General features: G+C 52.2%; 49 protein-coding genes, 3 tRNA genes and 1 riboswitch (2 of these 53 only partly in view). Of the genes, 34 read left to right on the top strand and 18 right to left on the bottom strand.

The window, feature by feature from the left end:
* From GS535_RS09410 to GS535_RS09395, 4 genes are all read left to right on the top strand, one after another.
* Window positions 1-376 carry the 3' end of a glycosyltransferase gene (locus GS535_RS09410; protein WP_160792452.1) on the top strand. Its footprint begins 2,561 nt before the window's first position, so 376 of the gene's 2,937 nt are visible here — the last part of the coding sequence; its start codon lies off the left edge, out of view; the stop codon is at window positions 374-376.
* A gap of 156 nt (window positions 377-532) precedes the next feature.
* On the top strand, window positions 533-1,462 hold the full coding sequence (locus GS535_RS09405) for a hypothetical protein (RefSeq protein WP_160792451.1): 930 nt from the start codon (window positions 533-535) through the stop codon (window positions 1,460-1,462).
* A gap of 5 nt (window positions 1,463-1,467) precedes the next feature.
* Window positions 1,468-2,709, top strand: coding sequence for a glycosyltransferase family 4 protein (locus tag GS535_RS09400; protein WP_160792450.1), 1,242 nt, complete (start codon window positions 1,468-1,470; stop codon window positions 2,707-2,709).
* 30 nt (window positions 2,710-2,739) lie between these two features.
* The gene (locus GS535_RS09395) at window positions 2,740-3,222 is read left to right on the top strand and encodes a hypothetical protein (protein ID WP_202401640.1); all 483 of its coding nucleotides are present in this window, start codon (window positions 2,740-2,742) and stop codon (window positions 3,220-3,222) included.
* Window positions 3,223-3,301: 79 nt separating this feature from the next.
* Here GS535_RS09395 and dps read toward each other — a convergent pair whose 3' ends face one another.
* The gene (gene dps / locus GS535_RS09390) at window positions 3,302-3,811 is read right to left on the bottom strand and encodes a DNA starvation/stationary phase protection protein Dps (protein WP_160792449.1); all 510 of its coding nucleotides are present in this window, start codon (window positions 3,809-3,811) and stop codon (window positions 3,302-3,304) included.
* Between the two features lie 53 nt (window positions 3,812-3,864).
* Window positions 3,865-6,381: a glycosyltransferase family 2 protein gene (locus tag GS535_RS09385; protein ID WP_160792448.1), complete on the bottom strand. Its 2,517-nt coding sequence runs from the start codon at window positions 6,379-6,381 to the stop codon at window positions 3,865-3,867.
* A 247-nt stretch (window positions 6,382-6,628) separates the two neighbouring features.
* Here GS535_RS09385 and pstC point away from each other — a divergent pair, with 247 nt between their 5' ends.
* The 4 genes from pstC to phoU are packed head-to-tail and all read left to right on the top strand — an operon-like array spanning window position 6,629 to window position 10,001.
* Window positions 6,629-7,573: a phosphate ABC transporter permease subunit PstC gene (gene pstC / locus GS535_RS09380; protein WP_160792447.1), complete on the top strand. Its 945-nt coding sequence runs from the start codon at window positions 6,629-6,631 to the stop codon at window positions 7,571-7,573.
* Window positions 7,574-7,590: 17 nt separating this feature from the next.
* Window positions 7,591-8,454, top strand: coding sequence for a phosphate ABC transporter permease PstA (gene pstA / locus GS535_RS09375; RefSeq protein ID WP_160792473.1), 864 nt, complete (start codon window positions 7,591-7,593; stop codon window positions 8,452-8,454).
* An 18-nt stretch (window positions 8,455-8,472) separates the two neighbouring features.
* On the top strand, window positions 8,473-9,276 hold the full coding sequence (gene pstB / locus GS535_RS09370) for a phosphate ABC transporter ATP-binding protein PstB (RefSeq protein ID WP_160792446.1): 804 nt from the start codon (window positions 8,473-8,475) through the stop codon (window positions 9,274-9,276).
* Between the two features lie 5 nt (window positions 9,277-9,281).
* A complete protein-coding gene (phoU, locus tag GS535_RS09365) occupies window positions 9,282-10,001 on the top strand; it encodes a phosphate signaling complex protein PhoU (protein WP_160792445.1) in 720 nt (239 codons plus the stop codon).
* Between the two features lie 73 nt (window positions 10,002-10,074).
* Here the strand turns inward: phoU and GS535_RS09360 are convergent, their stop codons facing one another.
* Both GS535_RS09360 and GS535_RS09355 read right to left on the bottom strand, forming a co-directional pair.
* Entirely contained in the window at window positions 10,075-11,529 is a 1,455-nt protein-coding gene (locus GS535_RS09360; RefSeq protein ID WP_160792444.1) for an amino acid permease, read from the bottom strand.
* A 203-nt stretch (window positions 11,530-11,732) separates the two neighbouring features.
* On the bottom strand, window positions 11,733-12,416 hold the full coding sequence (locus GS535_RS09355) for a TetR/AcrR family transcriptional regulator (RefSeq protein ID WP_160792443.1): 684 nt from the start codon (window positions 12,414-12,416) through the stop codon (window positions 11,733-11,735).
* Between the two features lie 163 nt (window positions 12,417-12,579).
* Here GS535_RS09355 and GS535_RS09350 point away from each other — a divergent pair, with 163 nt between their 5' ends.
* From GS535_RS09350 to GS535_RS09335, 4 genes are read left to right on the top strand one after another with little or no spacing between them, the layout of a single operon-like run.
* The gene (locus GS535_RS09350) at window positions 12,580-13,740 is read left to right on the top strand and encodes an efflux RND transporter periplasmic adaptor subunit (protein WP_160792472.1); all 1,161 of its coding nucleotides are present in this window, start codon (window positions 12,580-12,582) and stop codon (window positions 13,738-13,740) included.
* Window positions 13,741-13,746: 6 nt separating this feature from the next.
* A complete protein-coding gene (locus GS535_RS09345) occupies window positions 13,747-16,917 on the top strand; it encodes an efflux RND transporter permease subunit (protein WP_160792442.1) in 3,171 nt (1,056 codons plus the stop codon).
* Window positions 16,917-18,380 carry an efflux transporter outer membrane subunit gene (locus GS535_RS09340; protein WP_160792441.1) on the top strand — a complete coding sequence of 488 codons (1,464 nt, stop codon included), beginning with the start codon at window positions 16,917-16,919 and terminating at the stop codon, window positions 18,378-18,380. The genes GS535_RS09345 and GS535_RS09340 overlap by 1 nt, the downstream gene beginning before the upstream one ends.
* 23 nt (window positions 18,381-18,403) lie before the next feature.
* Window positions 18,404-18,748 carry a hypothetical protein gene (locus GS535_RS09335; RefSeq protein WP_160792440.1) on the top strand — a complete coding sequence of 115 codons (345 nt, stop codon included), beginning with the start codon at window positions 18,404-18,406 and terminating at the stop codon, window positions 18,746-18,748.
* Between the two features lie 8 nt (window positions 18,749-18,756).
* On the opposite strand, the gene pnuC is transcribed toward GS535_RS09335, so the two are convergent.
* Genes pnuC through GS535_RS09320 form a run of 3 tightly spaced genes read right to left on the bottom strand, consistent with a single transcriptional unit; the run spans window position 18,757 to window position 22,796 of the window.
* Window positions 18,757-19,344, bottom strand: a complete 588-nt coding sequence (gene pnuC, locus GS535_RS09330; RefSeq protein ID WP_160792439.1) for a nicotinamide riboside transporter PnuC — start codon at window positions 19,342-19,344, stop codon at window positions 18,757-18,759.
* A complete protein-coding gene (locus GS535_RS09325; protein WP_160792438.1) occupies window positions 19,337-20,449 on the bottom strand; it encodes a phosphotransferase enzyme family protein in 1,113 nt (370 codons plus the stop codon). The genes pnuC and GS535_RS09325 overlap by 8 nt, the downstream gene beginning before the upstream one ends.
* 4 nt (window positions 20,450-20,453) lie before the next feature.
* A complete protein-coding gene (locus GS535_RS09320) occupies window positions 20,454-22,796 on the bottom strand; it encodes a TonB-dependent receptor (protein WP_160792437.1) in 2,343 nt (780 codons plus the stop codon).
* Window positions 22,797-22,883: 87 nt separating this feature from the next.
* A riboswitch (TPP riboswitch) is annotated at window positions 22,884-22,992 on the bottom strand.
* Between the two features lie 208 nt (window positions 22,993-23,200).
* Between GS535_RS09320 and rpe the strand changes: the two genes are divergently transcribed.
* From rpe to GS535_RS09295, 5 genes are all read left to right on the top strand, one after another.
* Window positions 23,201-23,860: a ribulose-phosphate 3-epimerase gene (gene rpe, locus GS535_RS09315; protein WP_160792436.1), complete on the top strand. Its 660-nt coding sequence runs from the start codon at window positions 23,201-23,203 to the stop codon at window positions 23,858-23,860.
* Window positions 23,861-23,940: 80 nt separating this feature from the next.
* Window positions 23,941-25,470, top strand: coding sequence for a heparinase II/III family protein (locus GS535_RS09310; protein WP_370518179.1), 1,530 nt, complete (start codon window positions 23,941-23,943; stop codon window positions 25,468-25,470).
* Window positions 25,467-26,591, top strand: coding sequence for a glycosyltransferase family 4 protein (locus tag GS535_RS09305; RefSeq protein WP_160792434.1), 1,125 nt, complete (start codon window positions 25,467-25,469; stop codon window positions 26,589-26,591). Before GS535_RS09310 ends, GS535_RS09305 begins: the two co-directional genes overlap by 4 nt.
* A gap of 91 nt (window positions 26,592-26,682) precedes the next feature.
* Window positions 26,683-27,252 carry a TetR/AcrR family transcriptional regulator gene (locus GS535_RS09300; RefSeq protein WP_160792433.1) on the top strand — a complete coding sequence of 190 codons (570 nt, stop codon included), beginning with the start codon at window positions 26,683-26,685 and terminating at the stop codon, window positions 27,250-27,252.
* A gap of 878 nt (window positions 27,253-28,130) precedes the next feature.
* Window positions 28,131-28,688, top strand: a complete 558-nt coding sequence (locus GS535_RS09295; RefSeq protein WP_160792432.1) for an OsmC family protein — start codon at window positions 28,131-28,133, stop codon at window positions 28,686-28,688.
* A gap of 50 nt (window positions 28,689-28,738) precedes the next feature.
* Here the strand turns inward: GS535_RS09295 and tyrS are convergent, their stop codons facing one another.
* A complete protein-coding gene (gene tyrS / locus GS535_RS09290; protein WP_160792431.1) occupies window positions 28,739-29,992 on the bottom strand; it encodes a tyrosine--tRNA ligase in 1,254 nt (417 codons plus the stop codon).
* A gap of 24 nt (window positions 29,993-30,016) precedes the next feature.
* Window positions 30,017-30,688, bottom strand: a complete 672-nt coding sequence (locus GS535_RS09285; protein ID WP_160792430.1) for an alpha/beta hydrolase — start codon at window positions 30,686-30,688, stop codon at window positions 30,017-30,019.
* A 301-nt stretch (window positions 30,689-30,989) separates the two neighbouring features.
* Between GS535_RS09285 and GS535_RS09280 the strand changes: the two genes are divergently transcribed.
* From GS535_RS09280 to GS535_RS09250, 7 genes are all read left to right on the top strand, one after another.
* The gene (locus GS535_RS09280) at window positions 30,990-32,096 is read left to right on the top strand and encodes a cysteine desulfurase family protein (protein ID WP_160792429.1); all 1,107 of its coding nucleotides are present in this window, start codon (window positions 30,990-30,992) and stop codon (window positions 32,094-32,096) included.
* 327 nt (window positions 32,097-32,423) lie between these two features.
* Complete coding sequence (locus GS535_RS09275; RefSeq protein ID WP_160792428.1) at window positions 32,424-33,575, top strand: cysteine desulfurase family protein; 1,152 nt, start codon at window positions 32,424-32,426, stop codon at window positions 33,573-33,575.
* A 22-nt stretch (window positions 33,576-33,597) separates the two neighbouring features.
* Window positions 33,598-33,912 carry a ferredoxin family 2Fe-2S iron-sulfur cluster binding protein gene (locus GS535_RS09270; RefSeq protein ID WP_018980698.1) on the top strand — a complete coding sequence of 105 codons (315 nt, stop codon included), beginning with the start codon at window positions 33,598-33,600 and terminating at the stop codon, window positions 33,910-33,912.
* Window positions 33,913-33,921: 9 nt separating this feature from the next.
* A complete protein-coding gene (mnmA, locus tag GS535_RS09265) occupies window positions 33,922-35,007 on the top strand; it encodes a tRNA 2-thiouridine(34) synthase MnmA (protein WP_160792427.1) in 1,086 nt (361 codons plus the stop codon).
* Window positions 35,008-35,013: 6 nt separating this feature from the next.
* The gene (locus tag GS535_RS09260) at window positions 35,014-35,682 is read left to right on the top strand and encodes a glutathione S-transferase family protein (protein WP_160792426.1); all 669 of its coding nucleotides are present in this window, start codon (window positions 35,014-35,016) and stop codon (window positions 35,680-35,682) included.
* Window positions 35,683-35,902: 220 nt separating this feature from the next.
* Entirely contained in the window at window positions 35,903-39,535 is a 3,633-nt protein-coding gene (putA, locus tag GS535_RS09255) for a bifunctional proline dehydrogenase/L-glutamate gamma-semialdehyde dehydrogenase PutA (RefSeq protein ID WP_160792425.1), read from the top strand.
* 107 nt (window positions 39,536-39,642) lie between these two features.
* A complete protein-coding gene (locus tag GS535_RS09250; protein WP_160792424.1) occupies window positions 39,643-42,180 on the top strand; it encodes an excinuclease ABC subunit UvrA in 2,538 nt (845 codons plus the stop codon).
* A 79-nt stretch (window positions 42,181-42,259) separates the two neighbouring features.
* Here GS535_RS09250 and GS535_RS09245 read toward each other — a convergent pair whose 3' ends face one another.
* Window positions 42,260-43,195, bottom strand: a complete 936-nt coding sequence (locus GS535_RS09245) for a hydrogen peroxide-inducible genes activator (protein ID WP_160792423.1) — start codon at window positions 43,193-43,195, stop codon at window positions 42,260-42,262.
* A 195-nt stretch (window positions 43,196-43,390) separates the two neighbouring features.
* Here GS535_RS09245 and ahpC point away from each other — a divergent pair, with 195 nt between their 5' ends.
* From ahpC to GS535_RS09230, 3 genes are all read left to right on the top strand, one after another.
* Complete coding sequence (gene ahpC, locus GS535_RS09240) at window positions 43,391-43,966, top strand: alkyl hydroperoxide reductase subunit C (RefSeq protein WP_160792422.1); 576 nt, start codon at window positions 43,391-43,393, stop codon at window positions 43,964-43,966.
* Between the two features lie 152 nt (window positions 43,967-44,118).
* Window positions 44,119-45,684: an alkyl hydroperoxide reductase subunit F gene (gene ahpF / locus GS535_RS09235; RefSeq protein ID WP_160792421.1), complete on the top strand. Its 1,566-nt coding sequence runs from the start codon at window positions 44,119-44,121 to the stop codon at window positions 45,682-45,684.
* Window positions 45,685-45,808: 124 nt separating this feature from the next.
* The gene (locus GS535_RS09230) at window positions 45,809-46,279 is read left to right on the top strand and encodes a GNAT family N-acetyltransferase (RefSeq protein ID WP_160792420.1); all 471 of its coding nucleotides are present in this window, start codon (window positions 45,809-45,811) and stop codon (window positions 46,277-46,279) included.
* A 15-nt stretch (window positions 46,280-46,294) separates the two neighbouring features.
* On the opposite strand, the gene GS535_RS09225 is transcribed toward GS535_RS09230, so the two are convergent.
* The 4 genes from GS535_RS09225 to GS535_RS09210 form a co-directional block, all read right to left on the bottom strand.
* Entirely contained in the window at window positions 46,295-46,564 is a 270-nt protein-coding gene (locus GS535_RS09225) for a DUF2726 domain-containing protein (RefSeq protein WP_160792419.1), read from the bottom strand.
* Window positions 46,565-46,625: 61 nt separating this feature from the next.
* Window positions 46,626-46,868 (bottom strand): hypothetical protein, encoded by a 243-nt coding sequence (locus GS535_RS09220; protein WP_160792418.1) that lies wholly within the window; start codon window positions 46,866-46,868, stop codon window positions 46,626-46,628.
* A 166-nt stretch (window positions 46,869-47,034) separates the two neighbouring features.
* Window positions 47,035-48,231, bottom strand: coding sequence for a restriction endonuclease (locus GS535_RS09215; RefSeq protein WP_160792417.1), 1,197 nt, complete (start codon window positions 48,229-48,231; stop codon window positions 47,035-47,037).
* Between the two features lie 61 nt (window positions 48,232-48,292).
* A tRNA-Thr gene (locus tag GS535_RS09210) sits at window positions 48,293-48,367 on the bottom strand.
* 175 nt (window positions 48,368-48,542) lie between these two features.
* Between GS535_RS09210 and GS535_RS09205 the strand changes: the two genes are divergently transcribed.
* Genes GS535_RS09205 through GS535_RS09195 form a run of 3 tightly spaced genes read left to right on the top strand, consistent with a single transcriptional unit; the run spans window position 48,543 to window position 52,239 of the window.
* Entirely contained in the window at window positions 48,543-49,925 is a 1,383-nt protein-coding gene (locus GS535_RS09205) for a paraquat-inducible protein A (RefSeq protein WP_370518169.1), read from the top strand.
* On the top strand, window positions 49,922-51,589 hold the full coding sequence (locus tag GS535_RS09200) for an MlaD family protein (RefSeq protein WP_160792415.1): 1,668 nt from the start codon (window positions 49,922-49,924) through the stop codon (window positions 51,587-51,589). The genes GS535_RS09205 and GS535_RS09200 overlap by 4 nt, the downstream gene beginning before the upstream one ends.
* Before the next feature lie 2 nt (window positions 51,590-51,591).
* Window positions 51,592-52,239, top strand: a complete 648-nt coding sequence (locus tag GS535_RS09195; RefSeq protein WP_160792414.1) for a membrane integrity-associated transporter subunit PqiC — start codon at window positions 51,592-51,594, stop codon at window positions 52,237-52,239.
* 293 nt (window positions 52,240-52,532) lie between these two features.
* Here GS535_RS09195 and nusG read toward each other — a convergent pair whose 3' ends face one another.
* From nusG to GS535_RS09180, 3 genes are all read right to left on the bottom strand, one after another.
* Window positions 52,533-53,063, bottom strand: coding sequence for a transcription termination/antitermination protein NusG (gene nusG / locus GS535_RS09190; protein ID WP_160792413.1), 531 nt, complete (start codon window positions 53,061-53,063; stop codon window positions 52,533-52,535).
* Between the two features lie 10 nt (window positions 53,064-53,073).
* A complete protein-coding gene (gene secE / locus GS535_RS09185; protein WP_026294301.1) occupies window positions 53,074-53,241 on the bottom strand; it encodes a preprotein translocase subunit SecE in 168 nt (55 codons plus the stop codon).
* Window positions 53,242-53,393: 152 nt separating this feature from the next.
* Window positions 53,394-53,470: transfer RNA gene (locus GS535_RS09180), tRNA-Trp, on the bottom strand.
* 192 nt (window positions 53,471-53,662) lie between these two features.
* On the opposite strand from GS535_RS09180, the gene GS535_RS09175 reads away from it, so the two are divergent.
* Window positions 53,663-53,737: transfer RNA gene (locus GS535_RS09175), tRNA-Gly, on the top strand.
* A gap of 23 nt (window positions 53,738-53,760) precedes the next feature.
* On the opposite strand, the gene GS535_RS09170 is transcribed toward GS535_RS09175, so the two are convergent.
* Entirely contained in the window at window positions 53,761-54,384 is a 624-nt protein-coding gene (locus GS535_RS09170) for a hypothetical protein (protein WP_160792412.1), read from the bottom strand.
* A gap of 296 nt (window positions 54,385-54,680) precedes the next feature.
* Here GS535_RS09170 and atpH point away from each other — a divergent pair, with 296 nt between their 5' ends.
* The 3 genes in view from atpH to GS535_RS09155 are tightly spaced (at most 12 nt apart) and all read left to right on the top strand, a layout consistent with a single transcriptional unit that may run on beyond the window.
* Window positions 54,681-55,253 (top strand): ATP synthase F1 subunit delta, encoded by a 573-nt coding sequence (gene atpH / locus GS535_RS09165; protein ID WP_160792411.1) that lies wholly within the window; start codon window positions 54,681-54,683, stop codon window positions 55,251-55,253.
* Complete coding sequence (atpA, locus tag GS535_RS09160; RefSeq protein ID WP_018980680.1) at window positions 55,253-56,791, top strand: F0F1 ATP synthase subunit alpha; 1,539 nt, start codon at window positions 55,253-55,255, stop codon at window positions 56,789-56,791. Before atpH ends, atpA begins: the two co-directional genes overlap by 1 nt.
* A 12-nt stretch (window positions 56,792-56,803) precedes the next feature.
* Window positions 56,804-57,671 carry the 5' portion of a F0F1 ATP synthase subunit gamma gene (locus GS535_RS09155; protein ID WP_160792410.1) on the top strand. 23 nt of this gene lie beyond the right edge of the window, so only the first 868 of its 891 coding nucleotides appear in the window; the start codon lies at window positions 56,804-56,806; its stop codon lies beyond the right edge, outside the window.

Here is a 57,671-nt window from a genome sequence, read left to right as displayed (position 1 = left end):
TGATGTTCTCGTTGATCTTGGTCGGCATATTCAAAAGCATGATTTGCCATTAGAGCTTGTTTTGTTTGGGAGTACGGCTGATGACGAAAAATTGATGGAGGCAGGTGTCCGGGTGACGGGGCCATATCGCGAGAAAGATATTTTACTATTGCTGGCCGTTGAAAAAATCGATATTGGCTTCATACCATCGGTTGCCCCTGAGACATGGTGTTACGTATTGGGATGGTTATGGAAAGCAGGGTTGGATGTTCTGAGCTTTGATATCGGAGCGTCGGGTGATCGTGTTAGAGTGTCTGGCCGAGGTCGTGTCATTCCATTAGGAGTCTCGATCAATTTTTTAGCACAGTATATGTTGCATTACGAAAAAATCCGTTAGTATGCTAAGAAAAGGTGTATTTGAGTAGAGAGTTCGTCATCTTCATCGGGTGAATGCTTTACAGTATTATCTCACGAGAGGTTGTAGCTGTGTTTCCTGTTAGTGGGTGTGCGCCCTTACGGAAGCAGAAACGATCTCGTAAAACAGGGAGGCACAATGCCCGACACAGAGCAGGAACAGGGAGAGAACCGCGTAGTAGATCTGAAGGCGGGTGCGCATGTCATGATGCTTGATGCCGGGGTCTATTGTGTGTTCCATGCCCCGGGGCAAAAACCACCGGGTCGTTCTGGTTTGCCGGGTGTGCGCATTACCCGCGCTCCTGGAGTGTCTCCTGACGTAGTTGAGGTGAGCACGTTTGAGACAGATGGCTGGATGGGAAGCATGAATGGCGCTGCTTTAGTGCGTGTTCATCAAGGCCCGTCTGGTGTGATGGTGACGACCTACCAAGAGCTTGGAAGTGAGCAAGAAGGGTCTCGTCTTCAAGTCATGCGACTGATTGATAGTCGTGCTGAAGGAGGCGTGAGAGAGGGTGTTGAAGCAACAGAGCTTGCTGCAGGTACGCCGGCTGATAAAGCGGTTGTTGGTGATGTTACAGCTCATATCCAGCGGCAAGGTGATGTCAATGGTCAGCTTGGAGACTGGGTGGGTACACCGGGGAGCCAGTTATGGATTGAAGGCTTTTCAGTCAATACAACAGGCCCGCTGAAAACTGATGATGTCGAGTATCAGGCCGTATTGGGGCGTGGATGGCTTTCTCCTTGGGTTGAAGGGGGAAAGTTCTGTGGTTCTCGTGGGATGTCTTTGCCTATTTTAGGGCTTCGTGTTCGCTTAAAAGGTGAAAAGGCGGAGCATTGGTCGCTGCGTTTGAGTGCTTCTTTTACAGATGGAACGCGTCTGGGGCCTGTGGATGGGGCAGAGGATGCTCTTGAGGCGGAAAGCTTGGCACCTCTTGAAGGGTTTCGTTTGGAGTTGATACCAGTGGAAGGAGACACCGAGGAAAAGGCCTCTAAAAAAGAGAGTTCGTCTCGCAAAGCGTCGTCTTCAACCGTGCGTAAGACAGATAAGCGGCGTACGCGTCGTCAGTAGGGCTTGTGCGGTATCTTTTCGTTCATCAAAGTTTTCCCGCGCAATATGTGCATCTATTACATCATCTTGTGAAGCAAGGTGGTCATGAGATTGTCTTTATTACAGCCAGCCAGGCTCAGGAAATAGCAGGGGTGCGGCGTGTATTGTATGCGCCGCCTTCTTTGCCTTCTTCATCGGTTCATCCTGCTGTGCGTGAGTTGGATCATGCTGTGCGTCGGGCAGAAGCAGTGGCGCGTGTGGCGCAGTCTTTAAAAGCTCTTGGCTATGTGCCCGATATTATCATTGGCCATCATGGGTGGGGTGAGCTTCTTAATATTGGTGATGTTTTTCCGAATGTGCCGGTCTTAGGGTATTTTGAATTTTATTATCATGTTGAAGGGCTGGATGTTGGGTTTGATCCTGAGTTCCCGCTGACAGATCTTGCTCCTTTATTGGTGCGTTGTAAAAATGCCATTAATCTTCAGGCGTTGACGCTTCCCGGAGTAGGCCAAACGCCGACCCTGTTCCAAAAAGGGACATACCCTGACTGGGCACAGTCAAAGCTTTCTCTCTTGCATGAAGGGGTTGATTTAGCGCGATGTCGTCCAGATAAAACGGCACGAGAGCGTGTGCTGCAAGTTGGAGATGTTCGTGTGCAGCCCTATGAAACGTTGGTGACGTACGCGGCACGAGATATGGAGCCTTATCGTGGTTTCCATAGTTTTATGCGGGCTCTCCCACGTATTTTAACAGCTCGTCCGGATGCGCGCATTATTGTCGTTGGTGGGAATGGGATCAGCTATGGCCAACACCCTCCTGGTGGCGGTAGTTGGCAAGATGCTATGCTGCGTGAGCTGAAAGGGCAGCTCGACTTAGAGCGCATTCATTTTGTGGGATGGCAGAGCCATGAGGATTTGATACGCATCTTGCAGCGTTCAAACGCGCATGTTTATTTGACCTATCCGTTCGTGTTGTCATGGTCGCTACGAGAGGCAATGGCTGTTGGTTGTCCGCTTGTTGCGAGCGATACAGCGCCTGTGCGTGAATTTCTCACGGATGGCGAGAATGGGCGTTTGGTGCCTTTTTTAGAGCCTGAGCAGATTGCAGATGGTGTGCTAGAGCTTTTGGAAGATCGTGCCTTAGCGCAAAGATTTGGACGGAAAGCGCGGCGTCAGGCGTGTGCTCAGTTCGATTTAAAAGATTATCTACACCAGTATGAGAAGCTGATTGATGATAATGTCCATCAGGTTCATAAAGCTCTGGTATAAGGGAGCTGGTGATGATGAGAGGGGTGTTTAATGTCTGTTGAAATTCTTCCCGCATTGCGGGCTTTGGTTGACGGTTGGGTCGTTAAAAAATCAACGTCAACACCTCCGCAGAGATTGACCTCAGAGGAGTTGGATATGCTTGCACGCGCAAGCATTGAAACATTGACCCAACGCGCTCTTGGCACAGCTGATGGTGAGTGGGGCAGTCTTGAGGAAGTGACGCGTGGCTGGGTGGTGCAGCGTCAGCGCGGGGAGACGCCTGGCCCATTGGTGGAAGAAGAATACCGCCAGTTTGTAAAGTTCGTGCTTGAAGGATTGTCACGTGCACGTCCTACCTCTTCACAAGGCGAGGGAGGACATCAAGAGGCTGATCAAGCGCAAGCAGCAGATGATGGTTTAGCGGATTACACACCAGAAACAGATGATGTTTTGCCTGATGGGCGGCGTGTTGCCGATGTGCTTCGTGAGGATCCGTTTTATTTTGCGCGTGAACACCTCGCTCTTTCTCTTTAAAGGAAAGAAAGGACGAAAAAAGGGGGATGCGACATTAATAGTCGCATCCCCCTTTTTTATAGAACAGAGGCAGTTGCTCTTATTTTTTAGGGCCAGCAACATCCTGTGTATGCGCTTCAAGGAACCATAGGTTCTTATCGAGCCCACGGGAAATTTCGGTGAAGATATCAGCTGTATCATCATCGCCCGCTTCAGCTGTGGTCTTAATCGCTTCACGCACGCGGTTAGCAACCGTTGCAAAGCGCTCGGCCAGAGCTTTCACATGATCCAACACGTCATAGATATCGGTTGGATAAGCTGGGAATGTTGTTTGTTCTGCAACATTCTGAGAGGTGCCAAGAGCCGTACCGCCCAGCTGGACAGCGCGCTCTGCGGCTGTATCAACATGGCCATCAATTTCGCTACGGAAGCCATCAAGCATTTCATGAACACCGATAAAGCCAGCCCCTTTGAGGTTCCAATGAGCTTGTTTGGTGATCAGCGCAAGGTCGATCAAATCAGCCAGACGTGCATTCAGGGTCTCAATAGAGACATGCTTGGTGTTATCTGCCGTGTTGTTTTGCGTTGCGTAGTGATTAATCTTAGACATAAAGGTCTCTCCTTAATCCTCTTCATGAGGGGTGATTACCTAGTAATCGGATACTACCAGAGTTTTTCAGGATCATGAAGATCAAAGAAGGTCTGGTGGTCTTTCCTGAAATAATGTGGGTATGTGGGATCATTTTTAAAGAGGGGGAACTCTTTCCATCTCTCCAACATGGTTTGGGTTTCTTGGAAAAAGCGAGGCTCATTCTCGGGTTTATTATCCGTTCCGCGTGAAAAACTTTCATGGTGTTCGGCCTGCGCACCCGCACAATAGATGATTTTAAAGCCAGCTTGGCGAATCTTGAGGCACAAATCGACATCATTATAGGCGATTTTTAATGATTCTTCATCGAAGCCGCCCAGTTCTTCAAACAATGAGCGGCGTACAAGCATAGCGGCTGCGGTGACGGCCGTTACTTCGTGGCTTAGGCAGAGGCGGCCAACATACCCATAGGCATCATGGGGTTGAGCACGGTGGACATGCACACCAATAACGTCAGGGCCAACAGCAACACCAGCATGTTGAATGGTTTCGTTTGGGTAGAGAAGACGAGGTGAAACAGCCCCAACATTGGGGATCGCGAGTGCTTCTGCCACCATCTTTGTTAAGAAGTTTTCTTGGGAAATAAAGACGTCGTTATTGAGGAAGAAGAGAAAATCACTCTTACACTGCTGTGCCGCAAGGTTATTGAGGCGGGAGAAGTTAAAGGGTTCCTCAATACGCAGAACAGAAACGCGCGGGTCGGAGCTGATTTCTTTTAGAAAGAGATGAGTCTCGTCTTCAACAGAGAAATTATCCACAAGGCAGATATGCAGATTGCGATAATTGGCGTGAGTTAATAGAGAATCGACACAGCGTCGCGTCATCTCGACCTGATCGCGGAAGGGAATAATAATACTAATAGAAGGGCGGCGTCGATTCGTCCATTCAACGTCGTAAAGGGTCAGGTTGTTGATCGAGTGGACTTTAGCGCGGCGCTGCATCCGTGTGAGATGAGCCTGAACACAATCAACGCCGGCTTTGACAGCGTAGGTTTTATTGCTAATGCGGGCAGCCGTCGAATTCGGTGTTTTGCGCCAATGGTAAAGAATAGCCGGGACATGCACAATCTCGGATGCGTCTAAGATTTCCGTGCAGCGGAGCATGTAGTCGTGATCTTGAGCGCCATCATATTGGGTGTTCAGGAAACCGACCTTTTTGACGGTTTCTGCGGCAATGATGGTCAGGTGGCAGATATAATTGCAGCCGAGCAGATAACGATAATCGAATGCAGGTTTAAAGTTTGGTTCTAAAAAATGACCTGCTGCATCAATTTTATCTTCATCGCAATAGAGCAACTTAGCTTGGCTTTTGAGGGCTTCGCGGATCATGACTTCTAGGGCAACAGGGACGAGAACATCGTCATGGTCAAAAAAGGCGATATATGCCCCTTTAGCCGCACGGATGCCTGCATTGGTTGCTTCGGAAATGCCCTGATTCTTTTTCAGTGTAACAGCGCGGATGCGTGAGTCGCTGGTGGTGAGTTCTTTGATAGTAGCGGCTGTTTGCTTACAGCTACTGCCGTCGTCGATGAGGATCAGTTCCCAATTTTGGTAGGTCTGAGCGACGACAGAGGCGATAGCAGTTCGGAAATCATGGGTGTCAGGTCGGTAGGTCGGGCAGAGAATGGTAACGAGTGGCGCGCTCTTAGGGAGGGGGTGTGCACGTCGTTGCGTGGCGACCTTATCGGCTAGGAGAGTATAATAACGATGGGCCCAGCTGTTATAACGCTGAAGGTTGGGCGCACGTCGTGGAATGAGACTGCTCACCTCTCGTCGTACAGACGTTAAGTCGCGGTAGAGTTGGTCAATGGTACTTTCTAACGCAATGAGGCGGCTTTCAAGGGTATCATGGACGAGAGAGGTGGTAAAAGGACTGCCTTCAAGAGGGACTTTATCCGGTTCTGAAATCACAGAGAACTGGTGCGGATGTTGATCATAAAGGCGGCGTGGAAGAAGAATTTCAAAGCCACAATTGGGGTCACAACCTAGCGCTTCCGCAACATCTGAGCGGTACTGGTCGGCTCGTGCAGAGCCGAGACTGACACCGTCCGCTGTTGCTGAGACTATGAGGCCGCCCATCCAATCGTCGTAAGGGGAAGGTCTATGAATAATCCATCCCCGTAGAACATCATCTTTTACCCCATCAACGAAGCTGTGTATCTCTGGCCGAATAGAGCCAGGGAATGTGACTGTTTCACTTAGAATGTCGTTGTGATCAATATTGGGAAGCGGGAGAACTGATCGATCTGGAAAGCGTAAACCGATAGAATGCGGATGGCCGTCAAACACATTTTTCGGTAGACAAAATTCAAAGCCAAGCGTGTTGATGGGAAGATTGAGTGCTTCACGTACATCTTCACGCGGGGCGTCGCATAAGACTTGCATTACCTCTTGTTGGTCAATGAGGACATGTACGCGTACGGGATGGTCTATATCGCGCAAGTTAAGGGCCCAACCGCGAATAGTCCCATTTGTAAAATGATCCACATGCCCTTGAAAGGCACTCGACGGTGAGGCTAGCTGTTGCGACACGCATGACTCCTACAATCAACAAGGTGGCCCGTTTATGTGTGGTATGGCGATAAGCAAGCCACTAGTCTAGCGCAATAAAGATGCTTTTCTTGTGTCTTTCTCGTTACGGCACTGTGTAAAATCACGAAACTTTTGTGGCAAGGTATGAGCGACGCTTGTTCTCCACTTAAGGGATAGGTTAAGCCTTGAGCGTTGGCGCCCCGTTTGAGGGCGCCTGTAGGCTGTTGCAACGACAGGGTTCCGAACCATGAGTATGGCGCCTGTGCCACGATCTTCCAAACGCCAGCTCGGTCTGGATGTTCTCTTTCATGCTCTCTTTTGGGCAAGTGCTCTATTGGTGCTCCTCATTTTGGGGGGGCTTATTGTTCTTATGGCAACAGGGGGATGGAAAGCGCTGACCACATTTGGTCTGAGTTTTTTTGACCAGTCATCCTGGAATCCTGTTAAAGATCGTTACGGGGCTTTGGCACCCTTACTCGGTACCGTGTTGAGCACGGTTATTGCTTTGCTTTTGGCTATCCCTCTGGCGTTTGGAACGGCTTTTTGGCTGACCAATATTGCCTCAGCGCGTTTGGCGGCGGTTATAGGAACGGCGGTGCAACTTTTGGCGGCTGTGCCATCCATTATCTTCGGTATGTGGGGATTTTTCACCATTGTGCCGTTGGTTGCGCGTTATGTGCAACCCTTTGTTAATCATCACTTTCGCCATGCATTTATTTTGGGGCCGTTGTTAAAAGGCCCACCGATTGGGACGGGAGTGATGACGTCTGGCATTGTCTTAGCGGTTATGATTGCTCCTTTTATTACAGCTGTGATGTGTGATGTGTTTGGCGCAGTACCCCCTATGCTGCGTGAGAGTGCGTATGGGCTTGGGGCGACACGCTGGGAAGTGATGCGGAAAATCATTGCTCCATGGTCTCGTAACGGGATGATCGGAGCGATTGTTTTGGGTATGGGCCGTGCATTGGGGGAGACGATGGCTGTGACCTTTGTGATCGGCAATGTCACTTCTGTTGGATGGTCGCTTTTTGCTCCTCGAAGCACGGTGGCTTCCTTAATCGCGCTGCAATTTCCTGAAAGTCCAGCTGGGTCGCTACGTTTGTCATCATTAATGGCATTGGGCTTTACGCTCATGCTTTTATCTTGCGCGAGCCTTGTGGTAGCGCGTTGCCTACGGGGGAGACGTCAATGAGCGAGACTGCTCAACAGATGGCACGGGCCGCCAAGCAGCGTTGGCATCAAGGTGGGCGGGCTCGCCGGCGACAAATTCTTGACCGCATAGCGACTGGAGCCAGTATTGCAGCTGGAACTCTTTTAGTTCTTGTCCTTTTGTCCATTTTATGGACTCTTCTCAGTCGCGGTCTGGCGGGCATATCTTGGGCGACTATAACCCATTCCATGGGGCCTCCTGGTTCTGGAGGAGGGCTGGGTAATGCGATTTTGGGCAGTATCATTCAGACAGGCCTCGCTTTGGCGATGGCAGCACCGCTTGGGCTTTTCTGCGGGATTTATCTTTCAGAATATGGCGGTAAGCATAATCATTTTGCCTCAGTGGTTCGTTTTGTCTCGGATGTTCTGATGTCTGCCCCGTCGATTTTGATCGGGCTGTTTATCTATCAGCTCGTGGTGGCTCCGTGGGGGCATTTCTCTGGCTTTGCAGGAGCGGTGGCGCTGGCTGTGTTGGCTGTGCCTGTTATCGTGCGTACGACCGAGGATATGTTGCGCTTGGTGCCCACGTCGATGCGTGAAGCCGGAGCGGCTCTTGGTGCCCCGCGTTGGCGCGTTATTTTGTCGCTTTGCTTACGTTCGGCACGGCAAGGGGTGCTGACAGGTATTTTGCTGGCTGTTGCGCGTATGGGGGGGGAGACAGCCCCTTTGCTCTTTACATCGCTTGGTAACCAGACATGGTCATTACGGCTTGATAAGCCGATGGCGAGTTTGCCGGTTGCGATCTACCAATATGCCGGGGCGTCTTATGATGATTGGGTGCAGCTCGCTTGGGCTGGTGCGCTCCTCATCACATGTGGCGTTTTGATGATTAATATTATCGTGCGGCTTTCTGCCCGCCGCTGAACCAGAGGATAGACGACTATGAACCGTGGTCCGACAACGTTAGCTGAGGATGTTGCCGATTCTGGGGGGGAGGCGGCTCTTGCGGTCAAAGACCTCAATTTCTATTACGGCGATCATCATGCTTTGCATGACATCACGATGGATTTCCCTGCTCGCCAAGTCACAGCGATGATTGGCCCAAGCGGTTGTGGAAAATCGACCCTCTTGCGTATTTTTAACCGAATGTATGATCTTTACCCAGGGCAACGCGCGACGGGTGAGGTGATGTTTGATGGGGTGAATATCCTTGAAAACACGGTAGGGCTGGACGTGCTTCGTGCTCGGATTGGGATGGTCTTTCAAAAGCCAACACCATTCCCCATGTCTATCTATGATAACATCGCCTTTGGCGTGCGTTTGCATGAGCGCCTCAGCCGTGCCGAGATGGACGAGCGTGTGCAAGATGTATTGACGCGTGTGGCTTTATGGAGCGAGGTACGAGACCGTTTGAAGGCTCCTGCTTCTGGTCTTTCGGGGGGGCAGCAGCAAAGGCTGTGCATTGCCCGGAGTATTGCCACACGCCCAGAAGTGATCTTGCTTGATGAGCCAACCTCAGCGCTGGATCCTATCTCGACAGCGCGTATTGAAGAGCTGCTGGATGAGCTCAAAGAAGAGTTCACCATTGCGATTGTCACACACAACATGCAGCAGGCTGCGCGTTGTGCTGACCGTGTCGCGTTCTTTTATATGGGAGGGTTGATAGAGGTGGATACAGCGGATCGTATCTTTACCAACCCTCGCCAGAAACAAACGCAAGACTATATTACAGGTAGGTTTGGATAAGCGCTATGACACAAGAACGATCTCACATTGTTAAAAGCTATGAACAAGAACTTGACCAGCTGCGTGCGATGATGGCGCAGATGGGCCAGATTGTGGAAGAGCAAGTGGGGCTTGCTCTTGATGCGATCGCTAAACATGATGAAGAAGCAGCCGATGAGGCGGCGCGCCGTGACCCGGAGGTTGATGAGCTGGAGCGTGAGGTCGAAGGGTTGGGTATTCGCCTTTTGGCGTTGCGGAGCCCGATGGGGCCTGACCTGCGTGAGATTGTCTCTGCTCTTAAAATTACGGGCGATCTGGAGCGTATGGGTGATTATGCCGCCTCGATTGCACGTCGTGCAATGAAGGTAGCGTCAGAAGAGGGGAAAGTCTCTCTCTCTGGGTTGCGGAGTATGGGGCGTTTGGTGCGGGAAAATCTTCATCGCACGGTTGAAGCTGTGGTGAATCATGACCCTCATCAGGCTATGGAAGTGTGGCACGCCGATCGCGGTGTTGATGAGCATTATCTGACGCTTTTCCGTGAGCTGATCACGTATATGATGGAAGACCCACGCACGATTCGCTCCTGCACAGAATTGTTGTTTATCGCGAAAAATCTGGAGCGTATTGGCGACCATGCCACTAATATTGCAGAGCGTGTTTTTTACGCGGTAACAGGCGATAATCTGCCGACTTTACGCCCTCGCGGTGGTGTTCGTAAGTCCCAGCAAGGGCCGCCGCCTGAGTAAGCCAGCAATTATTTGAGAATGGTAGGTAAGAAAAACCCCCGGAGGCTTTATTCCTCCGGGGGTTTTTTGTGCGTTATTTTTCGTCGGATACTGTGCCGGGTTGTTTGCCTGCGCGCTTGAGGAGGAACCAACCAGCAAAGAAGATCAGGGCAAGTAATGGAATGCAGGCCACTGAAATCGTACCAGAAGGATAGTCAAACGCCATCATGACTAGGACGAGCGCGAGGAACGCGAGCGTTAGCCAGCCTGAATAAGGAGCGAATGGCATGGCAAAACCTGTTGGGGCAATTTTACCGAGGCGGATCGCTTTGTGCAGCTTGAGTTGACACATGACGATACAGGCCCATGTGCCCAAAATGCCGAGGGAGGAAATGCTGAGGACGATTTCAAAGACCTGTGTTGGGTAGAAATAGTTCAGCAGGACACCGATGAGGTAGATCACTAAGGTTGTCCCAATGGCAACATAGGGCACAGCATGGCGATTCATTTTGCTCATCGCACCAGGGGCTGATCCCCCAAGAGAGAGGGCGCGAAGGATGCGTCCTGTGGAGTACAGGCCGGAATTAAGGCTGGATAGAGCTGCTGTCAGCACCACAAAGTTCATAATGCTATCAGCACCCGGAAGGCCGAGCCGACTAAAGAAGGTGACGAAAGGACTTTCCCCTCCATGGTAGGAAGACCATGGGAGCACTAAGACGAGCAGTACGATAGACCCGACATAGAAGAGTATAATACGCCAAATGACGCTATTAATGGCACGTGGTACAACACTTTTTGCGTCATGGCACTCACCTGCTGCCACACCAATGAGCTCTGTTGCGGCATAGGCGAAAACCACACCTTGGATGAGCATCAGTGAGGCGACCATGCCATGGGGGAAAATCCCGCCAGACTGCGTGATGAGGTGCAGGCCCGGTGTATAACCGCCGACATGCGTGCCGCTGAAGAGCACAAAGCCACCAACGGCAAGGAATATCACAAGAGTGAGGACTTTAATCAGAGAGAACCAGAACTCGATCTCGCCAAAATAACGAACCCCTGTCAGGTTGACAGCTCCGACAACAATAAGAGCCCCGAGGGCGAGAATCCATTGTGGAACCCCGCCAAAAACGGGCCAATAATGGATGTACAGTGCAATGGCGGTGATATCGACAATCCCGGTCATGGCCCAGTTAAGGAAGAAGAACCAACCGGCAGCGTAGGCGGCGCCCTCCCCCAAAAATTCACGTGCGTAGGTCACAAAGCTCCCACTACTGGGGCGATACATAACCAGTTCCCCCATCGCGCGGAGGATCATAAAAGCGCAGAGACCACAGATAGCATAGCTAATCGCGAGTGAAGGCCCCGCAATTTGTAGTCGTGAGCCCGCCCCTAAGAAGAGCCCCGTACCGATGGCTCCACCAATGGCAATCATCTGCACATGACGTTGACTAAGGTCTTTCTGGTACCCTTCGTTACTCACGCGGTGATGACCGTCATCGACGGCACGTTCTTGCAGGGTTTCCTGATCATCAGGTGATATGGTCATAAAGCGATCCTGAGGGAAGGTGTCACGGAATGGTCTCTTTCTACGGTTTAAAAAGAGGACCTCTTCGCTCCTATCTTGGCAGGTATGTTCCTAGCGTATGGCGTATATACGATAGCTGTCAATTTTTGCCAATGATGAAGTGTTTTGAGAGCGTCCTTTCATAAAAGAGTAAAGATAAATGCCCTAGTAATATGGCTTTTCGTTTATTGTCTATGGGGGCGGCACCCATCTAAAAAGATTCGCACGCCTTCTCGAAGGAAACGGTGAAGCTGCTCGTCTGTACGAGGAGGAGAGCAATAGGTCAGACGGGAGAGCATAGGCGCCCCTAATGTCAGGCCGAAAAGATGGTCGGTCGCGTCCTGCGCATCCTCAAATTGTAGAACCCCGCGTTCTTTTTGGGAGATGAGCCATTGTTGCGTATCAAATTTACGCCCTGAGAGGTGAAACATGTCTTCCATAAGCTGTGCAATCATTGGAGAGCGCGTGGCTTCCCCAATAATGGCGCGTAACAAGCCAAGGCATTTCTCGTCTAACAGTTGTTTAGACATCTGTAGAACCAGGGCCATGAGTTGTGCCTCAATGTTTTCTTCTGAGCTAGGCTCGATGGAAAGTGGTGTAAAAAGCCGTTCAAGGAGAAGTTGTTCCATTAAAACACGTTTGGACGGGAAGACGAGATATACGGTCTTCTTAGACATGCCAGCATGACAGGCGATTTTGTCCATGGTGGTATGTTGATACCCTTGGGATTGGATGAGCTTGCAGGCTGTATCAAGAATGCGCGTGCGGCGGTCGTCATCCGAACAGCAACGGGTGTCCGACGTTGGTGACGGTGCGTCCGCCTTACTGTCAGACGATAATACTCTGTTGCGTTTAGGCGACAAAGGCACGGAAGTCCCCCTACTGGCTATAAAACGAGATTGACCTTTAACGTGGAAACTGATTAGTTTCCAGTCCTCAAGAAGGTAATGTTACAGAAATGCCTTCTATCCCTTAATCATTTTCTAAAGAGCTGCGGCACGCCCCATGTCTGTTTTTGTCTCTTCTTCACCGATGTTAGCCCGTTCTTCTTGGCTGTTACGTTGTGGAACAGCTGCTTTTTTGAGTGGGACCATCTTATTGAGTGGTTGCCAGAAAAAGGCTCCCCCAGCGAAGGCACCGCCTCAAAAAGTTGAGGTATATCGCCTGCATACCCAAAGTGTGACGATGGAGACGTCCCTTCCTGGACGTGTGGAAGCGTATGAACAAGCGCAGATTCGCCCCCAAGTCAGTGGTGTGATTGTCTCACGGTCGTTTGAAGAGGGAGCGGACGTTAAGGCAGGTCAATCGCTTTACCAGATCTATATCGCGCCATTCCAAGCGGCCTATGATCAAGCAAAGGGGCGTTTGATGGAGGCGCAGGCGAGTGCTCAACGTGCTGAGCAGCAGCTCAAACGCTATCGTGAGCTGGTGCAGGCGCGCGCGGTGAGCCAGCAGGATTACGATAATCTTCTCGCGACCACGCGACAGGCACAAGCACAGGTGATGCAGGGCAAAGCGGCGTTGGAAAGTGCTGCGGTGAACCTCAACTATACCCATGTAAAAGCCCCTATTGATGGGCGTATTGGGCGCACGCTCTATACGGAAGGGACGTTGGTGACGGCTAATCAGAGCATGCCGATCGCTGTCGTAACGCGGCTAGACCCGATTTATGTCGATGTGAACTTGGCCTCTGAAGATATGATCAGGCTGCGTCGTGAGCTCGCCCAAGGGCGTATTGAACGCCAAGGGAATGATGCGGCTGTGTCGCTCGAACTGCCTGATGGGTCATCTTATGGACAAACAGGGCGTTTAGCGCTTTCTGAAGTCACGGTGGATCCTGCAACGGGAACGCTGGTTATGCGTGCAGTCATGCCTAATGCAGACCGTCTTTTGTTGCCGGGCATGTTCGTCCATGCCCATGTGCATGAGGGTGTGGATCCGCACGGTTTGCTCGTGCCACAAGTTGCTGTGCAGCGTAATTCTAAGAGCGATCCTTATGTGATGGTCGTTGACCAAGATAATAAAGTGCATCTCCGTTCTATAACGATCGGTCGCACAGTTGGTTCTTCATGGCAGGTGATGTCTGGGTTGAGCGATGGGGAGCGCGTGATCGTCAAAGGTCTTCAGAAAGTACATCCTGATGCGGTGGTCTCTCCGCATGAGATCAGTGCTGAGCAAAGTGTGGTGGAGTAAAGCACGATGTCATTATCGCGTTTCTTTATCGACCGCCCGGTTTTTGCTTGGGTGGTGGGGCTGATCATCATGCTGGTCGGTGGCTTGGCCATCTTCCGTATGCCGGTTGCCCAATATCCTAGTATTGCCCCCCCGATGGTGGCCATTTCTGTGGATGATCCCGGTGCATCGGCTGATACGGTCAACAACACGGTTGTGCGGCCTATTTTGCAGCAGATGTCCGGGTTGGATCATTTGGAATATCTGTCGGCTCAATCCTACGGGAATGGGCATATGGAAATTGACCTGACCTTTGAGCAAGGGACGAATCCCGATATTGCTCAGGTGCAGGTGCAAAATAAATTGCAGCTTGCTCAGCCACGTTTGCCGCCTGAAGTGACAGCGCAGGGGCTGAGTGTGACCAAAGCCTCCCGTAACTTTATGATGGTTTTGGCCTTTATCTCTACCGATGGCAGCATGAGTGGTCAGGATATTGCTGACTACGTGTCCTCCAATGTGTCCGATCCGCTGTCACGTGTATCTGGGGTGGGGGATCATCAAATCTTTGGGTCTGAATATGCGCTGCGTATTTGGATGAATCCCGATAAGCTGTATCAATATGGCTTGACAGTTGCGGATGTTCAGCAGGCGGTTCAGGCGCAAAATATTCAGGTTGCTTCTGGTGAGCTGGGCGGTCTTCCTGCGCGCAAAGGCGTCGGGTTTGACGCGAACATCATTGGGCCGACACGCTTGAACTCGCCTGAGCAATTTGCCTCCATGCTGCTTAAAGTGCAGCAAGACGGTAGCCAGGTGCGGATGCGCGACATCGGCAATGTGGAGCTTGGGGCGCAGAATTACAGCTTAGATGCTGAATATAACGGCAAGCCTGCTGCGGCGATGGCGCTTAAATTGGCGCCAGGGGCAAACCAGATGACAACCGAAAAAGCCGTGCGTGAACGGTTGTCACAGCTTGAGCAGTTTTTCCCGCCTGGGTTGCAAGTACGTTACCCGCTGGATACCGAGCCCTTCATTACGCATTCCATTAGCGAAGTGATCGAGACGCTGGTTGAAGCGATCGCGCTGGTTTTCGTCGTGATGCTGATTTTCTTGCAGAATTTCCGCGCGACCTTGATTCCGACGATTGCGGTGCCGGTGGTGTTGCTGGGGACATTCGGGATTTTGTCAGCCCTTGGCTATACGGTGAACACGCTCACGATGTTGGCGATGGTGCTTGCTGTTGGGTTGCTCGTCGATGACGCCATCGTGGTGGTGGAAAATGTCGAGCGTGTCATGAGTGAGAAGAAACTACCGCCTAAGGAAGCGGCTCGTGTCTCTATGGATGAGATTTCGGGCGCTCTGGTGGGGATTGTGTTGGTTTTGAGTGCCGTGTTTTTGCCGATGGCGGCGTTTAACGGGTCCACAGGGGTTATTTATCGCCAGTTCTCCATCACAGTTGTTGCGGCTATGTGGCTCTCTGTGTTGGTGGCAATGGTGATGACGCCAGCCTTGTGTGCGACCATGCTCAAACCACTTCATGGTGAGGTAACATTTAAGCCAGCGCGATGGTTTAATTATTGGTTTGATCGTCTAACCGACCGTTACGTGGGAGGGGTCAAGCGTTTGGTCCATTTCCGTTGGATCGGGATGGTGGCTTTTCTCATTATTACGGTTGTAACGGTTTTCTTTTTTGGTCGTGTCCCCGGTGGATTTTTGCCTGATGAAGATCAGGGAATTATCTTTGGGCAAATCACAATGCCTTCAGGGGCAACGCAACAGCAGACAGCCGCGGTTAATCGTAAAATTTCGGATTATATTCTCGCGACGTATCCTAAGGACGTGGAATCCGTCTTTAGTGCCAATGGGTTTAGTTTTGCGGGACAAGGGCAAAGTGCTGGTGCGTTCTTTATCCGCTTGAAACCGTGGGATGAACGCCCGGGTTCTGCGCGGTCGTCTATGACGATTGCTAACGGGATTATGAAGCATTTTTGGGGAGACCCAGATGCGCAGATCTTTGCGGTTAACCCTCCTCCTGTGATGGAACTCGGCAACGGGACGGGCTTTGACGTTGAACTTGAAGATAACGCCCATCTTGGCCATCAGGCTTTGCTGGCAGCGCGTAATAAGTTGCTAGCTGCGGCTGGGAAAGACCTTCTTTTGGTTGCTGTTCGCCCAATGGGGATTGAGGATGCGCCGCAATATGTGCTGGATATCGATCGGGAGAAAGCCAATGCGTTGGGGATCTCCAATGATGCGATCAATAACACGATCCAAGGGGCCCTTGGATCGATCTATGTGAACCAATTTACACGGAGTGACCGTGTAAAGCAGGTGTATATCCAAGGTGATAGCGCGAGCCGTATGCGCCCAGAAGACCTGAAACGGTGGTATGTGCGCAATAACACAGGCGGTATGGTGCCCTTTAACGTATTTGTTTCAGGCCATTGGATCGTCGGCCCTCAAAAAGTGGAAAACTATAATGGGTTAAACTCTTTTGAGTTGCAGGGTCTTCCCGCTTCTGGTGTGAGCTCCGGTGCGGCGATGGCTGAGATGGAACGGCTTATGAGTAAGACGTTGCCTGCGGGCATTGGCCATGAATGGACAGGTATTTCTTACGAGCAACGGGCTTCTGGTTCATCGACTGGGCCGCTCTATGCGTTGGCAACGATTGTGATCCTTTTCTGCTTGGCGGCTTTGTATGAAAGCTGGGCGATCCCGATTTCTGTGCTGCTCGTGCTGCCATTGGGGGTTCTTGGCGCTATTTTGGCAACCTTGGGACGTGATCTGGCGAATGATGTGTACTTCCAAGTTGGGTTGCTGACGACGGTTGGTTTGTCAGTGAAGAACGCCATTCTGATCGTGGAGTTTGCGAAAGCCTTCTATGAAGGAGGTGATAGCTTGGAAGACTCCGTGCTTAAAGCAGCGCGTGAACGACTGCGCCCTATTTTGATGACCTCAATTGCTTTTGTCTGCGGGGTATTCCCGTTGGCTGTAGCAACAGGGGCAGGTTCAGCGGCGCGTGTGGCGATCGGTACCTGTGTGGTTGGCGGCATGGTGTCGGCAACGCTGTTGGCGGTGTACTTCGTTCCGCTCTTCTTTGTGGTGGTACTGCGTCTCTTCAAGGTTCAGCGCTTGAGCGAGCGTCGTGCAGCTGAGGAAGCCGCTCTTAAACAGATGAAGGCCGAAGAGGGAGGTCATTAATGCGCCGTTTCGTTACAGGATTAGGGCTGTCATCCTTATTGCTTGCGTCGGCGTGCAATATGTCGCCAACCTATCATCGCCCATCGTCGGAGGTGTCTGCAGCTTATCCAAAGGATAGTTATGCCAGCGGAAAGGCTGCACCGCGTCCTGCGTCTGACCTCGGATGGGAAGACTTCTTTACTGATCCGCGCCTTAAAAAGCTCATTGAGCTGACGTTAGACAATAACCGTGATTTAGCGGCCCAACTCGCGACGGTTGTGGATCAGCGTGGCCAGTATCAAGTCCAAAATGCGGCACTCTTCCCTACTATTGGGGTAGGGGGGGCTGCGCAGTACGTAGCGCCTTCTAAAACGGCGGGGTTCTCCTTTGCGCCGGGTTCAGGACGTAATATCTCTACGCTGCGTTTCTATCAAACCTCCATTGGGTTCTCGTCATACGAGATTGATCTGTGGCAACGTGTGCGGAACTTGTCACGCACGCAAAAAGAGCAGACGCTTAATGCGGTAAGCAATCTCCGGAATCTATGGATTACCACTGTGTCGCAGGTGGCAGAGACCTATATTCAATGGCTCTCTGACCGTCAGCTTTTAGCACTGGCACAACGGACGTACGAAACGCGGCAGCGCACTTGGGCGCTCACGAAGCTGTCCTACGACCATCATCAAGTTGACGCGCTGACCTTGGCACAAGTGAGTGCGCAACGTGATGAGGCGGAAGCCGATATTGCGCGTTTGACACGGGCCGTAGCTGACGATGCCCATGGGATTCAGCTGCTCGTTGGTAAACCTTTGCCGAACGACCTGCCTCCGCCGGCTCCGATGGGCGCGCAGACCATGATGACAGACCTTCCTGAAGGATTGCCGTTTGATCTGCTGGCTCAACGTCCTGATATTGAGGCTGCAGAACATACCCTCAAAGGGGCCAATGCTTCCATTGGGTCGGCGCGTGCTGCCTTTATGCCGCGGATTACCTTAACGGCGAATGAGGGAACGAGTGCGTTGATGTTCCGTAAGGTCTTTACCAGCATGGCAGAGACGTGGGGGGTATCGCCTAATATCAGTATTCCTTTGCTGACATGGGGGCAAAATCAGGGGAATTTGCGTTCTGCTCATGCTCAACTGGCCAAAGCCGCTGCGCAGTATCAGAAGGCTATTCAGAACGCTTTTCGCGAGGTTGCTGATGCGTTGACAGCCCGTGAAACGTACCGTGATCAAGAAGCGTCTATGAGGCGCTATGTGGCGGAGGCACAGCAGGCTTACGATTTGGCCCAGATGCGCTATCATGCAGGAATTGATAGTTATTTGACGACCTTAGAGCAGGAACGTCAGCTTTATGCAGCGCAACAGTCGCATATTGTCGTTCAGGCTGCGCGGTTCCAGAATATCGTAACGCTTTATCGAGCGTTAGGCGGTGGTTGGACGCGTGCCAGTGTTAAACCGTCAGCATCGGCTGGCACGAAGTAAGAGGGAGAGAACCCATGCGGTGTATGAGGCACGCACTGTTAGGCGGTATAGCGGTGTTGAGCACGATTGGAGCCGCATGGGCCGATGATGGTGATCAGCATAAACAGCCGAGCATGCATCAGCTCTATCGCTCGTCTTCTTTGCCTCATGCAGCGGCAGATTTCAGCATGTTTCATTTTGTGCCGCGAGGAGACAAAATGGTGGAGGAGCCGGAGCATGGGCGCCTCCTCTTCCGCACAAAAGGTGGGGAACCTGATGGGTTTGCTGAACGTCGTGGGGGCGCTATCGTTTATTATGACCGTCGTGGTAAGGCGACCCGTGTTCAACGTTTAACGCCAGATGAAATTGACCGCCTTATTCAGCATTAACGCTGATGTTAGGCGGCATTCTGACGGGGGCGCCATGTCGCGTAGCCATAAAGGGCGAGGGCGATAAAAAAGCCATAGAGAAGCGCGGTCGGGTAAAGAGCGCGTGTTATAAACAGCCCTGTATAGACGAGATCAATCACAGCCCAGAGCAGCCAGCTTGCGCGGTGGCGTCGTGCTGTCCAAAGTTGGGCAAGTAAGCTCGCGCTGCTCAGGGAGGCATCTAAGACCGGCGTGGGATCATCGCTCCACTGTTGCAGAGCAACGCTCCAGCCCCAAGCGAGTAGGATGCTGAGGCCTGCGCCAATGAGCGCCATGCGGATAGATAAAGGCCGTGCTGGAAGAGTTTCCGTATGGTTGGTGGGGGTTAGGGCTACTGTGCGGCGGTCTCGTGCCCACAGAAACCATCCATATCCAATGCCAAGGCAGAAGACGCCTTGCAGGGCGACATCGGCATAAAGGCGAGCCTGCCAAAAGACCCAGCTATAGAGGAGCGTCGCGATGAGTGAGACCGGCCAGCTCCAGAGAGAGCGACGGGCCGTGAGGCCGACGCCGATAGCGCTTAGAACTGCAGAGAGTGTTTCGATCTCATTAGGCATAAGGGGCTAATGCGTAAAGCAACCCTTGCCCGGCGGAGCTATGGAACCAGCGTGCATGGCCGAGGAGATAGCCATGATAGGCAATGTCTGCATGGGCTTGGTCACCCAGTAAATACCCGTAATAGGCGATCTCTGAGAGTGCGAAGGTAATGTGGCAGAGTGGTAAGAGCGACGCGACCAATGCATTGCGTGCGGCTGTGCGTGGGCAATGGTGATTATACGCGTCTAGGAAATGTTCGATTTGTTCATACGCGATTGGGTGGGAAGAATTCGGTGCCATCCAACGGATAAAGCTACGCTCAAGCGCGACTGCAAGATCGAATTCTGCGCAGCTTAAATTGCTCATCCCGAAATCAAAAATGCCATACACGTGGTCTCGATGCCATGTGAGGTTTGAGCCGTGCCAATCACCATGGCCCCATAGCGGTGTCATGCAGTCGCGTAGGGAGAGAAAGTGCTGGTGGAAGGGCGTGACGAGTGGAAGTAGCTCATCCAGCCAGTTTGCAGGGAGATGGGCGGAAAGGCCAGGCTGGGTGAGTACCCAGTGACGAAGGCTTTCACCAAGGTCTTCGTGTAGGAGCGGCTCCATACATGAGGTGAGTAAGCATGGCGAACGCGATGGGGCATGGTAATGGCTACTGGCTTGGTGGAGGCGTGCCAGCATTGCGCCGGCAGAAGCGGCATGTTGGATGTTATGGTAAGGCTCCCACGAACGTGTGGTGTGATAGAGGTCGTCTCCTTTTAGAAGGGGAAAGACTTCAAAAACGCCATTGCCGGCAATGAGGGTGCTAAGCTGTTGATGGTCGCGTAGCGGGGCGCAAACGGGAAGGCCTTCCGCTAAGAGATGCTCGATAAAGCGGTGCTCGTCAGTCAAACTATCCGCAGGGCGAAGGCGGTAATCATGACGTTTGATAAAGACTTCATAGCCGTCGTCTAAGCGAATAATCCCTGCTGAGGAAAATGGGCGCTCACTTTGCCAGCTGATCGGACGATGAGCAGCTGGGGAGAGGCCAAACCCTTTGAGAACATGACGAATGTCGTGTTCTTGCAAAGGGGGCCAGTCGCTGACTTTATGGCTTTCATCAATACCGAGCGCGATGGACATGGTGTTAGAATCCTGTTGAAGCCGTAAAAAGCACCGCAAACCCACCGCCAATATAATAATTGGGGCTTGTTCCGGCGATGCTGCTTCCATGAATGCCGCGGGTTGTGTGGGCATTGAATTGTGTGGAGCTAACCCCGGAAAGATAGTGCTGATTGGTGATGTTGAGGAAGTTCAGGCGCATTGTTGGTTTATTGAGAATACTGACATTCGAGAAACGATACCCCATAGAAAGATCGGCTGTTGTGTAAGAGGGCATGCGTTCGTCGTTCATGAAAGTCGCGTATTGTTTACCTGTGTAATGAGCCGTGATCATGCCAAAGAGGCGGCCGTCATCATAACGCAACCCCATAGCGGCTTGCACGTGCGGACTACGCACGGCTGTTTTGCCTTTTGTGGGGAGGACATCCCCATTGGAGGGAAGATTGTTATCAATCGTCGCGTGGAGATACTCAAAAGAGACATAAGGGCTGATATGGTGCCATGGGCGTGTGCCGATCTCGGCATCCACCCCGCGTGAGGTTTGGCCGCCTGCATTGACGGAGTAGGACATCGTGCCCGTACTGTTTTGGGTGGTTACCTGTCGGTTGGTAAAGTTATAGTTAAAGAATGTCACACTTCCTGTGATCCATTCTCCTGTGCGGCGATAGCCAATTTCTTCGGAGATGGAATATTCGTTTTTAAGATTGCTGGTTCCAATCCCTGCGCGATCAGGTGATGTAAGCGCAAAAGTGTCGTAATACGCCGTTACGGCGGGTGCTCGGAAATTGGTGGTTGCATTGAGGAAGAGTTGATCACGCGGGGTAATGGACCACCGCATGCCAAAGCGAGGAAGAGGCTCTGCGCTGTTGGAGGTTACGTTATGCTGCGGGCCAGGGAGGGCATTCGTGCCCCAGCGGGAGAGCATGATTTCTTTAAAGCCGAGATCAAAGGTGAGGCGGTCTTTAAAGAGAGAGATATGGTCGCCAAGAAAGAGCGCATTAACCTGCGACATAGTATGGAAGCTGCCAGCGAGTAACCGCTGCCCATCTTGGAGAAGAACACGATCACGGCTTTTATCGGCCCAAATATTACCAGAATATCCGTTGCTTTGTACGGTCGTAAAAGGTTGTTGTTCATTATCGTCTGTATAGTCATACCAATAGCCGAGGACGATATCATTCCACCCATATCGGGCATGAAGTGCAGCGTTAAAACCTGAACGATAGCTGCGTTGGTTGGAATCCCACCGTATGGGGGCGTTTCCGTTTTGTGCACCGGGGAGGTTGAGTGTTTCATTGACCGGCTGGGTGCCGAGATAATTTCCTGTTGTGCCCAGTGTGGAGCCGGATGGGAAGTTCCCATAAGCACTTTGAGCGTAAGGTGTTAGATCAAAGGAAAAATGATGCGATAGCCTGAAATGCATTGGTGCACCGATATAGAATGTTTCTTCAGGGTCGCGCCAAAGCTTCCAATAATCAGTTCCTTGAGCCGCATTATTAGGGTCGTATCTTTTGGCTTGATTGATATGGATGCCGGAGCTGTGCCATTGATCCAGTGTGGCATGGGGGTAATAGCTGGTGATTGCGCGGTTCCATGACCCCAAGAAGCTCATGCGGTTTTCTTGTCCCCATTCTTTGAGGAATTTGAAGTCCACATGTTGGCGGTCATCATGGCCGGCTCCTCGCCAATTATCGGTATGGCTGTTGGAGTAAGACGCAAAAGCGCGCACACCGGTATGCCCGATCTCTCCGGTTTCTAGTCGGAGGAAACCGCGTCGCATATTATAGGATCCGTAGGAGAAAGAGGCCATCCCGCCGGGTTTGAAGGAAGGATCAAGGAAGTGGAGCGACATCAGCCCGCCTGCTGCATTCAGTACAGGGCTGTTTAAGTCTGCAGAGCCTTGTTGGAGGCCGACTTCGCTATAATTTTCTGTATCGGCAAATTGGCTAGGATAGCCGCCATAATAGGCGATGTCATTAAGAGGCATGCCTTCTAGGACATAGCCCAGCGCATCGCCATTAAGGCCACGGACGCTCAGATTCGTTTGGGGAGAGATTCCAAATGGATCAGAGGTGGCGACATTGGCACCGGGTAACATAGATGCAAGTTGGAAGGCCGTTGCACCCGGGGGTTGAATATCCATATAGGCCCGATCCACCACACTGCGTGCTTGGCTGCCATGTTGAGGGCGGATCAGTCCGCCACCACTAGCCGCTTGTTGTGAACCATGAGCGACGAGATGTTCTACCCCGTGTGGGGGAGCGGAGCGCTGTGTATGGGGGGAGTGATCCCGTTTTGTATCAGCACGCGCAGGACAGCAGAGGTTAAGCAGGCACAATGTGGTTGATAAGGTCAGGAAGGTGCGCATCAAGCTCTTCTTGTTACCATAAGATAAAGAAGACCCAGCGCAAGAACGGCGTTAGTTCAGGGGAAGCAGCCTGTGGTTTCTTATCAGGCGCGTGCTGTTTTCCTGTCCCTTCGCCGGTATGAGCCGGATCAGGTTCAAAGGGTTCGGGTTCGTACCGTCTCAGCCCCATTGATATGGGACGCCCCTCGGATGAGGAGTAAGAATAAAGAAAAGTCTCTGGTCTGTCTATCGTTGAAGAGAAGGGCTCTTATTAAGAAAAGAAAGGGGCTATTCGCATTTAGAAATGGGGATTACTCTTTTAACGATATGCTGAGGGTCTTCATGGTAAAGTCTCTTGCAAGAGGGGCTGTGGTTGCCAATATTGAGGACATAATTACCCCCTATTGTGACATCATGGAGGATACATGCCAATTATTGCCCCAAGCCTTCTTGCTGCGGACTTCTCAAATTTACGGCATGAAATGCAGGATGTGTCCTCTGCTCCTTGGATTCATCTTGATGTGATGGATGGGCATTTCGTCCCCAATATTTCTTTTGGTATGCCTGTTATCAAAGCATTACGCCCTCATAGCCCGGCAAAGTTTGATGCACATTTAATGGTAGAGCCGGTGGACCCTTTGTTAGAGGCTACGGCTAAAGCCGGTGTTGACCATATTACAGTGCATGTGGAGGGCAATCCCCATCTTCACCGTACGCTGCAAACGATTCATGCGCTTGGCTGTAAAGCTGGTGTTGCGATCTGCCCGGCCACACCGCCAGAGGCTCTGTCTTATGTGATGGATCTTGTTGATATTATTTTGGTCATGACCGTGAATCCGGGCTTTGGTGGACAGAAGTTCCTCGACAGCCAGGTGCCTAAGGTGCGGACGCTGTCAAAGATGATTGCTCAAAGCGGGCGGGATATCGTCCTTGGTGTGGATGGTGGGATTGATGCCACGACAACACCACGCGTGACAGAAGCCGGGGCGACAATGTTGGTGGCAGGGTCTTCCATCTTTGGAAAAGAAGACCGAGCCGCTGCGATTGCAGCCCTTGAGCAAGCGTCGGTTTCTGCCGTGCCCTGATGTTTTGGAGTGATTGTTGGCGCCGCCTGAAGGTCGCTTTTGCGCATGTGCCGTTACGCCGGAAGGCGTCGGTTTACCCTGTGTTTCTTTATCGAGACACGGGGCAGGGGGATATTGAGCAAGGCATCAGGCTTGCCAATGGTCACTTTGTTTTTGATGGGCGTTCCTATCGTCTGCCAGCCCGTACAACGTGGGCGGAGCCATGGCCCGCGGACGTGAAGCGTTGGGTTTATAGTTTTGTCTGGCTGCGTGACTTGCAGGCGCTGGGTAGTAACGAAGCGCGGCTTACAGCACGCACGCTGATTGCTTCATGGATTGCCCATACACCTCATGACCCGATTGCCCAAGAAGCCCCGGTCTTGGGGCAACGTCTGGCGAGTTGGCTGGGGCATTATGAGTTTTGCTTGCTCACCGCAAAAGATGTGCTTCAAAAACAGGTTATGGAGGTCATACGGCGAGATGGCCGTGTTTTAGCGGCGTTATTACCGCTTCCCCCTCATGGATGGCGAGGACTTTTGGCGCTGCGAGGGCTTTTAGCGGCGTTTATGGCTGTGCCAGACCAAGAGGGTTTTTTCCTACGCTACCAGCGTTATTTTCCACACGAGCTTGAGCGTCTCATCGGTGCTGATGGTGTTGTGGCCGATCGCAGTCCGGAAGCACAGTTTCAGGCTGTGCAAGAGCTGTCGAGCATGATTGCGATGTTTAATGCATTGCAGCTGCCTGTGCCACCGTTGATGTCAACAACGCTCGCACGAATCTGTCCTGTATTACGCGCTTTTTGTCATGGTGATGGGTGCTTAGCGGTGTTCAATGGAGCGACTGAGCGCACAGAGGATGATCTCGCGCGTGTGTTGGAGCGAGCAGAACGATATAAAGTGATTGCGTCCTCTGTCTCAATGGGCGGTTTTATACGCCTGACGTTAGGGCAGTCCTTGCTCTTTGTTGATGCCGCTCCTCCACCGTCTCTTGGTCATGATCGAGACGCGCATGCAGGTACGTTATCGTTTGAGTTTTCCCATCATTGTCATCGTCTTCTCGTGAATTGTGGCGCTTCTTTAGGTGGCGCTTGGAAACAGGCGATGCGAGAGAGTGCAGCGCATAATGTGTTGGTCGCTGATGATCTTTCATCGTCCGATTTTGGCCGAGATGGGCATGTGTCACGTCGTCCATCGCAGGTCGAGTGCCAGCATCGGAGTAACGATGAGGCGCATTGGCTCGATCTCTCTCATAATGGGTACTATCCTTCCCTTGGCGCAACTTGGTCTCGGCAGCTTTACCTCGGCCAAAATGGTGAAGATTTGCGTGGGTGCGATATTATAGAGGGGGAACGTGATGTGCGTTTTATCGTGCGTTTTCATGTGCACCCGGACGTGCGTGTTGTGCAGGAAGAGTGCGATATTATTCTTCATGCTGGCGAGGAGATTTGGCGTTTTTGCCAAGCAGGTGGGATGTTGTCGGTTGGCGACGACGTCTATCTAGGCCGCGGGCATCCAGAGCCCAGCCGTCAAATTGTGATTGCCTCACGTGGTGGGCGCGATGTGCAGACGGACGACAAGCCTCATAAACGTCAGCAGAAAGTCTCGTGGATGCTGGAGCGCGTACCCGCGTGAAGATACTTGAAATCACGAATGTCGATTTCGCGTTAAAGCGGTTTCTTCTCCCGCTTATGAGGGCTTTGCGGGCTGAAGGACATGAGGTGCACGGCGTTTGTGCTGATGGGCCTGATATTGAGGCTGTGCGGCATGAAGGGTTTACCGTCCATACGGTGCCGATGGCCCGCTCATTGTCGCCGAGAGCACAGATACGTGCAGTGAAGGCACTGTGGCACTTGATACGCCTAGAAAAGCCCGATCTTGTTCATGCGCATATGCCTATTAGCGGTGTATTAGCTCGCCTTGTTGCATGGGCATGTGGTGTGCCGGTGATTGCTTATACAGGGCATGGTTTTCTGTACCGTCAACCGGGGCCGCTATGGCGCGTCTGCTTAGGGGTGTTGGTGGAGTGGTGCGCAGGGCGGGTGACAGACCGCTACATGACGGTCTCTCATAGTGATGCTCAAGCCGCCCGGCAGTTAGGTTTTCATCGTTGCCCTATAGCTGTAGGGAATGGGCGGCCTTCGACACAGTACCGGCCTGACCGTCAGGTCAGAAAAGCTTTTCGTGACAGGCTTAATGTGCCTGAGGATCGTTTTATCGTGCTGATGGTTGCGCGTTTGGTACGCCATAAAGGGTTGCCTGAGCTGCTTCAAGCTATGGCTATAGTGCCTCAAGCAGAGTTATGGCTCGTGGGGGAGCGATTGCCGAGCGATCATGGGGACGATATGGCCTGTATTTTAGCGGCAGCGCAACAGACGTTGGGATCTCGATTGCGTGTATTCGGTGCGCGGGATGATGTGGTGTGCTTTATGCAGGCGGCAGATCTTTTTGTGCTCCCGAGTTTCTTTGAGGGGCTGCCGATGGTGATTGTTGAGGCTATGTTGTGCGGCCTTCCTGTCGTTGCGAGTGATATTCCCGGCCCGCAAGAGCAGATTGTAACAGGGGAGACAGGCTGGCTTGTCCCTGCAGGAGATTCCCTGGCTCTTGCACGAGCGATTGCTTGGATGATCTATCATCCTCAAGAGTGTCAGCAGATGGGGCAGACTTCTCGAAAACGTGCATGCTCTTGTTATGAGGAAGAGCACGTTCTTACGCGCATGGTGCAGATTTTAGCGGGGCCGAAACAGAAAATGTGATTTACTAGCGCAACAGTAGGTTTGTTAGTTGAGAAAACCTTTGTCGGGAGAGAGTTGTAGTTTCGTTTTCCACCTACTAATAGATAGTCCTATGATGCCAACGAAAGAAAAACTTTTACGGGAAGCGGCTTTGTTTATGAAAGGCCGCGGATACTCAGCATTTAGCTACGCTGATTTGGCTGAAAAAGTGGGTATCCGTAAAGCAAGCATTCATCATCATTTCTCCACAAAGGAACGATTGGGTGAGCTTGTTGTCCAGCGGGCGATAGAAGATACTCAAAAATATTTTGAAGATGTTGAAGAATCGTCGAATTATATTGTTGAGAGATTGAGAGCGTATATGCTCCTATTTTCTGAAGGGTATCAAGAAAAAAGATTGCCACTCTGCTGTGTATTGTCAGTGGATATGGCTAATTTACCGGATAGTATTAAGAAAAAGGCTAAGATATATTTCGAAATTCAAATCAACTGGTTGACGCGTATTGTGCAGCAAGGGCGTGAGGTCGGTGATATTGTGTCATCGTGTGATCCGGCGTGTGCTGCTTTGACAATTTTTACCATGTGTGAAGGGGCGAGTGTGGTCGCGCGTGCTATTGAGAATGCAGATATTTTCGATAGTACGTTTAATGAAATTGTGAAAATCTTTGTTCAGAAGGCATAAAACGAGCGAAGGTCATGGGATTGCACGGGAAGTATCAATGACGTCCAGTGCTGACATGTTTTGGTGAGAGAAAAACCCTGTGATGAGGATAACAGAGAGGAAAGACGGTGCGGTCGTTTCATATCGGGTTGCGCCAGCCTTTCATTCCTTGAGATTTTCTCATAAGTTTTCAACCAGATGGCGGTGTCTATAGGCTCATTTTGGGCACGTAACTTCAGGCTTATCTTGGTGTGGCCGGATGGTGGGTCAAGTCCCAGGGTTCCAGGGATTTTCATGGGATTTGTGTGAGGTTCTCCTCAACGGTTGTAGACGACATACATCGGCGAGCGAGGTAGATCAGCAAGTAGAGCCTAAGCACATGGCAGTTGGTGAGCCTATCCGGGGGGAAAGTGTGAAGGATAGTGCTTCTGCTGCGTCCATCAGTGGTTACACAGACCTCGGAGCCAAAGCCTTTGCCTTAACCGGCCAAGGGCTTCATGATCTTGATAGTATTTCCCTTTTAAGCACTCCCGGCCGCCTTGTAATAGGTATGGATTATTGTGCCATCAAGCAAAACCATGCCCAGTGCGTGATCCTTACGGCTGATCAGTTTGCCATACACAAAGCTTCGCCTATCGAACAGATAATGAGGAATTTCATTCTTTTAATAAAGAACAGAGCCTAGAATTACATTCTTTTCACATAAATATATTTAAAATAACGTCATCAATCTATCTTTAAAAGTTAATATTCTTAATTTTTCTGTTTTTTTCTTTTAGAACCTCAGTATATTTCTGCGCTAAAATTAAAAAATTATTTAAATTTAAAGGGATGTTTTTAAGAATAACTACCTACTAATAGGTAGGCAGTTATCACTGATATATTATGGAGAGACCATCATGACGCAGTCAGCACGCCCATATGTTGATAATAATGCTTTGCAAGAGGCAACGCGGGCGGTCTCAGCAACACCGGAACTCGGTCGTGTTACCTTCACCTTAAAAGGGACAGCGCAAGGGGGTATTGCGGTGCAAGGTGTAACAGGGCCCCTTGTGCAAGGTAGAAATGTGGATAGTAGTCGTGCAGGGCGCTTTACTTTAAAAGGCGACGAACCTCATGCGTTGCTGGGGCACGATACAGGGGTTAGTCCTGCTGAATATATTCTGATGGGATTAGCAGGATGTTACACTGTTGTGCTGACAACGCAGGCCGCTCAACGAGGGTGGGAGCTGTCCGGCATTGAGCTTAAGTTGTCGTTCGATCTGGATTTGCGTGGTTTCCTCGGTTTAGACCCTACGGTTAGGAAGGGGGCACAGGCAATTCATGCCGACATTCATGTAACAGGGGAGGGGCTTACAAAAGAACAAGTGGAAGAGTTGGTACGTGCGTTACCGGAACACTCACCTATTCATGATACGCTCGCGAATCCTGTGACCATTATCCCAAGGGTCGTGTAACGCCAAAGAAATTTTAGGGCTTATGAGTAAATAAGCCCTAAAATCTGTTATTATGTTGGCGTAACCAGCAGATGTTTTTTGCGCCCAGAAGAGAGCTTGATTTTCCCTTCATGAGCGTCTTCTTGAGTGACGATCTGGTTCTCGTCTTGAATAACGACGTCATTGAGCCGAGCGCCGCCACCGCGAATGAGACGCCGTGCCTCACCACCACTTTTGGCTAATCCTGCCTCCGCAAAGAGCTTGAAGGCTGGGAGCCCTTCATGGAACAAAGAGGCGGGGAGTTCTTTTTCAGGCAGAGCGGCTTGTGTGGCCCCTTGCTCGAAAACTTTTCGTGCGGCTTCTGCAGCGTCTTCTGCGGCGGCACGTCCGTGGCAGATCGCTGTTGCTTCTGTTGCGAGGATTTTCTTAGCATCGTTGATGGCAGCCCCTTCAAGGGCACCGAGGCGTTCACATTCCTCCACGGGCAAGTCGGTAAAGAGCTTGAGGAACCGCCCGACATCCGCATCTTCTGTGTTTCGCCAGAACTGCCAATAGTCGAAGACGGGGAGTTTTTCAGCACTGAGCCATCGTGCTCCACTGGCAGATTTCCCCATTTTTGCACCGGAGGCCGTCGTAATCAGTGGTGTGGTGAGGCCAAAAAGGCGGGCGCTATCGGTGCGTCGCCCGAGTTCGATCCCTGAGACAATATTGCCCCATTGGTCTGACCCGCCCATCTGCAACACAGCGCCATGACGACGGTACAGTTCACGGAAATCATAGGATTGCAAAATGGAGTAATTAAACTCCAAGAATGTCAGCCCTTGCTCACGCTCAAGCCGTTGCTTCACACTCTCAAAAGAGAGCATACGGCTGACAGAGAACTGCACACCGACATCTTGGAGAAGGTCGATGTAAGAAAGTTTATCAAGCCAGTCCGCATTGTTAACGAGGCGGCATTGTTCGTTGGAAAAATCCAAGAACTGCCGTAGCGACCCCTCAATTCCCTTCAGATTACGGGCGATGGTGTCTGCGGTCATTAAAGAGCGTGCTTCATCGCGGAAGGACGGATCACCAATTTTCGCTGTGCCTCCACCCACGAGGGCGATCGGGCGATGGCCGTGCTTTTGGAGCAGACGCAACAGCATAATGGGCAGTGCACTGCCGACATGCAGGGAGTCGGCTGTAGGGTCAAAACCGATATAGGCCGTGATGGGCCCTTCCTGCATGCGTGCATCTAGCCCCTCAAGGTCCGTGCACTGAAAGATCATGCCACGCGCTTGGGCCTCTTGGAGGAAGGGGCTTTTGAGCGTTGGACTTTGGGACATGAGGCTGTCTTTCGTTCTGTCAGGTTAGCCGGCAGCTTCAGCAGGAGCGGCGAAGAGAGACGTCTGGCGGGTGACTACGTGGTCTTCCAGCGCATCAGCAATCTGATTCGCTTGTTGGGAGAAGATGTGGTCAGCCTGCTCTAAGATACGATAGTCCACATCCACATTCTTCTGCGTGTTGAGCTTTTCAACCAGCTTACGGATACCGCTTTCAGGGGCCATCGTGTCTTTCCCGCCGGCAATCATGAGTCCGCTGCAGGGGCAGGGAGCAAGAAAGCCGAAATCATAATCATTTGCGGGCGGAGCCACGCTGATCCAGCCACGGATCTCAGGGCGGCGCATCAGAAGCTGCATACCGACAAAAGCACCAAAGGAGTAACCGCCAATCCAGATCTCGGTCGAGTTAGGATTAACCATTTGCATCCAGTCCAGAGCGGCGGCGGCATCAGAGATTTCACCAATCCCACCATCATAACGTCCCTGAGAGCGGCCAACCCCACGCGAGTTATAGCGCATGACTGAAAAGCCCATTTCTTGGAAGCGGCGATACATCGTATAGGTGATGCGATTATTCATCGTGCCGCCATGCAACGGGTGAGGGTGTAACACCAGCGCCAACGGGGCATTCGGATTGTCAGAATGATGGTAATGACCTTCGAGCCGCCCATCAGGGCCAGCAAACATCACTTCAGGCATGCGTCTCTCGTCTTATGGTGCGCTCTGCCTTCCACCGCCGAAGTGGCCGCCAGAGCGTATGACAGATAAAACAACCCCACAGGAGACCTGTCGGGTCTGAGGATAATGAGGGGGAGAGATGTCAGAACCACTCCCAGAACATATAGTGGCGTTGTATATCGACTCTTGAGGGCCAATTTCTAGCAAAATCGACTCTTTTATGAAGCTTTTATGTCGCACCCTATATGTCGATGGGGGCTCAAAGGCGCTAAAGAGTGCCCTTAGCACTGGTAGAGGCGCTTTCTCCGTTTGAGGTTCATGCATGACACAGTCCTTCTCTTCTGCAATTTATTTGGATGCTAACGCGACCGAACCCCTTCGCCCCCAAGCGCGTGAGGCGGTCTTGCGTGGGCTCGACCAAGTCGGCAATCCGGCCTCGGTGCATCATGATGGCCGACAAGCGCGGGCCTTATTGGAGGGTTGTCGCAAACAGATCGCCCGTTTTTTGCAGCGAGAGGCTGATTGTTGCGTTTTCACCTCTGGTGGGACGGAAGCAGACACGCTGGCGGTGTACGCTTTTGGTCATGCCCAAGGGCGGCGTGTGTTGATTGGGGCTACGGAACATGATGCCATTCGAAAAGCAGCTCCCGAAGCGACCATTATTCCTGTTGATGAGCACGGCCTTATTCAGCTGGAGGTTCTGGCGCAACTTTTGGAAGAAGGCGACCCCGCTTTGGTGTGTGTCATGGCGGCTAATAATGAAACGGGTGTCTGTGCTCCGCTGAATGATATTGCTGCTTTATGTCGAGAGCATGGCGCGCTGTTGCATGTGGATGCTGTGCAAAGTGCTGCGCGTTTGTCCTTTGATGTGCCTGCTCTAGCGGGGGCGAGCGTGGCGCTGTCAGGCCATAAGATGGGCGGCCCAAAAGGGGCGGGGGCGTTGGTGTTGGCTGAAGATGCGCCCTTATCGCCTCTCCTCCCTGGTGGAGGGCAAGAGCGCGGGCGGCGTGGTGGAACGCCCGCTCTGCCGGCTATTATGGGCATGACGGCTGCGTTGGAAGCGAGCCAAGCGCAGGATTGGGCCCCTATAGCGGCATGGCGTGATGCTTTGGCGGAGACGGTACAACAGGTCGGTGGGCTCTGCGTTGCTGCTGACGTCCCTTGTTTGCCCAATACGCTGAGTGTTGTTCTGCCCGGTGTGGCGGCACAAACACAGCTTATGATGCTCGATCTTGAGGGTTTTTGTGTGTCAGCTGGGTCGGCCTGCTCCTCGGGAAAGGTTGCGGCCTCTCATGTGTTGCAGGCGATGGGTCTGGGGGAACGCGCTGGGCAGGCATTGCGTATTTCATTGCCTTGGAATGTGGAAGAGGCGCATGTTCAAGCTTTCGGTGAAGCGTATGGGCGCATGGCACAGCGGTTGAAGAAATAGGGCATGACGACGCTATGCTGCGCCTTATTGTGCCGTCGTCGTGATGGGAGAATAGTGGGGCCTATCCGTTTTCAATGAGCGGGCTGATACATCTCTTTGGCGGCGATCTTGCGGTCATGGCAGGGTCTTTAGAGGCACGCTTACAGTCCCTGTTAAGCGGATGCTAAATAGACGATGAGCTTCGGCACTGTACAGGCAGGTCATGCAGCTGCCTCCGTTGGATGGGGGCCGTAAGACGATTTTGGCGCGAAAGCAGAGAGTTCTTATATTCTTTTGCACAGGGTTGTGTGTTTCGGGACTTATGAACGCGTAAGGGGGCTATCTGTCGTGATCTATCTGGATAATTTAGCGACAACGCCGTGTGACCCGGCTGTTTTTGCCGTGATGGAACCCTGGTTTGGGCGTTTTTACGGTAATGCGGGCAGTTTGCACGAGGCTGGTCGCCGTGCGGAACAGGCGGTGGAAGCCGCGCGTGAGCAGATCGCAGAAGCTCTTGGGGTGCGACACCGGGAGATTGTGTTCACTTCAGGGGCAACGGAATCGAATAATTTAGCCATCAAGGGGGCGGTGCGTTTTTTGCGCCAGCATGGAGATAAACGCCGCAGGGTTATCACTGTGGCGACAGAACATAAATGCGTGCTGGAGAGTGTGCGTGCTTTGGAGGATGAAGGGTACGAGCCGGTCATTCTCCCTGTGGAGCGTGATGGGCGCCTTTCTTCACAGGCCTTGCGCCACGCGTTGAAGACGCCGCCGCTTCTGGTCAGCATCATGGCGGCTAATAATGAAACGGGTGTGCTGCATGACCTCGCAACCTTAGCGCCCATGGTGAAAGAAGCGGGGGCGCTGTTGCATGTGGATATGGCTCAGGCCTTGGGGAAAATTCCGGTTGATCTGACACAGGTCGATCTTGCGTCTTTTTCAGCTCATAAACTTTATGGCCCCAAAGGGGTTGGAGCGCTTTATGTGCGCCATCGCCCACGGGTACGCCTCCAGCCTCTCTTATCCGGTGGGGGGCAGGAGCGCGGGTTGCGGTCAGGGACAGCGCCCGTGCCTCTTATTGTGGGGATGGGCGAGGCGGTACAGCGTGCTATGCAAGGACGTGAGCAGGAGGTTGCCTCCATCAAAATGTTACGAGATAGATTGGTAGCAGGCATACAAGCGCGCCATCCAGAGGTGCGCATCACAGGGGAGGGCGCGCCGCGTTTGCCGGGAGTGGCTCATCTGTGCCTTCCAGAGGGGTGTTGGGCGCAAGAGGTGATGGACTCTTTGCCTGATATAGCTTGTTCGACAGGGTCTGCATGCTCGGCTTTGTCTGGAGCACCGTCATATGTACTTGAATCCATGGGCTTTTCTGAGGCAGAAGCGCGGCGGAGCTTGCGCCTGTCGGTCGGACGCTTTACCTCGGGGGACGATATCGACTGTGTGGTGGCCCAGCTTAGCGCTGTGCTGGATGAAAAATGCGCACAGCGACGCCTGTAATTGACATCATAGAGAGTGTGTTATGCCAAAGATGGTTTTTGTTGAACGTGACGGGACACGACGTGAGGTTGAGGCCAAAAATGGCCTTTCCGTTCTGGAAATCGCTCATGAACATGACATTGATTTGGAAGGGGCCTGTGAAGGCTCACTTGCCTGCGCAACGTGTCATGTTGTGGTGGATCCTGCCTGGGCAGATAAGCTAAGCGACGCGACAGAAGATGAAGAAGATATGCTGGATCTCGCTTTTGGGCTTCAGCCAACATCGCGCCTTGGCTGCCAGATCGTGATGAAAGACGAGCTGGATGGGCTCGTCGTTTCTCTACCAAAAGGGAGCTAAGAGAGCTTTATGCGTATCCTTGTGGCGATGTCTGGTGGGGTTGATAGCTCTGTTGTTGCGGCGCTGCTGAAACGGCAAGGCCATGAGGTGATCGGGGCAACGCTCCAACTCTATGAGCATAATGGCCCAGCGCGTCCCGGAGCATGCTGCGCTGGGCGTGATATTATGGACGCCCGCGCGGTGGCTGACCGGATGGGCTTTCCGCACTATGTGATTGATGCGGAAAGCCGTTTTCGTGAAAGTGTGATTGATAGTTTTGCGGATTCGTATGCACGCGGCGAGACACCCGTCCCCTGTGTTGCGTGCAATCAAGGCGTGAAATTTACAGATCTGTTGGGGCTAGCGCGTGACCTCGGCTGTGAAGCGATGGCCACGGGGCATTATGTGCGCCGTCTTGAGGGGCCTGATGGGGTGGAGATGCACCGCCCGGTGGATCGTGACCGTGACCAGACGTGGTTTCTCTTTGCGACAACGCGTGAGCAGCTTGAGTATCTGCGCTTCCCGCTCGGTGAGATGCCCGATAAAGATCATGTGCGTGCTTTAGCAGAAGAGTTAGGGCTTGATGTCGCGTCCAAACGTGACAGTCAGGATATTTGTTTTGTTACGAATGGCTCTTACGCGTCATTGGTTGAGAAGATGCGGCCTGAAATTGAAGGCCCCGGCGATATTGTTGATGCCGAAGGTCGTGTGTTGGGCCGGCATGAAGGGGTGGCGCGCTATACGGTGGGGCAAAGCCGTCGTTTAGGGGATATTCACACCCAAACAGGGGAGCGTCAGGTTGTCACTCACATAGATGTGAAGAACCGGCGAATCGTTGTTGGGCCACGGAGTCAACTAGGGATCGGTGACGAGCATTGCAAAATAGTTCTACGTGATATGAATTGGCTAATTGACGCGCCCCCTGAAGGCGTGTTTTGTGGGGTTCAGCTTAGGGCGCGAGAATCTTTGCGGCTCGCCCGTGTAAAGCCTGTCGGACAGGCACAGGCCGAAGTCCTGTTGGACGACCCAGCCCTTGCGGCTCCGGGTCAAGCCTGCGTGTTGTACGATGGGGAACGCGTTCTAGGAGGTGGGTTCATTCTAGCAAAGGGACGCTAACATTAGATGGCCGGTCTGTTGCTTCTTGGGTCGCGTCGTTACTCCTCATGGTCATTGAGGGGATGGCTTGCTGTGCGTCTGGCAGGGCTGGACGTTGAAGAAGAGGTAATCCCTTTGAAGGGGGGCGGTCGTACGGTGGCGATTCATCAACGGTCGCCTAACCGTCTTGTCCCCTATCTTGAACATGATGGCGCTCAGGTTTGGGAAAGCTTGGCCATTTGTGCTTATTGCGCAGAAATAACCCCCTCTTTATGGCCGCAAGACCGCTTGGCACGTGCTCATGCATGGAGTGTGAGTGCGCAAATGGCTGCTGGTTTCCGAGCGATACGGCAGCTTTGCCCGATGAATATGGAGCGTGAGCCTGCACGGCCAGAAGGTCTGTCAGAAGAACAGCAAGGAGCGCTTGAGAAGGATTTATCTTTTCTCAATACCGTTCTCACACATGCTCTGACACGCAGCGGTGAGGCGACACCGTATCTTTTTGGTGCGCATCCCGGGGTGGCAGACTGCATGTATGCCCCAATTGCCCTGCGTATTGTCCAATATGGGCTTGAACCCTTTTTCTCTCCTGATGTCATCGCATGGTGCCAGCAATGGCGAGAGCATGCTCTGATGCGACGATGGCAGGAGCTCAGTGCGCAGGAACCTGCGTCTTGGCGTCTGGGCTCTGGGTAGCGGGTTTTCTTTTTTCTACCGTTTTAGAAGCGGTGTTTTGTCTCCATTCCACTAGACATAGAGTGCAAGGTTGAGCCTCATATTTCGATATAAAAATGGGTGTCCATTTTTTAACGAAAGGTGATGGACAGCTCTGCGAATCCGTGGTGGATTGGGTGTTGGAGTAATTTTCCGAAATAGATCGGGATGTTTTTGTTACGAAATTTCTGAGGTAGTGGTTATGGCGTATTTTTCAGAACATTTTGAGCTCGTTCCGCAGCGTTCAACGTTGCGCCAAGCCATTACTCATAAGACGCGATGTTTAGAAGAGGAGTGCGTAACCGCCCTCCTTCCTGATGCGGAACTAAACGAGAAAGAAGAAGCGATTGCCTCTTCAGTCTCGTTGGAGTTGGCGCATGCATTGCGTGAAAATCGTCGTCCCGGTCTTGTGGAAAGCTTAGTCCAAGAGTTTAGCCTTGCCTCTGATGAAGGTGTGGCGTTGATGAGCATGGCCGAGGCTTTGTTGCGTACACCTGATAAAGCGACGCGTGATGCGCTGATTAGCGACCAGATTAGTGTTGGTGATTGGCTTTCTCATGCAGGACGTGGGCAAGGTGTGGTGATTAATGCGGCTTCTTGGGGGCTCGCTCTTACCGGGAAGATCATTGCGCCAGACCATCGTATGGGTGTGGTGCAGTCCATGATGAAACGTCATGGTGAGCCTGTTGTACGTCAGGCCATGCAAGTGGCGATGCAGATGATGGGCGGCCAGTTTGTTCTGGGTGAAACCATCGAGAAAGCCCTTAAAGGCGCACGCACGCGTGAGGCTGAAGGCTTTACCTATTCTTACGATATGCTGGGTGAAGCTGCCTTAGATAAGCCAGACTGCGAAGCGTATCAGGCCGCGTATCATCACGCGCTTGAAGAGATTGGCCGTGGGGCTACGGGTGAGGGCATGCATGAACGCCCCGGCTTGTCGATTAAGCTTTCAGCGCTGCATCCACGCTATTATCGTTCCCAATATAAGCGGGTCATGACAGAGCTGCTGCCGACGGTTAAGCAGCTGGCCGTGCGGGCGAAGCACTACAATATCGGTCTGAATATTGATGCTGAGGAAAGCGAACGGCTTGAGCTGTCGCTGGATATTCTAGAGGCTCTATGCCGCGACCCTGACCTGGCGAACTGGGATGGGATTGGCCTTGTGGTGCAGGCATATAGCCGTCGTGCCCCAGCGGTGCTGGATTATGTGATTGATCTGGCACGCGAAACGAACCATCGCATTATGGTTCGTCTTGTGAAGGGCGCTTATTGGGATAGCGAACTTAAAAAAGCACAAATTGACGGGGTGAGTGACTTCACGCTCTTTACGCGTAAAAGTCATACCGATGTCAGCTATATCGCTTGTGCGCGTAAATTGATGAATGCGACGGATGCTGTCTTCCCACAATTTGCGACACATAACGCGCGAACGGTAGCGTCTATTTACGCGATGCAGGGGGATGATTTCTTCCCCGGGCAGTATGAATTTCAGTGCCTGCATGGCATGGGAGAAGGGCTGTATGAAGAGGTCGTTGGCCCACATAAGCTCAACCGTCCATGCCGTATTTATGCGCCTGTGGGCACGTATGACACGTTGTTGGCTTATTTGGTGCGTCGCTTGTTGGAAAATGGGGCGAACTCGTCCTTCATTAACCTGCTAGGGGATTCGTCTGTTGAGCTTGAGAAGCTTGTGGAAGACCCCGTAGCGATCACGCGTACATTCAGCCCTGTTGGGGTTGGGCACTCTGAAATTGCGCAACCAAAAGATATGTTTGGTGAAGAGCGCCGTAATTCAACAGGGATGGATTTCTCTGATGAAAATGTTCTGACGAGCTTCCGGGAATCGCTGCTCAAGTTGCCAGAGCAGATCTATGCTGAGGCGATGATCCCAGGGCGTAAACCGCAATCTGAGATTCAGCCTGTTTTCAACCCAGCCAACCGCCAAGACCAGGTCGGTACGGTGCAGAATGCAACTATTAGCGATGTGCCGCATGCCGTAGAAAATGCGGAAGCGGCTTTCCCTACGTGGGCTGCCAAAACACCAGAAGAACGTGCGAGCATTTTAGAACGTGCCTCCGATCTTTTAGAGCAGAAAGATATTGCTTTCTTAGGGATGGCCGTGCGCGAAGCGGGTAAGTCCTACCCGAATGCCGTGGCTGAGTTGCGTGAGGCCGTGGATTTCTTGCGGTATTATGCGGCACAGATTCGTCGTGAGTTCGATAATGAGACACACCGTCCATTAGGGCCGGTGGTGTGCATTAGCCCATGGAACTTCCCGCTGGCGATCTTCTTGGGCCAGATTTCTGCAGCGTTGGCGGCGGGTAATACCGTTTTGGCTAAACCTGCTGAAGAAACGCCATTGATTGCGATGATGGCGGTGGAAGCCATGCACGAGGCTGGTGTGCCTAAAGACGTGCTGCAATATCTTCCTGGAGAAGGGGATGTTGGGGCGGCCTTGGTGGCTGATGAGCGTGTTGCTGGGGTCATGTTCACCGGGTCAACAGCCGTGGCGCAGGCTATTGCGCGTCAGCTTGCTGGACGGTTGGGTCGTAATGGACAGCCAGTGCCGTTGGTGGCAGAAACAGGCGGTTTGAATGCCATGATCGTGGATTCGTCAGCGCTGCCAGAGCAGGTGGTGACGGACATCGTAACTTCTGCTTTTGATAGTGCAGGCCAGCGCTGCTCCGCATTGCGTTTGCTGTGTGTGCAAGAGGAAGCGGCTGATCGTGTGATTTCTCTGCTGAAAGGGGCTATGGCGGAACTACGCGTTGGCGCGCCAGCGCGTCTGGAAACAGATGTTGGCCCTGTGATTAGCGAACAAGCTAAGTCAGGTATTGAAGCCCATGTGGAGGCGCTCCGGGAGAAGCATTTCCCGGTCTATGAGGCCCCTATGACGGACGAAGCGCAGCAGGGTAGTTTTGTGGCACCGACTCTCGTTGAAGTGCATACGGTTGAGGATCTGGGACAAGAGGTGTTTGGCCCTGTTCTGCACGTTCTGCGTTATCCTCGCCGTGGGCTGGATGGCTTGATTGATGAGATCAATGAGAGCGGTTACGGTTTGACCTTTGGTGTGCATAGTCGTGTTGCTTCTACCATCAACCAGCTCGTTGAGCGTGTTGAAGTGGGCAATGTTTATGTGAATCGCAACATTGTTGGGGCGATTGTCGGCGTGCAGCCTTTTGGTGGGCGTGGCTTGTCCGGCACAGGGCCAAAGGCTGGTGGGCCGTTGGCGGTGCGTCGTCAGCTTGCTGAAGCTCCGATGACACCTTTGGCGATTCCGGGAGCAGAGTTGCCTGATATTGCGCTGTCTTGGTTGATGTGGTTGGGCGTGGAAGATCACGCGCTGACAGAAGCAATTATTCCATGGATGGAGCATGGCCTGCTGGATCGCGTTTTGGAGCTGCCGTCCCCAGTGGGTGAAAGCAACGTTTATTCTCTGAAGCCGCGCGGGCGTGTCTTGGCGTTGGCGGACACAGAAGCCGGCTTGAAACGCATCATTAGTTACGCGGTGAGCTGTAATAATGATGTGGCGTTCTTGAGCACGCCTGAGGTGATGAAGTCTCTGGATACCATGTCAGATGTGCTGCGTGAGCATATCACGCCGGTGCGTCATAAGGGCGATATTGCAGGTTGTTCGGTGATTGTTGCCGAGACGGATAGCCCCGTTTTGTGGGACATTGTGCGTGATCTTCTGGCTAATCCTAAACAGCCGATTCCAACAGTTTATCTGGCAGATGAAGAAACGCTTCGCCCAGAGTTCCTGCTTGAAGAGCAGGTGATCAGTACCAATACGGCTGCTGTGGGGGGGAACGCCCAACTTCTGTCCCTCAGTTAAAGCGCTACAACGTCTTTACATCTTGTGAAAGAAGGCCACTATGGTGGTCACAAAGGGCCCTCTTGTGAGAGGGCCCTTTGTGTTTAGTCAGATGAAAAGGCGATGTCATGACAGGCCCAACCCCTTTGGACATGGCGGGAATGATCCGCATCCATGAAGCGCAAGAACATAACTTACAGAATGTGAGTTTAGAGGTGCCGCGTGGGTGTATTGTTGTGTTTACAGGGGTGTCAGGGTCTGGGAAATCATCGCTAGCCTTTGGTACGCTCTATGCTGAAGCGCAACGCCGCTATCTAGAAACAGTGGCCCCTTATGCGCGGCGGTTGTTTCATCAGCTTCCTCCACCAAAGGTTGCGTCTATTGAGGGGTTGCCGCCCATTATTGCCCTGCAACAGCAGGCTGGGACGAGCAGCCGTTCGTCTGTTGGTAGTGTGACCACGCTGTCGAATGTGCTGCGCATGTTATACTCGCGTGCTGGCACCTATCCTCCCAATACTGCGCGCATTTCTGCGGAATGTTTTTCACCCAACACTCCAGAGGGGGCATGTTCTCATTGTCAGGGGACAGGGCAGCTCTATGACGTTGCGGAAGATAAACTCGTCCCAGATGAGACGCTCAGTATTCGGCAGCGTGCCATTGCGGCATGGCCGACGGCCTGGCAGGGGCAGAACCTGCGCAATATCCTGATGATGCGGGGTATTGATGTCGATGCACCATGGCGTCTGTTGCCTAAAGAGGTGAGGGAGTGGATTCTTTATACGGATGACACCCCAAGTGAGCCGATTTACCCGGGGCTTACCTATCAGCAGAGCCAAGAGGCGATGAAACGGGGGGAGGCTCCTTCCTATCGTGGGACGTTCATGAGTGCACGGCGTTATGTGCTGCAAAGCTTTTCCTCCACGAAAAGTGCTCGGACGCGGGAGCGTGCCGCTTCTTTTATGCGTGCGCAGTGTTGCCCTGTGTGTCATGGGCAGAAACTGAATCCTCATGCACTCGCGGTAACTTTTGCAGGGCGTACGATCACTGAGTTCTCTCAGCTGTCTCTTCAACAATGCTATGATGAGGTCGTGGCGCTTCTTAAGAGGCCCCATACGGAGACGGCGGAAGGACGTGTGATCAATGAGATCGCCACGGCTCTGCAAAAGCGTATGGAGGTTTTGCTTGAGCTGGGGTTGGGATATTTGCAAATAGATCGTGCGGTTGAGAGTCTCTCGCCGGGTGAGTACCAGCGTTTGCGTTTAGGGACACAAGTTCATTCGGCGCTCTTTGGCGTGGCTTATGTCTTGGATGAGCCAGCTGCTGGATTGCATCCAGCAGACGTTACATCGTTAATGCAGGTGTTGAAGCGACTGCCTGCCGAGGGAAATTCCTTACTATTGGTGGAACATGACCCCGAGGTGATCAAACAAGCTGATTGGCTTGTCGATATTGGGCCCGGAGCAGGAACAGACGGGGGGCGTGTGCTCTATAGTGGCCCTCCAGAAGGGTTGAAAGAGGTGCGTGAGTCGCGCACACGACCTTATCTTTTTTCTCTTCCGCCGTTGATCAAGGGTGTGCAGCGTTCGTTGAAAGAGGAGCTCTGTGTAGAGGGCATCACATGGCGTACGCTGCATCAGCTGACCCTTACTCTGCCTTTAGGGGGATTGGTTGCGGTTACAGGCGTGTCGGGCTCCGGTAAGTCGAGTTTAGTCAGTCAGGCGCTTGTTTCTCTTGTTCGTCGCGCGTTAGGTCAAAAAACTGTTGAAGAGCCGCTTGGGTCTCATGCGTCGATAGATGATGAGGGTATGGCTGAGGAGCAGGATGGAGAAGAACCGTCTGGTCGGGTTACCCGTGGTCTTGAGCATGTGAAGCGATTGGTTGTCATTACGCAAAAGCCGATTGGTCGGACATCGCGCTCTAATCCTGCGACTTATACGGGGATTTTTGACCATATTCGGAAGCTTTTTGCCGCCACGCCCGAGGCAAAGAAGCGTCAATTACGCGAAAGTGCGTTTAGTTTTAATGTGCCTCAAGGACGTTGCCCCCACTGTCAGGGATTAGGGAGTGTGTCTATTGAGCTGCTGTTTATGCCCGGTGTTGAAGCACCGTGTCCAGAGTGCCACGGCGCGCGGTATAAGCCTGAAATTTTAGAGATTACAGTTCGAGGGAAAACGATTGCCGACGTTCTCGCCATGACCGTAGATGAGGCGTGTGAGTGGTTTAAGATCGAAGAGACCGTCTATCGTGGTCTGGAAACATTACGCTCATCGGGGTTGGGATATTTACGTTTGGGGCAACCTGCGCCAGAGTTATCGGGTGGTGAAGCTCAGCGACTAAAATTGGCAACAGAGCTCCAAAAACGGCGCACAGTGCCGATGTTGTACATTTTAGATGAGCCTACAACAGGTTTGCATCCAGCAGACACAGATCGTTTTCTGGGGCAGTTACAGCTCTTGATTGCTCAAGGGCATAGCGTGGTGGTTGCGGAGCATAATATGCGCGTCGCAGCGGCCAGTGACTGGGTGATTGATCTGGGGCCGGGGAGTGGTCAGGACGGTGGGTGTATTGTCGCTGCTGGAAGGCCTGAGGATGTGGCTATGTCGGACGTGAGCCAGACGGCACTCTATCTGAGACAGCTGCTTAACGCATCAGAGCAAGTAGAATGACCGGATGCATTGCAAGCTGTGCAGAACGGCTAGGATAGGTGCACGGTTCTGGCCACTGGGGAGGAGTCGTCGAGTGCGCTTACGGCTCCTTACAAGGGAGACATCCTTCCGGTATTGAGGCACGTAAGAAATGAGCGAGCTCCCGGAATGAGCTTGCTCGTGGGTCAGAGCTTCGCCACACGAGATTAATGGTGCGAGAAGCTTCAGCCTGATTAAGGTCACGACATTTTACGAGCCCTTCAAATTCCGTACGGTTCTTGAGGGCAAGGTGCGGAATGAGAGAGAACCCTTCACCGGCGGCAATCATATGCCAAAGCATCTCTAGGCTTGTGGCAAGGCGCTGATCTTGCGGTCGGAAATTGCTGGGACAGATTGATAGAGCCTGATCGCGTAAGCAGTGCCCATCTTCTAACAACAGTAAATCGGGCCGCCCGAGGTCATCAAAGGCAATATCAGGTTTGTTGGCAAGTTCATGCTGTGCGGGGAAGACGGCAACGAAAGGTTCTCTAAAAAGAGGTTCTTGTTCCAGCGTCTCTGTCGCAGCTGTTGGTGCAAGGAAGGCGACGTCCAACTCTCCCTGCCGGAGGGACTGGATGAGATTGCTGGTCGTTTTTTCCGTTAGACGAAGGCTGAGCTGAGCATATTCTTGCCGGAGGCGTTGCAACAAGCCAGGAATATAATAAGGTCCCAAGGTTGGGATAACACCGATATGGAGCAGTCCATCCAGCGGCCCTGTATGCGCGCGCGCCACCTCTAAGAGATTACGAGCAGAGGCAAGAACCTCCCGCCCGAGCACGATGAGACGAGCACCTTCAGGGGTGGGGGCCACATGGCGTCGGGATCGTTCAAATAACGTGACATTGAGCAGCTGTTCTAGCTTTCGCACCTGCTCGGACAGGCCCGCTTGGCTAACGCCGCAGCGTTCTGCTGCACGAGAGAAGTTGCGAAGGTCGTCAACTGCAACCACATATTCAATATCCCGGAGGGATAAACCGGAGAGAGGTACGTAAGACATGTCCCTAAGATAGGGTTAGTTGGAAGCAGGGGGAAGAGGAATTCAAAAAAGAAGGCTTGCAGAATATGAGAAAGGTTCTCATTTATAGGACATCGGTCTTGGCGAGGGCTGCTTGACATCTTTCGCCCCCGGTTGTTCCTTTTGGCAGACGATCCTATGTATGGGGTCAGTCATATTTCATTAAGGGAGAATTTTATGCCTGCTATCGGTTCCCAAATTAAGCCATTCACGGCGCAAGCCTTCCGCGAAGGACGCGACTTCTTTGAAGTGTCTGATGCTGATCTGCGCGGTAAATGGTCTGTTGTGTTCTTTTACCCAGCTGACTTCACGTTCGTGTGCCCAACCGAGCTTGAAGATCTGGCTGAAAACTACGAAACGTTCCAGAAGCTGGGCGTGGAAATCTTCTCTGTTTCGACAGACAAGCACTTCACTCACAAAGCATGGCACGACACATCACCAGCTATCGGCAAGGTGAAATACACCATGATTGGTGACCCTGCTGGTGTGATCGCTCGTAACTTCGATGCTCTGATGGAAGACGGCAGCCATGTTGCAGAGCGTGCAACATTCCTGATCGATCCGGAAGGTGCGATTCAGTACATCGAAACCACATCTGGTGGCGTTGGCCGTAGCGCTTCTGAGCTGCTTGATAAGGTGCGTGCTGCTCAGTACGTTGCTGCTCATCCAGGTGAAGTTTGCCCTGCAAAATGGAAAGAAGATGGCTCTACAGCTACGCTGAGCCCATCTCTCGACCTCATCGGCAAGATCTGATCTCGGTCTTCCGAAAAGGTACAGCAAGGTAGGTTCCCTACCTTGCACGGGCCAAAGAGAGGGGGCGTGTCGGGGGGATCGACACGCCTCTTTTCGTCTCTATCGACCGGCCATATGCTATCGGTTCTGGTCTTAAGTTCTGGGGAAATATCATGCTCAACGACGATCTGAAGACACAGCTACGTACGTATTTGCAGCATCTACGCTATGATATCGTACTCGAGTCGTCCCTTGGGGAGGACGAAAAGTCCCGCGATATGCGGGAACTGCTTACTGAAATTTCCGAACTCTCTGACAAGGTATACCTTGAAGAAGGGGGTACTGACAAGCGTCGTCCGTCATTTTTAATTCGCCGCAAGGATTCTGACGTTCAGGTTCGCTTTGCCGGCCTGCCGCTTGGCCATGAGTTTACGTCTCTCGTTTTGGCGCTGCTACAAGTGGGTGGACACCCACCAAAGGTTGAACCTGATCAGGTTGAGCAGATTAAAGCGCTGGATGGCGAGTATCATTTCGAAACTTATTTCTCGCTCTCTTGCCATAATTGCCCAGACGTCGTGCAAGCGCTGAACACGATGAGCATCTTGAACCCCAAGATCCATCATACTTCTATTGATGGGGCTTTGTTCCAAGATGAGGTGGAAGCACGTGATGTGCGTTCTGTGCCGCAGGTCTTCCTCAATGGTGAGAATTTCTCCAGCGGGCGTATGGATCTTGGGCAGATTCTGGCCAAGGTTGATAGTGCTGGGGCCGCCCGTTCTGCTGAGAAGCTGAATGATGAAGCACCGTTTGATACGTTGGTGATTGGCTCTGGCCCTGCAGGTTGTGCAGCGGCGATCTATACGGCTCGTAAAGGTGTGCGCACAGGTTTGCTGGCAGAGCGCTTTGGTGGCCAGGTCAACGATACATCAGGGATTGAGAACTTCATCTCTATTCCAGAGACAGATGGCCCAACATTGGCGCGTAATCTTGAGCAGCATGTGCGCAGCTATGATGTGCGTATCATTGCAGGCCAGCTCGCTGCGAAGCTGATCCCGGCTGAGAAAGAAGGCGGTCTGCATGAGGTCATTCTGGCAAGCGGTGCCCATCTGAAAGCGCGCACGATCATCGTGGCGACAGGGGCGCGGTGGCGTCAGCTTGGTGTGCCGGGTGAGGAAGAATATCGTAGCCGCGGTGTCGCTTACTGCCCTCATTGTGATGGCCCATTCTTTAAGGGGCGTCCGGTAGCTGTTGCTGGCGGTGGTAATAGTGGTGTTGAAGCCGCGATTGACCTCGCTGGTGTTGTTTCGCACGTTACCGTGCTGCAATATGACCCTCAGTTGACGGCTGATGAAGTGTTGCAAGAGAAGCTGCATAGCCTGCCGAATGTGGATGTTGTTCTGAATGCGCGCACCACAGAGATCCAGGGTGACGGGAAGAAGATGACCGGCCTGTCTTGGCAGGGTGTGAAAGACGGCGAGAATCATGAGCTGAAAGTTGATGGTATCTTCGTTCAGATCGGCTTGCTGCCAAACACAGATTGGCTGAAGGGCACGGTTGAGACGTCTCGCATGGGTGAAGTGGTAATTGATGAGCGTTGCCGCAGCACGATCCCGGGCATCTTTGGCGCTGGTGACGCGACGACTGTCCCTTATAAGCAGATCGTGATTGCAGAGGGCGAAGGCGCAAAGGCGGCTCTGTCTGCCTTTGATTACCTCATCCGTAACTCGGTTGCGTCTTAATCTCTGCTGAAAGACCGTGGCTTGAGAGTAACGGTTTTTAAGAGACTATAACGAGGAGGGCCTGCTTCATCATGAGGCAGGCCCTTTTTGTTGGGTCGGATAAGAGGTTAGGGGAGTTTATGTGATGAAAGCACCATTGGAGATGCCCGCTTTGCACACAGAGCGCTTTACGTTGCATCCGTTAACACAGCAGGATGCTACGCTATTAACGGAACTCACGAAACACAAAGACATTACAGACGTCGTTCATTTCTTGCCGACCCCTTTTACGCGTGCCGATACGGAGGCTTTATTGGAGGCTACCAGGGACGAAGGAGGGCAGCTTCTTGGTGTTTGGTTTTATGGGAGCGCCTCATTGGCCGCGGTCATCGGGGTGCATCCTGCGCAATATCGGCGCGGTATTGCTTATGAGGCGGTTTCTGCTGTGCTTGAGGCTCTCACACACCATGTTCCCCAACGACAGATTATTGCAGAATGCCGTGCTGAAAACCGCCCCTCATGGCAGCTGTTAGAAAAACTAGGCTTTGTGGCAACGGGTAAAAATGGCTTACGCCCAGGTCGTTATGTGTTCGTATGGCGTGACTACTCTTCTTAAAAGAGCGGGGTGTTATCAAGGGCAGTGGGCGGTTAGAAGAGCGTATATCCTTTCTTCTGGGGTGTCTTTTTCTATTTCCAAAACTGGAATACCGGCCTTGCGAAGAGCACGCTTTTTGACGGTCATCCGTGCTTCAGCCATGTCATCAAGGTCATGGCCTGATCCATTATATTCAATGGCGAGTTTTGGTTGGCCGCTTTTATCAATCAGCAGAAAGTCAACGCGTTTGCTGCTGTAGGAATGGAAAGCTTGGTTTGAGAGAGAGAGTCGTGGGGTGTTTCGCATGTTTTGATAAAAGAGCCCATGCCGACTTCAAAACCAATACGCCATTCTGGATGCTGCTGTCTTACCCATTTTTCAAGACGATAAAGAAGGACTTTTGCACATTCGCGATTAATGGGAGCTTTGGCATATAAGCCGCATTGGGAGACGAAGCGGAGCTGGTTTGGGGGGGGAGGTCGTTTTGGGACTCTTCTTTTTGTTTTTTCTCACGCTTTAAGCGCCATTGAGCGGTATTTTTTTGCCGATCATTCTCTTGTTTTTTAAGAGCCTTTATCGTGCCCTCAAGAGAGCGAATGGTGTGCAGCAAAGGTTTGGTTTCTTTTTTAATACGATAGGTTTTGACGAAAAATCCCAACGCAAAACCTAAGCGACCGAGAAGAGAAAGAAGGTCATGAACGGTAGTCTCTAAAAGGGAACGTAAGAAGTCTATCCATTGCTAAATGGCCGACCACTCATTTTTCTAGAGGAATAGATTATAAAAAAGAAGCCTGGCCAGGTTGAGGGGTGCTTTCATCAAGGTTTGCAAGCTGTCGGTGATGGAGGAGATACACGCCTGTGCTGGCAGCAAGTTGTCGTGCATGACGCGTATAGCCTGCATTGGAGACAACGGCGGCAAGTTGGGCGCGCTGATATTTGCATGCCGTAAAGACTTCCTGCACCGCTTTGTTGCCCACAGGACGGCTATAGAGCTTACACTGCACAACGAGTCGAACCTGACGACGGGTGGCAATAATGTCGGCGCCTTGATCGCTTCCTGTGGGGGTCACATAGGTCTGCCAACCTGCGCGCTGTAAAATTTGCGCACAATACCGTTCGTAATCAAGTGGTTCCATACGTGATGTTAAAGCCCGATCATGCGATGGGGAGAGGGGCTCTGGCGGTTCAAAGGTTGGGCTAGGAGGATGTTTGGGGGTGGTGCGGCGTGTGCAGCTTTCGATAAAGCGATCTGTGCGTTTTTTCCACATGGGCCAAAATTGAATTAGTTTTTTCTGTCGAAGGGCTGGGAGTAGGACGCTCTGGCAGAAGGTTTCTTTTTCTTTACGCCAACGGTTCGGATTGGTGCTTCCATATGAATTAGGTGTTAGGAGCTGCCGGCGTCGTTCAAAGAGGGTATATGAGTGGGTTGTGATAAGGGTGCGGATAATATGCCATGCGCGTTGACGGCGGCGTAAGGAGCGGATTCCTCGCCATACAAAGTAGAGGCCAAACCCGATAAAGGGTAGGTCAGGTGGTAATGTCGGTTGATGTACAATAGGGGAGAGCGTGATTGGGGAGAATGAAAAGCGGGGTGATGTTTCTGGTTCTAAAGGTGTTAATCGTGTTTGCGGGACATACAGACGTAGCCCATCAACGTTATTGGGTGAGACACCTCTAATTTCGACCAAAGAGCCACGAACACGGAGCTGCTCCCACAATTGATCTGTTGTTAGTGTATGACAATGGTTTTTTTGGCGCTCGTGTAAACGGTGAGCCGCTTCCGCAGAAAGAATGTGTTTATCTGCTGAATAAAGGCGGTCAGTGAGCGCCGCACTCTCACAGGCAAGGCTGGGTGTTGCTGCGTAAAAGAGAGGCTGCTGACGACTATAGGCGGGCGCAACGATGAGACCCACAAAAAGTGCTATCGTCATGATCGTGGAAAAGAGGGTGTAAGCCCCTCGTCGGTACAGCAATGTTTGGACCCCCAGGCAATGAGTCCTGCGCTTCAAATAATATTATCAAAGGTGGAGGAGATGGTGCCGACGCTCGGAATTGAACCGAGGACCTACTGATTACGAATCAGTTGCTCTACCCCTGAGCTACGTCGGCGCTCGCAGTGCCTATAAAGAAAATAGAGCGCTTTCGCAACGGGTTGCGTAAAAATAATTCTTGAGAGTGTATAAGAGGGGGTTGCAGGAGCAGTGTGCTCTGTCACATTGGGGGTGCTATGCTCAGGAATGATTATTTTCATAAAGGGCTTTGGAGTAAAGGAGGCGCGTGCTCTGTGCACCACCGCGATACGCCGCAGCCGAATCTTCGTGTTGTAGAAGGTGTGCATGAATGCCCAACATGTGGGTTGTTTCAGCACGTCCCTTCCTTGAAGCCTGGATTGACGGCTGCCTGTCCGCGCTGTGGGGGGAAGTTAGAACGGCGTCGGCGCACCTCAGCTATTTTGGCTCCCCTTGGTTTTTGTATTGCCTCTTTGGCTCTGTACTGGGCGTTGCTGCTTAGTCCGCTCTTGGTATTAGATGTGCATGGACGGCGAAACGCCGTTAATCTCATCAGCGGCCCGATTGAGCTTATCCATCAGGGATATGGAGAAATTGGCATCCTAGTCGGTTTTACGACCGTGGCGATGCCCGGGGTGGTATTAGCTCTCATGCTTGCGATCTTAGGGGGGAGCTTCCGTGCGCATGTGCCGCTTTGGATCAGGCCCTGTATGGCGTGGTATGAGCGTTTACGTCCATGGTCGATGATTGAAGTCTATGTCATTGGATTGATTGTTGCCTATACAAAATTGGTGGACATGGCGGTCGTCACTCTAGAGCCAGGGGCGTTTCTGCTTGGCGGGCTAATGTTGATGATGGCCGTGATGGACTCTACTTTTGATGCCAGCATTATTTGGGGGCATCAGTCAGTTCATAAAAGGCACGGGCTCGGTTTATACCCGAGTAACGTTCACCCACTTCCTCGTCCTGAGAAGATGCTGTCTTGTCATGCGTGTCATCTTGTTTTTGTTGCTGAGGATGCCGTGGCGGCGGAACATGATATGGGTGATTGCCCGCGTTGTGGGCAGATTTTACGCCGGCGTAAACGGAACAGTTTTAATGCGACAATAGCGTTCCTCATTGCCTCTCTGAGTTGTTACGTGCCGGCTAATCTTTTCCCTGTTATGTCGCTTACCAAGCTTGGCCATAGTGGCCCCCATACGATTATCGGCGGTGTAATAGAACTCTGGCAGTCGCAGCTCTATTTTTTATCCCTTTTGGTACTCTTTGCGAGTATCACCGTGCCTGTGCTGAAAATTGTGTCTTTGAGTGTGATGCTGTACTATCAGCGTCGTCCGCGACGATGGATCTTGCCGTGGCTTAGTAAACTCTACCGTATAGTCGTGTTTATTGGGCGATGGTCTATGATTGACGTATTTATGATCTCGATTCTTGTCGCCGTGGTGCGCTTTCCATTTTTCGCCCGCGTTATGGCGGAAACGGGCGTCGTATTCTTTGCTGCTGTCGTTATTTTAACGATTTTTGCTGCCGATTTGTATGATCCCCGTGAGATGTGGGATGCTGCAGGGCTAAATGATGATCATGCTTCGTCCTTTTCTCGAGATGAAAAGGTGGAGCCTCTTTCCAGATCTGATGAGATGGAGCCTAAACGCGCGTGAGTGATAAGAGTCCAAAAACAGAACGCTCCTCCCCTCAAGAAGCTCATGCTTCGTTGCGACCGACACGATTTTCCATTCTGTGGATTATTCCTGTTCTTGCTGTGGCGATTTCGGGCTGGCTTGTTTGGGAACATTTTAGCACGCAAGGGCCGTTGATCACGATTTCATTCGATACGGCGGATGGGCTGGTGCCGGGGCAAACGCAGGTTAAGAACAAAGCCGTTACCCTCGGGGTCGTGCAGAGTGTTGATCTTAGCGCTGACATGAGCCATGCCGATGTGACGGTTCAGATGAATGGCGGAAGTGAAAATCTTCTGACCCATAATGCGCGGTTTTGGGTTGTGCGTCCCCGTGTTAACGGAACGAGTATTACGGGGCTCGATACACTTCTTTCAGGGGCTTATATCGCTCTAGACCCTGGTGCAGCTGGAGGCCCTCATCAGCGTTTTTTCAAAGGATTAGAGAATCCACCTGGTGTGCGGTCTGACCAACCGGGCTCCACCTATTGGTTGGTTGCTCCTCGGTTGGAGTCGCTGGGGTCAGGGGCGCCGGTTTTCTTCCGAGATCTCCAAGTGGGTGAAGTATTGGGATACACGATGCCGCAGGGCGGAGAGGGGCCTATCTTGCTGCAGGTCTTTGTTCGCGCGCCGTATGATCATTATCTGAAGGTTGATAGCCGCTTTTGGAATGTGTCGGGAATGCAGGTTGGCTTCGGTGCCGGTGGGCTTCAGGTGCGTCTGCAATCTTTACAAACACTCTTTTCAGGAGGGCTCGCTTTTGGACGCTCATCTTATAGCCGTGGCGTTGATGCTCCTGAAGCTGAAGCTAATGCTGTTTTCCGTTTGTATGATAGCCCTGAGGAAGCGGACAATACGCGTTATCGCCAGCGTGTGCGTGTCGCGACTTATGTGGATAGCTCCATCGGTGGCCTGACTGAAGGCAGTAAGGTGACGATGTTTGGGGTGCAGGTCGGCATTGTCACAGGTGTTCATCTTGAATTGGATACGCCACGAACAGGGCCACGTGTGCGCGTTGATATGCAGATTGAGCCAGGTCGTGTAGCGGAAGATGATAACAGTCATTCTGGTTATAGTCAGAAGATCTTGTCGGACTTTGTGGCCCGCGGCCTTCATGCTTCCGTGCAGAATGCTAGCTTCCTGACGGGGGAATCGATGGTGGCTCTGGGCTTTACCCATAGTGGAAAGCCTGGCGAGCTGCATTATGAAAACGGGGTGGCCATTTTGCCGAACGAACCCGGTGGTATGGATGGGATTTTACAATCTGTTTCCACTGTGGCCGATAAAGTCTCCAATATGCCATTGGAACAGATTGGAGACCATATTAACGCTCTCTTAGCTGATACGGATGAACGGGTGCGCAGCCCTCAGCTCACTCAGTCTATGATCGCGTTGCAAGGGTCTTTATCAGCGTTAAATCGTTTGATGGATCATGCGGATGAGCATCTTCCTGCATTGTTGAATAATATGAACACGACGATTGAGCAGGCTCGTACGCTGATGGCCGCCTATAGTGGTGATACTGATTTCCATCGGAATCTTGGAACGCTTGTTCAGCAACTTACACAAGCATCGCGGTCAATCCATCAGCTGACCCAGTATCTGGATCATCATCCTTCTGCATTGATTACAGGGCGTAGGCATTGATTATGGTTTTTTCTTTTAAGTTCTCATCGCTAAAACGTTGTTACCACCAAGGACGTCTCGCGCTTGGATGTAGCATGGTGATGGGATGCCTCGCTCTGGTGGGATGCTCTAATAATTCTCCTACCTATTACACGCTCATGCACCAAAAGGGCCCGTCTTATCCGGCGTCACTTGGAGCCGTGCAGACGGTTAAAGTGTTACTCCCTTCCGTTCCTGAGCAGCTTGATCGTGATACGATGGTGCTGTCAGGGCAATCATATCGTATGGTAATAGATGATGGTGCGACGTGGAGCGAACCGCTGAGCACGCTGATCGGTCACACCTTGTCTGCTAATCTTGGACAACGTTTGCCAGGGCGCATTGTTTTTTCTCAAAATGATGCCGTTGCCGCGTCTCCCCAAGCTTATGTCGCGTTGAGTGTTACGCGCTTTGACCTTGGAGAAGGGCGGCACGCTGTGATTGACGGCATCTTGTCGATTAAGCCTGGTGGAGGGGCGACAGGGACGACACAGAGCTTCCCAGTACATTGGGTCTCTCCGCAGAGTGTGCCACAGCGCCCACAAGCGCTTGCTGAGGCGCTTAGTGAGGGTGTTGGCTCTGTGGCTGACCAAGCCGCTCAAGTGCTCTCTGGCATGCGTGTACCTGCTTAAGAGAGACATCTTCTTCTAAGAAGGCTTTTACGCTCAAGGGGTATGAGAGCTTATTAGAGCGTTACCCAATACCGAGAGAGGCTGGGGAAGATCGCTCCTCTCATTCCTCTCGTTTAGCCTGCAGGAGAGGTGGAGAGAGCGAGAAGGGGGCACATTCGTCACGCTCCCCTCATAAAGCCGCTTAAATGAGAGAATGCTGCTTTCTGAATAGAAAGCTCGGAAGTTACTCATTAAAAAGCCCGCCTTCTTACCCAAGAAGAGCGGGCTGTTTAATATTTTGCAGGAAAAAGAGCTTAGAGCTTCTCAACCTGATGGTAATCAAGATCAACCGGTGTTGAGCGGCCAAAGATGGAGACGCTAACTTTCAGACGCTGATGTTCTGTATCCACTTCTTCCACACTTCCGTTGAAAGAGGTAAACGGCCCATCAGAAACGCGCACCTGTTCTCCAATCTCGAAAGATAGGTTGGAACGAGGGCTCTCAAAGCCTTCCTGAGCCTGCTTCACGATACGCTGCGCTTCAGCATTTGTGATCGGTGTAGGCTTATTACGTGTGCCCAAAAAACCCGTCACTTTTGGTGTGTCTTTCACCAAATGCCACGCTTGATCGCTTAGCTCCATCTTCACCAGAACGTAGCCCGGGAAAAACTTTCGTTCAGTATTCACCTTACGGCCACGGCGAACCTCGGTTATTTCCTCTGCGGGAACAAGAATCTCTTCAAAATGATCATCCAAGCCCTTTTTTGTGGCTTGTTCACGAATATGCTCAGAGATCTTCTTTTCAAATCCTGAGTAGACATGCACAACGTACCAGCGTTTTGCCATGGGTTCCGCCTTAGCCTCCGACGCCAAAAAGTCCGCGAATGCCCAGGCCGATTGCCTGGTCCACGATCAGGAAGAAAATACAGGTAATGACAACCATGACAAGCACGGCTGCCGTTGTCGTAAGAGTGCCCCGTCGCGTCGGCCATGTGACACGTCGCGCCTCAGCGCGGACATCCATAAAATATCTGCGGGGATTGAATCCGGAGCCCTTTGTGGCCGGAGGCTTTTTATGGGAATCGCCTTTCGGCTTGCTGACCGACACCATCATCCTCAAATCTAAAGCAACCCTGATTTACATGGGGGGAACTCCCCGCCAGACAGGGAATGAAGTGGCAGGGGTGGAGGGTCTCGAACCCGCAACCTCCGGTTTTGGAGACCGGCGCTCTAGCCAATTGAGCTACACCCCTTCCGGCACTTAATCGAACCGGCGCTGTTGATGCGTGGTGATCACCAGCGGTGGTCGCGATAAAAAGTATGATTGAGCTCTAAAGTCAAGCCCTCTCTGAGGAATAAGAGAAAAAATATGATATTCTCTTTTTCTTTTCTAAACCCCCTTGCTCTCAAAAGAAAAAATGGTTTAAAAGCTCGTCCTCAGATGAGCGGGCGTAGCATAATGGCTAATGCAGTAGCCTTCCAAGCTACCGATGAGGGTTCGATTCCCTTCGCCCGCTCCATTCCCCTGATAAATTAGAAGATACTATTTCTGCATGCAGGCTTTGTGCGTGTGGTTCACTGGTGCGTTAAATTGTGTGACCATGAGGGCTGAAGCCTCTTTCCCTTCATTGAGAGATAGATGGCCTTGGTGGCCCTCTGCATCGCGAATGCTGCCACCATCTTCGTTGAGGAGGATGTCCCCCGGGTTCAGTTCGATTCGTGTGCCGTCCATCGTTTGCGTTGTGTAAATCCCAGCGACTGGCACAATCCATTCAACATGCTTAGTGGCATGCCATGGGCTCTTCCAACCTGGAGGTTGCACGGTTGTGGCCACTGTAGCGCTGCCTGTGCGGTTGGCTCCTGTCCAGACCATGGCAAGTGGAGCCGTGCTTTTCTTGTCGGCATTCGCCTCATTAGGCGAGACAGCTTTGAGCGACGTGGGGTGTTTTTCATCAACCGGGTTAAAGGAGGTAATCCGACATTTGGTGAGATGGCTGACACCTTGTGCGTCTGTCCAGTTGTCCCAATATTCCAATGAGGGGAAACTAGGTTTGTTGGTAACAGTAGCGGCTAGACCCATGCTGGAGATGCTGGTCAGCGTTGCACCTAGTATGAAAATGAACGGTTTTTGCACAGAACGTAGAAAGGGTGAGGCATTAGCAAACATAGAGATGCTCCTTGTTTTAAGGGGGGTATAGTGATGTGCCACGTGCCGATTTTACTATCGGAAGACCGAAGGAAGAAAAAGGTAATTTTCGTAAAGAGAGTGTGCGTTCACGCAATAGAGCGTGTGGTCAGGTTGCTTTTTTTTGTTTGAGCGTGTTAGAAAATAACCGTGAACGCTGGCCGGATGGGCCTAGAATAAACCTGTGCATTTGTATGGGGACTGGGGCTTGTTCGGCTGTGTGAAGCCGGGGAAAGACCGGTTTCTGATGCTCGAACTTCTGAAGACGGAACACGCCCGTGACGGTAGCACAGGAAAAGCGGATCAGAGCGCCAGGCGAAGCAGCGCAACGTTATGCCCGGGCTTTTTATGACTATTTGGCTGATGGAGCGGATATTTCTGCAGTGCTTCAGCAGGTCAAGACCCTACAACACGTTATTGCAGAAAATAAGGCGCTACGCTCTGCGTTGGCAGATCCGCGGCTAAACGTGCGCCGAGCGCCTGAGTTGGCTAATGCCTTGGTTCAGGGGCTTAGTCTTGGCGATGAGATGCGTCGTTTTGTCGGGGTTGTTGCCCGGCAGGGGCGCCTTGCCCATTTAGACGAAATTTTAGAAGCCGTCGTGCTTTTGGATGCTCGCCGCCGCGGTGAGGTACGTGTGGACGTCGCCACCGCTCAGCCGTTGAATGACGCACAGCGTGAGCGTCTTCGCGCCAGCTTAAAAGAGGCTGGCTACGACACAATCGCTATGACCGAACGCCTAAACCCCGCCCTAGTGGGTGGGATGACAGTGCGTGTTGGTTCAGTTCTTTTTGATACATCGATCGCCGGGCGTCTGACCCGCCTGCAGAACGCCATGAAGGGAGCCGCGTGATGGACATCCGTCCCGCCGAGATTTCGGAGATTCTCAAGCAGCAAATTGCTTCTTTCGACCAGCCTGAGGCGGTTTCTGAAACTGGAACCGTTCTGTCCATCGGGGATGGGATCGCTCGCGTCTACGGTTTGACCCACGTCGTCGCTGGTGAAATGGTTGAGTTTGAGGGCACAGGCCTACGTGGCATGGCTCTAAACCTCGAGAGTGACAGTGTTGGTATCGTGATTTTTGGTGACGGTGATACCGTCAGCGAAGGCGATACTGTGTTGCGAACCGGTAAAGTTGTTGAAGTGCCTGTTGGTAAGGGGCTTTTGGGGCGCGTTGTTGACGGCCTCGGAAACCCGATTGATGGTCGCGGCCCACTCGAAGATGTGGAATATCGTCGTGCTGAAATGAAGGCACCAGGGATTATGCCGCGTCAATCGGTGGATGAGCCGATGCAGACCGGTATTAAAGCTATTGATGCTTTGGTGCCTGTTGGGCGCGGACAGCGTGAGCTGGTGATTGGTGACCGTCAGACGGGTAAAACCGCTATTTTGATGGATACAATCGTTGCTCAGAAAGCTGTGAATGCTGAGGGTGACCCGAAAACGTCTCTATATTGCGTGTATGTGGCTATCGGCCAGAAGCGCTCCACCGTAGCGAACTTGGTGCGCAAGCTGGTTGATACCGGTGCGATGGAATATTCTATCGTTGTTGCCGCAACGGCCTCTGAATCAGCGCCAATGCAGTATCTGGCACCATATGCCGCATCCTCCATGGGTGAGTATTTCCGTGATAATGGCATGCATTCCTTGCTGTGTTACGATGACTTGTCCAAGCAGGCTGTGGCCTATCGTCAGCTGTCCTTGCTGCTCCGTCGTCCGCCAGGCCGTGAAGCGTTCCCAGGGGATGTGTTCTATTTGCATTCTCGCTTGCTGGAACGTTCTGCAAAGATGTCTGATGCCAATGGTGGTGGCTCAATGACAGCTCTGCCAGTGATTGAAACACAAGCTGGTGATACCTCTGCGTATATTCCAACAAACGTGATTTCGATTACTGACGGTCAGATCTTCCTCGAAACTGACTTGTTCTATAAGGGTATTCGCCCGGCTGTGAACGTGGGTGGCTCTGTGTCTCGTGTGGGTTCTTCCGCTCAGGTCAAAGCCATGAAACAGGTAGCTGGGACGATTAAGCTGGAGCTGGCGCAGTATCGTGAGATGGCGTCCTTCGCACAGTTCGCGTCTGACCTTGATCCGGCAACACGACGTCAGCTGGATCGTGGTGCACGTCTCGTTGAATTGCTGAAACAGCCTGAAACATCCCCGCTGAGCTGGGAAGAGCAGGTTGTGGTGCTGTTTGCTGGAACGCGTGGCTATCTGGATAAGGTTCCAGTGGATAAGGTCGTGGCTTATGAGCAAGGCCTGCTTTCTGAAGTGCGCCATGGTGAAGGCAACGGTGTGTTAGATGCACTCCGTAAGGAACGCCAGTTAACGTCAGAGATTGAGGAAAAGCTTAAGGCACTTCTGGAAGCCTTCGGTAAACGCTTTTCTGCCTAAGGACGGTGTAACATGGCTTCGATGAAGGAACTCCGCGCACGTATTGGAGGCGTCAAATCGACGCGCAAAATTACGAACGCGATGAAAATGGTCGCTGCCTCCAAGTTGAGGCGCGCCCAAGTTCAGGCCGAATCTGCCAAGCCCTATGCTGATACGATGTATCGGATGATGGGTGAGTTGGCATCGACCGTACAAGGGGCTGATCCATCCTCTTTGCCCCGGCTTATGGCCGGGACAGGGAAGGATCAGACACATTTGCTTATTGTGATGACGTCCGACCGTGGTTTGGCTGGCGGATTTAACGCCAACATCGTACGGCAGGCACGACATTATATCGATGAGCTTCATAGTCAGGGTAAAACCGTTCGTTTGTTGCCTGTAGGGCGCAAGGGCGGAGATGTTTTGAAACGCTACTACCCGGATGCGATCGTGGACATTTTGTCGAGCGATACAGGGCAGGGTGATTCATTTGGCCAGGCGGCTTCGATCGCGCAGCACGTGAGTAAGATGCTGGATAAGGGCGAAATTGATTGCTGCACATTGATGCGCAATTTGTTTGTAAACGCCATGACCCAGACGCCAGAACGTATTGGCCTTGTGCCCTTGCCGGTTGCTGAAAATGACAATCAGCAGGCTGATGCGGATACAGCGCAGTATGAGTTTGAGCCGAACGACGAAGAGTTGTTGGCACAGCTTTTGCCGCGTAATCTTGAGGTGCAGATTTATGCAGCACTTCTTGAGAGTGCCGCAGGTGAGCAAGGGGCGCGTATGACGGCTATGGATAATGCTAGCCGTAATGCCAGTAAGGCCATTGATAATCTGTCGTTGAGATATAACCGTACACGACAGACCAATATTACCAACGAGTTGATCGAAATTA

Source organism: Saccharibacter sp. EH611 (genome assembly GCF_009834765.1).
GTDB lineage: Bacteria > Pseudomonadota > Alphaproteobacteria > Acetobacterales > Acetobacteraceae > Saccharibacter.
This window is presented reverse-complemented; position numbering and strand designations above follow the sequence as displayed.

Excerpts from the sequence above, each read along its gene's own strand:
- GS535_RS09405 (WP_160792451.1), top strand. The coding sequence starts at position 533 with ATGCCCGACACAGAGCAGGAACAGGGAGAGAACCGCGTAGTAGATCTG.
- GS535_RS09395 (WP_202401640.1), top strand. The coding sequence starts at position 2,740 with ATGTCTGTTGAAATTCTTCCCGCATTGCGGGCTTTGGTTGACGGTTGG.
- dps (WP_160792449.1), bottom strand. The coding sequence starts at position 3,811 with ATGTCTAAGATTAATCACTACGCAACGCAAAACAACACGGCAGATAAC.
- pstC (WP_160792447.1), top strand. The coding sequence starts at position 6,629 with ATGAGTATGGCGCCTGTGCCACGATCTTCCAAACGCCAGCTCGGTCTG.
- pstA (WP_160792473.1), top strand. The coding sequence starts at position 7,591 with ATGGCACGGGCCGCCAAGCAGCGTTGGCATCAAGGTGGGCGGGCTCGC.
- pstB (WP_160792446.1), top strand. The coding sequence starts at position 8,473 with ATGAACCGTGGTCCGACAACGTTAGCTGAGGATGTTGCCGATTCTGGG.
- phoU (WP_160792445.1), top strand. The coding sequence starts at position 9,282 with ATGACACAAGAACGATCTCACATTGTTAAAAGCTATGAACAAGAACTT.
- GS535_RS09360 (WP_160792444.1), bottom strand. The coding sequence starts at position 11,529 with ATGACCATATCACCTGATGATCAGGAAACCCTGCAAGAACGTGCCGTC.
- GS535_RS09350 (WP_160792472.1), top strand. The coding sequence starts at position 12,580 with ATGTTAGCCCGTTCTTCTTGGCTGTTACGTTGTGGAACAGCTGCTTTT.
- GS535_RS09345 (WP_160792442.1), top strand. The coding sequence starts at position 13,747 with ATGTCATTATCGCGTTTCTTTATCGACCGCCCGGTTTTTGCTTGGGTG.
- GS535_RS09340 (WP_160792441.1), top strand. The coding sequence starts at position 16,917 with ATGCGCCGTTTCGTTACAGGATTAGGGCTGTCATCCTTATTGCTTGCG.
- GS535_RS09335 (WP_160792440.1), top strand. The coding sequence starts at position 18,404 with ATGAGGCACGCACTGTTAGGCGGTATAGCGGTGTTGAGCACGATTGGA.
- pnuC (WP_160792439.1), bottom strand. The coding sequence starts at position 19,344 with ATGCCTAATGAGATCGAAACACTCTCTGCAGTTCTAAGCGCTATCGGC.
- GS535_RS09325 (WP_160792438.1), bottom strand. The coding sequence starts at position 20,449 with ATGTCCATCGCGCTCGGTATTGATGAAAGCCATAAAGTCAGCGACTGG.
- GS535_RS09320 (WP_160792437.1), bottom strand. The coding sequence starts at position 22,796 with ATGCGCACCTTCCTGACCTTATCAACCACATTGTGCCTGCTTAACCTC.
- rpe (WP_160792436.1), top strand. The coding sequence starts at position 23,201 with ATGCCAATTATTGCCCCAAGCCTTCTTGCTGCGGACTTCTCAAATTTA.
- GS535_RS09300 (WP_160792433.1), top strand. The coding sequence starts at position 26,683 with ATGATGCCAACGAAAGAAAAACTTTTACGGGAAGCGGCTTTGTTTATG.
- GS535_RS09295 (WP_160792432.1), top strand. The coding sequence starts at position 28,131 with ATGACGCAGTCAGCACGCCCATATGTTGATAATAATGCTTTGCAAGAG.
- tyrS (WP_160792431.1), bottom strand. The coding sequence starts at position 29,992 with ATGTCCCAAAGTCCAACGCTCAAAAGCCCCTTCCTCCAAGAGGCCCAA.
- GS535_RS09285 (WP_160792430.1), bottom strand. The coding sequence starts at position 30,688 with ATGCCTGAAGTGATGTTTGCTGGCCCTGATGGGCGGCTCGAAGGTCAT.
- GS535_RS09280 (WP_160792429.1), top strand. The coding sequence starts at position 30,990 with ATGACACAGTCCTTCTCTTCTGCAATTTATTTGGATGCTAACGCGACC.
- GS535_RS09270 (WP_018980698.1), top strand. The coding sequence starts at position 33,598 with ATGCCAAAGATGGTTTTTGTTGAACGTGACGGGACACGACGTGAGGTT.
- mnmA (WP_160792427.1), top strand. The coding sequence starts at position 33,922 with ATGCGTATCCTTGTGGCGATGTCTGGTGGGGTTGATAGCTCTGTTGTT.
- GS535_RS09260 (WP_160792426.1), top strand. The coding sequence starts at position 35,014 with ATGGCCGGTCTGTTGCTTCTTGGGTCGCGTCGTTACTCCTCATGGTCA.
- putA (WP_160792425.1), top strand. The coding sequence starts at position 35,903 with ATGGCGTATTTTTCAGAACATTTTGAGCTCGTTCCGCAGCGTTCAACG.
- GS535_RS09250 (WP_160792424.1), top strand. The coding sequence starts at position 39,643 with ATGACAGGCCCAACCCCTTTGGACATGGCGGGAATGATCCGCATCCAT.
- GS535_RS09245 (WP_160792423.1), bottom strand. The coding sequence starts at position 43,195 with ATGTCTTACGTACCTCTCTCCGGTTTATCCCTCCGGGATATTGAATAT.
- ahpC (WP_160792422.1), top strand. The coding sequence starts at position 43,391 with ATGCCTGCTATCGGTTCCCAAATTAAGCCATTCACGGCGCAAGCCTTC.
- ahpF (WP_160792421.1), top strand. The coding sequence starts at position 44,119 with ATGCTCAACGACGATCTGAAGACACAGCTACGTACGTATTTGCAGCAT.
- GS535_RS09230 (WP_160792420.1), top strand. The coding sequence starts at position 45,809 with ATGAAAGCACCATTGGAGATGCCCGCTTTGCACACAGAGCGCTTTACG.
- GS535_RS09225 (WP_160792419.1), bottom strand. The coding sequence starts at position 46,564 with ATGCGAAACACCCCACGACTCTCTCTCTCAAACCAAGCTTTCCATTCC.
- GS535_RS09195 (WP_160792414.1), top strand. The coding sequence starts at position 51,592 with ATGGTTTTTTCTTTTAAGTTCTCATCGCTAAAACGTTGTTACCACCAA.
- nusG (WP_160792413.1), bottom strand. The coding sequence starts at position 53,063 with ATGGCAAAACGCTGGTACGTTGTGCATGTCTACTCAGGATTTGAAAAG.
- secE (WP_026294301.1), bottom strand. The coding sequence starts at position 53,241 with ATGGATGTCCGCGCTGAGGCGCGACGTGTCACATGGCCGACGCGACGG.
- GS535_RS09170 (WP_160792412.1), bottom strand. The coding sequence starts at position 54,384 with ATGTTTGCTAATGCCTCACCCTTTCTACGTTCTGTGCAAAAACCGTTC.
- atpA (WP_018980680.1), top strand. The coding sequence starts at position 55,253 with ATGGACATCCGTCCCGCCGAGATTTCGGAGATTCTCAAGCAGCAAATT.